General features: G+C 71.6%; 37 protein-coding genes (1 of these 37 cut by a window edge). 16 read left to right on the forward strand and 21 right to left on the reverse strand.

Going from position 1 to position 46,206, the window contains the following annotated elements; translation table 11 throughout:
• Positions 1 to 639, reverse strand: partial view of a Scr1 family TA system antitoxin-like transcriptional regulator gene (locus ACFYWX_RS35350; RefSeq protein WP_389428960.1) — the 5' portion only. Its footprint begins 135 nt before the window's first position; the window shows 639 of its 774 coding nt (coding positions 1-639); the start codon lies at positions 637 to 639; the stop codon falls past the left edge of the window.
• Positions 640 to 691: 52 nt separating this feature from the next.
• On the opposite strand from ACFYWX_RS35350, the gene ACFYWX_RS35355 reads away from it, so the two are divergent.
• Together ACFYWX_RS35355 and ACFYWX_RS35360 are read left to right on the forward strand one after the other, a co-directional pair.
• Positions 692 to 829 carry a hypothetical protein gene (locus ACFYWX_RS35355; protein ID WP_389428963.1) on the forward strand — a complete coding sequence of 46 codons (138 nt, stop codon included), beginning with the start codon at positions 692 to 694 and terminating at the stop codon, positions 827 to 829.
• Entirely contained in the window at positions 826 to 1,662 is an 837-nt protein-coding gene (locus ACFYWX_RS35360) for an MOSC domain-containing protein (protein WP_389428920.1), read from the forward strand. Before ACFYWX_RS35355 ends, ACFYWX_RS35360 begins: the two co-directional genes overlap by 4 nt.
• A gap of 220 nt (positions 1,663 to 1,882) precedes the next feature.
• Here ACFYWX_RS35360 and rbsD read toward each other — a convergent pair whose 3' ends face one another.
• From rbsD to ACFYWX_RS35385, 5 genes are all read right to left on the reverse strand, one after another.
• The gene (rbsD, locus tag ACFYWX_RS35365) at positions 1,883 to 2,272 is read right to left on the reverse strand and encodes a D-ribose pyranase (RefSeq protein ID WP_389428921.1); all 390 of its coding nucleotides are present in this window, start codon (positions 2,270 to 2,272) and stop codon (positions 1,883 to 1,885) included.
• Positions 2,269 to 3,171 (reverse strand): ribokinase, encoded by a 903-nt coding sequence (locus ACFYWX_RS35370; RefSeq protein ID WP_389428922.1) that lies wholly within the window; start codon positions 3,169 to 3,171, stop codon positions 2,269 to 2,271. Before ACFYWX_RS35370 ends, rbsD begins: the two co-directional genes overlap by 4 nt.
• 116 nt (positions 3,172 to 3,287) lie before the next feature.
• Positions 3,288 to 5,240 (reverse strand): substrate-binding domain-containing protein, encoded by a 1,953-nt coding sequence (locus ACFYWX_RS35375; protein ID WP_389428923.1) that lies wholly within the window; start codon positions 5,238 to 5,240, stop codon positions 3,288 to 3,290.
• Positions 5,230 to 6,753 (reverse strand): sugar ABC transporter ATP-binding protein, encoded by a 1,524-nt coding sequence (locus ACFYWX_RS35380; protein ID WP_389428924.1) that lies wholly within the window; start codon positions 6,751 to 6,753, stop codon positions 5,230 to 5,232. Before ACFYWX_RS35380 ends, ACFYWX_RS35375 begins: the two co-directional genes overlap by 11 nt.
• Positions 6,750 to 7,820 carry a LacI family DNA-binding transcriptional regulator gene (locus tag ACFYWX_RS35385; protein ID WP_389428925.1) on the reverse strand — a complete coding sequence of 357 codons (1,071 nt, stop codon included), beginning with the start codon at positions 7,818 to 7,820 and terminating at the stop codon, positions 6,750 to 6,752. Before ACFYWX_RS35385 ends, ACFYWX_RS35380 begins: the two co-directional genes overlap by 4 nt.
• Positions 7,821 to 7,993: 173 nt before the next feature.
• Between ACFYWX_RS35385 and ACFYWX_RS35390 the strand changes: the two genes are divergently transcribed.
• Both ACFYWX_RS35390 and ACFYWX_RS35395 read left to right on the forward strand, forming a co-directional pair.
• Complete coding sequence (locus ACFYWX_RS35390; protein WP_389428926.1) at positions 7,994 to 10,246, forward strand: ATP-dependent RecD-like DNA helicase; 2,253 nt, start codon at positions 7,994 to 7,996, stop codon at positions 10,244 to 10,246.
• Between the two features lie 249 nt (positions 10,247 to 10,495).
• Positions 10,496 to 11,785, forward strand: coding sequence for a citrate synthase (locus ACFYWX_RS35395; RefSeq protein ID WP_389428927.1), 1,290 nt, complete (start codon positions 10,496 to 10,498; stop codon positions 11,783 to 11,785).
• Between the two features lie 712 nt (positions 11,786 to 12,497).
• On the opposite strand, the gene ACFYWX_RS35400 is transcribed toward ACFYWX_RS35395, so the two are convergent.
• The 3 genes from ACFYWX_RS35400 to ACFYWX_RS35410 form a co-directional block, all read right to left on the reverse strand.
• The gene (locus tag ACFYWX_RS35400; protein ID WP_389428928.1) at positions 12,498 to 14,744 is read right to left on the reverse strand and encodes a heavy metal translocating P-type ATPase; all 2,247 of its coding nucleotides are present in this window, start codon (positions 14,742 to 14,744) and stop codon (positions 12,498 to 12,500) included.
• A gap of 14 nt (positions 14,745 to 14,758) precedes the next feature.
• Positions 14,759 to 14,998, reverse strand: coding sequence for a heavy-metal-associated domain-containing protein (locus tag ACFYWX_RS35405; RefSeq protein ID WP_389428929.1), 240 nt, complete (start codon positions 14,996 to 14,998; stop codon positions 14,759 to 14,761).
• 116 nt (positions 14,999 to 15,114) lie between these two features.
• Positions 15,115 to 15,768, reverse strand: a complete 654-nt coding sequence (locus ACFYWX_RS35410; protein WP_389428961.1) for a TetR family transcriptional regulator — start codon at positions 15,766 to 15,768, stop codon at positions 15,115 to 15,117.
• 182 nt (positions 15,769 to 15,950) lie between these two features.
• Between ACFYWX_RS35410 and ACFYWX_RS35415 the strand changes: the two genes are divergently transcribed.
• Both ACFYWX_RS35415 and ACFYWX_RS35420 read left to right on the forward strand, forming a co-directional pair.
• Entirely contained in the window at positions 15,951 to 18,155 is a 2,205-nt protein-coding gene (locus ACFYWX_RS35415; RefSeq protein ID WP_389428930.1) for an MMPL family transporter, read from the forward strand.
• Between the two features lie 65 nt (positions 18,156 to 18,220).
• The gene (locus ACFYWX_RS35420; RefSeq protein ID WP_389428931.1) at positions 18,221 to 19,264 is read left to right on the forward strand and encodes a zinc-dependent alcohol dehydrogenase family protein; all 1,044 of its coding nucleotides are present in this window, start codon (positions 18,221 to 18,223) and stop codon (positions 19,262 to 19,264) included.
• Positions 19,265 to 19,299: 35 nt separating this feature from the next.
• On the opposite strand, the gene ACFYWX_RS35425 is transcribed toward ACFYWX_RS35420, so the two are convergent.
• Entirely contained in the window at positions 19,300 to 19,500 is a 201-nt protein-coding gene (locus ACFYWX_RS35425) for a helix-turn-helix transcriptional regulator (RefSeq protein WP_389428932.1), read from the reverse strand.
• A gap of 228 nt (positions 19,501 to 19,728) precedes the next feature.
• Positions 19,729 to 20,655 carry a sugar phosphate isomerase/epimerase family protein gene (locus ACFYWX_RS35430; protein ID WP_389428933.1) on the reverse strand — a complete coding sequence of 309 codons (927 nt, stop codon included), beginning with the start codon at positions 20,653 to 20,655 and terminating at the stop codon, positions 19,729 to 19,731.
• Between the two features lie 170 nt (positions 20,656 to 20,825).
• Here ACFYWX_RS35430 and iolC point away from each other — a divergent pair, with 170 nt between their 5' ends.
• From iolC to ACFYWX_RS35470, 8 genes are all read left to right on the forward strand, one after another.
• Positions 20,826 to 21,776: a 5-dehydro-2-deoxygluconokinase gene (gene iolC, locus ACFYWX_RS35435; protein WP_389428934.1), complete on the forward strand. Its 951-nt coding sequence runs from the start codon at positions 20,826 to 20,828 to the stop codon at positions 21,774 to 21,776.
• The gene (locus tag ACFYWX_RS35440; protein ID WP_389428935.1) at positions 21,773 to 22,654 is read left to right on the forward strand and encodes a deoxyribose-phosphate aldolase; all 882 of its coding nucleotides are present in this window, start codon (positions 21,773 to 21,775) and stop codon (positions 22,652 to 22,654) included. The genes iolC and ACFYWX_RS35440 overlap by 4 nt, the downstream gene beginning before the upstream one ends.
• A gap of 7 nt (positions 22,655 to 22,661) precedes the next feature.
• Positions 22,662 to 23,477 (forward strand): 5-deoxy-glucuronate isomerase, encoded by an 816-nt coding sequence (gene iolB, locus ACFYWX_RS35445; protein WP_389428936.1) that lies wholly within the window; start codon positions 22,662 to 22,664, stop codon positions 23,475 to 23,477.
• On the forward strand, positions 23,474 to 25,366 hold the full coding sequence (iolD, locus tag ACFYWX_RS35450; RefSeq protein WP_389428937.1) for a 3D-(3,5/4)-trihydroxycyclohexane-1,2-dione acylhydrolase (decyclizing): 1,893 nt from the start codon (positions 23,474 to 23,476) through the stop codon (positions 25,364 to 25,366). Before iolB ends, iolD begins: the two co-directional genes overlap by 4 nt.
• A gap of 14 nt (positions 25,367 to 25,380) precedes the next feature.
• Positions 25,381 to 26,883 carry a CoA-acylating methylmalonate-semialdehyde dehydrogenase gene (gene mmsA, locus ACFYWX_RS35455; RefSeq protein WP_389428938.1) on the forward strand — a complete coding sequence of 501 codons (1,503 nt, stop codon included), beginning with the start codon at positions 25,381 to 25,383 and terminating at the stop codon, positions 26,881 to 26,883.
• 171 nt (positions 26,884 to 27,054) lie between these two features.
• Positions 27,055 to 29,697 carry an alpha/beta fold hydrolase gene (locus tag ACFYWX_RS35460; protein ID WP_389428939.1) on the forward strand — a complete coding sequence of 881 codons (2,643 nt, stop codon included), beginning with the start codon at positions 27,055 to 27,057 and terminating at the stop codon, positions 29,695 to 29,697.
• Positions 29,694 to 30,566 (forward strand): ABC transporter permease, encoded by an 873-nt coding sequence (locus ACFYWX_RS35465; RefSeq protein ID WP_389428940.1) that lies wholly within the window; start codon positions 29,694 to 29,696, stop codon positions 30,564 to 30,566. The genes ACFYWX_RS35460 and ACFYWX_RS35465 overlap by 4 nt, the downstream gene beginning before the upstream one ends.
• A 242-nt stretch (positions 30,567 to 30,808) precedes the next feature.
• Entirely contained in the window at positions 30,809 to 31,345 is a 537-nt protein-coding gene (locus ACFYWX_RS35470) for a chaplin (protein ID WP_389428941.1), read from the forward strand.
• A gap of 113 nt (positions 31,346 to 31,458) precedes the next feature.
• Here the strand turns inward: ACFYWX_RS35470 and ACFYWX_RS35475 are convergent, their stop codons facing one another.
• Together ACFYWX_RS35475 and ACFYWX_RS35480 are read right to left on the reverse strand one after the other, a co-directional pair.
• Positions 31,459 to 32,724, reverse strand: a complete 1,266-nt coding sequence (locus tag ACFYWX_RS35475; RefSeq protein ID WP_389428962.1) for an NAD(P)-binding domain-containing protein — start codon at positions 32,722 to 32,724, stop codon at positions 31,459 to 31,461.
• A gap of 2 nt (positions 32,725 to 32,726) precedes the next feature.
• A complete protein-coding gene (locus ACFYWX_RS35480; protein WP_389428942.1) occupies positions 32,727 to 33,980 on the reverse strand; it encodes an ATP-grasp domain-containing protein in 1,254 nt (417 codons plus the stop codon).
• Positions 33,981 to 34,146: 166 nt separating this feature from the next.
• Here ACFYWX_RS35480 and ACFYWX_RS35485 point away from each other — a divergent pair, with 166 nt between their 5' ends.
• Positions 34,147 to 35,352 (forward strand): glycoside hydrolase family 26 protein, encoded by a 1,206-nt coding sequence (locus tag ACFYWX_RS35485; RefSeq protein WP_389428943.1) that lies wholly within the window; start codon positions 34,147 to 34,149, stop codon positions 35,350 to 35,352.
• A 53-nt stretch (positions 35,353 to 35,405) separates the two neighbouring features.
• On the opposite strand, the gene ACFYWX_RS35490 is transcribed toward ACFYWX_RS35485, so the two are convergent.
• Genes ACFYWX_RS35490 through ACFYWX_RS35525 form a run of 8 tightly spaced genes read right to left on the reverse strand, consistent with a single transcriptional unit; the run spans position 35,406 to position 44,849 of the window.
• Positions 35,406 to 36,062 carry a lipopolysaccharide biosynthesis protein gene (locus tag ACFYWX_RS35490; RefSeq protein WP_389428944.1) on the reverse strand — a complete coding sequence of 219 codons (657 nt, stop codon included), beginning with the start codon at positions 36,060 to 36,062 and terminating at the stop codon, positions 35,406 to 35,408.
• Entirely contained in the window at positions 36,059 to 37,213 is a 1,155-nt protein-coding gene (locus ACFYWX_RS35495; RefSeq protein WP_389428945.1) for a glycosyltransferase, read from the reverse strand. Before ACFYWX_RS35495 ends, ACFYWX_RS35490 begins: the two co-directional genes overlap by 4 nt.
• 1 nt (position 37,214) lies before the next feature.
• On the reverse strand, positions 37,215 to 37,979 hold the full coding sequence (locus tag ACFYWX_RS35500; protein ID WP_389428946.1) for a polysaccharide deacetylase family protein: 765 nt from the start codon (positions 37,977 to 37,979) through the stop codon (positions 37,215 to 37,217).
• Positions 37,963 to 39,654, reverse strand: coding sequence for a murein biosynthesis integral membrane protein MurJ (murJ, locus tag ACFYWX_RS35505; RefSeq protein ID WP_389428947.1), 1,692 nt, complete (start codon positions 39,652 to 39,654; stop codon positions 37,963 to 37,965). Before murJ ends, ACFYWX_RS35500 begins: the two co-directional genes overlap by 17 nt.
• Entirely contained in the window at positions 39,651 to 40,991 is a 1,341-nt protein-coding gene (locus ACFYWX_RS35510) for an O-antigen ligase family protein (protein WP_389428948.1), read from the reverse strand. Before ACFYWX_RS35510 ends, murJ begins: the two co-directional genes overlap by 4 nt.
• Before the next feature lie 5 nt (positions 40,992 to 40,996).
• Positions 40,997 to 42,424: an exopolysaccharide biosynthesis polyprenyl glycosylphosphotransferase gene (locus ACFYWX_RS35515; protein WP_389428949.1), complete on the reverse strand. Its 1,428-nt coding sequence runs from the start codon at positions 42,422 to 42,424 to the stop codon at positions 40,997 to 40,999.
• On the reverse strand, positions 42,421 to 43,713 hold the full coding sequence (locus tag ACFYWX_RS35520; RefSeq protein WP_389428950.1) for a glycosyltransferase family 4 protein: 1,293 nt from the start codon (positions 43,711 to 43,713) through the stop codon (positions 42,421 to 42,423). Before ACFYWX_RS35520 ends, ACFYWX_RS35515 begins: the two co-directional genes overlap by 4 nt.
• A gap of 50 nt (positions 43,714 to 43,763) precedes the next feature.
• Positions 43,764 to 44,849, reverse strand: coding sequence for a DUF3344 domain-containing protein (locus tag ACFYWX_RS35525; protein ID WP_389428951.1), 1,086 nt, complete (start codon positions 44,847 to 44,849; stop codon positions 43,764 to 43,766).
• Positions 44,850 to 45,225: 376 nt separating this feature from the next.
• Between ACFYWX_RS35525 and ACFYWX_RS35530 the strand changes: the two genes are divergently transcribed.
• Entirely contained in the window at positions 45,226 to 46,044 is an 819-nt protein-coding gene (locus ACFYWX_RS35530) for a hypothetical protein (protein ID WP_389428952.1), read from the forward strand.
• Positions 46,045 to 46,206 lie beyond the last annotated feature (162 nt).

Raw genomic sequence — 46,206 nt, forward strand, 5'->3', positions numbered from 1 at the left:
GTTGCCGGTGAGAAAGCCTTCGACGTAGGCCACAGGAGCGGAGTCCTCGAAGCTCATGAGGGTGAGGTAGCTCTCCATGAGCGCGTGCGCCCCGACGCCGTACGGAAGCACATGCAGCCGCAGCCGTCCTGCCTCGGCCAGTTCCGCGATTCTGCGCAACTGCTTGGCCATGACCTGGGGGCCGCCGACTCGGCGCCGCAACACGGCCTCGTCGAGCAGCGTCCAGACGACGGGCTGCGCGGGTCCGTCGAGGATTCGACGGCGCTTTGTTCGGATGACAACGGCCTCGTCAAGTTCCTCGGCGGTGTGGTTCGGACTGTAGGCGCGGAACAGAGCCCGGGCGTAGTCGTCGGTCTGGAGCACACCGAGAACCAGCGAGAGCGCGAACTGCTGGATCAGTGTGGCCTGTTGCTCCAGTTCCGCCACGGCCGCGAAGTGATCTGCGTACTTCGACTCCAGGTCCTCCAGCCAACGCTCGAAGAACCCGTCCGCGCCCACCGTCCGGTCGATCCGCCGAGCGTCATCGGTTTTGGGAAGCCGTCTACCGGCCTCCCAGCGGCTGATCAGCGTGGGGGAGCACACGACCCTTTCGGCCAGTTCCTCCTGCGTGAGCCCGGCTGCCGTCCGTCGCAGCCTCAGTTCCTCTCCGTACTTCTCACGTGCCGTCCGAGGCTGCGGCCCTGCTGCATACGTGCCAAATCTCGCGCAGAACTGGACGCCGGAGGGTGAGCCGACGGGGAACGCGGGCACCCCGCTGTACGTCATGTCCAAGGAGGACGGGCAGTGGCGCCTGGTCGCCTGCCAGAACACGGAGGTGCTCGACACGTGAAGGCGGGGGTTGTCGCCGCTCTGTGGTGTTACCCGGTGAAGTCCATGCTCGGTGAGCGGGTTGCGGGCGTCGAGGTGACCGACCGGGGGCTCGCGGGTGACCGGCGGTTCGCGTTGGTCGACCGGGAGACCGGGAAGGTCGCCAGTGCCAAGGCGCCTCGGTTGTGGCGGGAGTTGTTGCGCTGTACGGCGTCGTCCGTGGATGGCGGGGTCCTCGTCACCACGCCGGACGGCTCGAAGTGGCAGAGCGCCGACGCCGGTATTCACAAGGCGCTCTCGGGCTTCGTGGGCCGCGAGGTCACGTTGACGGACACCCCACCGCCCGGAGCCGTACTCGAACGGTCCCGGCCCGAGGAGGTGTTGAAGGACGGGGTGACGGCCCAGGTGGACGCCGATGTCGTCGCGTTCGGCTCCGCCGCCCCGCCCGGCACCTTCTTCGACTTCGCGCCGGTCCATCTCATGACCACCGCGACACTGAGGCGCATCGCAGAGCTGAGCCCGCGCGGCTCGGCGGAGGTCGAGCGGTACCGGGCCAACCTGGTGATCGACACCGAGGACGAGGGCTTCGTCGAGCACGACTGGATCGGCCGTACCCTGCGCCTCGGTGACCGTCTCACCCTCCGCATCGTCGCCTCGACGCCCCGCTGCGCGGTGCCGACCCTCGCGCACGGCACCCTGCCCCGTGATCCCGACGCCCTCCGTATCCTCGCCGCCCACCACCGCGTCCCCGCGCTGCCGGGCCGGGCGGCGGAGCCGTGTGCCGGGGTATATGCGCAGGTGGTGGCGGGGGGAGCGGTCCGGGAAGGTGATGAGGTGCGGCTTCGGCCGACGTAGCGGCCGGGGCCGGAAAAAATCCCGGAAAAAATCCCGGAAAGAAAACGGAATGAGCGTGCAACCCTTTCCCCACTTAGGGGGTCATACATGGTGTCAGGACTTCTGGAGGGGGATCCGGGGGGATCGCGGGGGTTCTGATCTTGGAGGGGAAAAGCCGAGGGGGCCCGGTCTACGGACTGGGCCCCCTCGAAGCATGATCGGGCCCTTCTGCCGGGCCCTTCTAGAAGAACACCCCACACCTCAGCAGCACATTCGCGTACGGCCGTGCCTCCCCCGTCCGCACCACCAGCCTCGCCCCGGCCGACAGCTCCTTCAGCCGCTCGTGGGACACCAGCGCCAGCTCGGGAAAGTGCCCGTCCAGCAGCGAGGCCGCCGCCGGATTGGCCGTACGCACCTCGTCCGCCGCCGTCGCGCCCTCCACGACCAGCTCGGTCAGCAGCCCGTCCAGCACCTCGGCGAAGGACGGCACCCCGGCCCGGAAGGCCAGGTCCACCACCCGCGGACCGTCGGGTATCGGCATGCCCGCGTCGCACACCAGCACCCCGTCCCCATGGCCGAGCTCGGCCAGCGCGCCGGAGAGATGCCGGTTCAGGATTCCCCCCTTCTTCACAGCGCCTCGACCTCCGCCGCCGTAGGGAACGACTCCTGCGCACCCCGCCGCGTCACCGCCGCCGCGCCCACCCGGGCCGCGTACGCCGCCGCCTCCGCCAGAGAGGACCCCGCGCCGAGCCGCCAGGCCAGCGCCGCCGTGAACGCGTCGCCCGCACCGGTGGTGTCCACGGCGTCGACCCTCACCGACGCCACCCGCGTGACGCCCGCCGACGACGCCACCAGCGCACCCTCCGCGCCCAGCGTCACGACCACCGACCGCGGGCCCTTCGCCAGCAGCAGCCGCGCCCAGTCCTCGGGCGCGTCGCTCACGCAGGACTCGCCCAGGATGACCCGCGCCTCGTGCTCGTTGACGATCAGCGGGTCGCAGGCCGCCAGCACCTCGGAGGGGAGCGGGCGCGGCGGGGAGGGGTTCAGGACGAAGCGGCTCCCCAGAGCCAGACTCCGTACGACCTCCACGACCGTCTCCAGCGGGATCTCCAGCTGTGTCGACACCACGCGCGAGGCGTGGAACAGGCCGCCGGCCGCCCGGACGTCCTCCGGCCTCAGGCGGCCGTTCGCGCCGGGCGACACCACGATGCTGTTGTCGCCCGACGGGTCCACGGTGATCAGCGCGACGCCGGTCGGCGCGCCGCCCACCAGAACGCCCACCGTGTCGACGCCCGCCTCCCGCTGGGAGTCCAGCAGCAGCCGCCCGTGCGCGTCGTCGCCGATCCGGGCCAGCAGGGCCGTACGGGCGCCGAGGCGGGCGGCGGCGACGGCCTGGTTCGCGCCCTTGCCGCCCGGGTGGACGGCCAGGTCGGAGCCGAGGACCGTCTCCCCGGCCCCCGGCCGCCGCTCGACTCCGATCACCAGGTCGGCGTTGGCCGACCCTACGACCAACAGGTCGTAGTCGTACATGAGTTGACTCCCCTGTGTACGTGCCTCTGTGCGTACACAGATGCGTGCCTGTGTACGTGCCTGTGTACGTGACGGAAGGCGGGCGGTCGTCGTGACCGCCCGCCCGCTCGCCGATGTCAGCCGCTGAAGCCGGCCACGTTCTCCTTCGTGACCACCTTCACCGGCACCTTCACCGTCTGCTCGACCTTCTTGCCCTGCAGCGCGCGCAGCGCGTTGTCCACGGCGATCTTCCCCAACTGGCTCGGCTGCTGCGCCACCGACGCGTACAGCGTGCCTGTCTCGACCGCCTTCAGACCGTCCGGCGTGCCGTCGAAGCCGACGACCTGGACCGACTTTCCTGCCTTCGAGCCGAGCGCCTTGACCGCGCCGAGCGCCATCTCGTCGTTGGCGGCGATGACGCCCTGGACGTCCGGGTGGGCCTGGAGCAGGTTCGACATCACGTCGAGGCCCTTGGTGCGGTCGAAGTCCGCGGGCTGCTGGGCGACGACCTGGATGCCCGGGTAGGCCTTCAGACCCTTGGCGAAGCCCTCGGCGCGCTCCCGGGCGGCGGAGGTGCCCGCCTGGCCCTGGAGGATGACGATCTTGCCCTTACCGCCCAGCTTCTCGGCGATGGACTTGCCGGCGAGCTCACCGCCGGCGATGTTGTCGGAGGCGACCAGCGCGTCCGTGGTCGCGTTGTTGACGCCCCGGTCGACGGCGATGACCGGGATCTTCTCCTTGTCGGCGGCCCGTACCGACGGGGCTGCCGCGTCCGAGTCCACCGGGTTGACGACGATCGCGTCCAGACCGGAGCTGGTGAAGTTCTGGAGCTGGTTGGCCTGCTGGGAGGCGTCGTTCTGCGCGTCCGTGACGGTCAGGTCCACGCCCAGCTTCTTCGCCTCGGCCTGGGCGCCCGCCCGGATCTGCACGAAGAAGGGGTTGTTGAGGGTGGACAGGGACAGGCCGATCTTCGGGTTCGCCGCGGCCGAGGAGCCGCCGCTGTGCAGGAAGGAGGTCGCGCCCACGACGGCCACGGTGACCACGGCGGCCAGCGCGTACGTCGCCGCCTGCTTGCCCTTGCCGCCCGAGGAGGTGCCCGCGGCCACCGGGGTCGCCCCGGCCTTGCGGCGCAGGGTGTCGAGCAGCACCGCCAGCGCGATCACGACACCGATGACGACCTGCTGCCAGAACGCGGAGACGTTCAGCAGGTTGAGGCCGTTGCGCAGCACCGCCAGGATCAGCGCGCCGATCAGCGTCCCCGAGGCCTTGCCCGTACCGCCCGCGAGGGAGGCACCGCCGATGACGACGGCGGCGATCGCGTCCAGCTCGTAGCCCTGCGCGGCCTGCGGCTGCGCGGAGGAGAGGCGGGAGGCGAGCACGATGCCCGCGGCGGCGGCGAACAGGCCGGACAGCGCGTAGATGGCGAGCTTCTGCTTCTTCACCCGCAGGCCGGAGAGGCGGGCCGCCTCCTCGTTGCCGCCGATCGCGTACATCGAGCGTCCGATGTATGTCCGCCCCAGCACGAACGCCGTGAGCAGCCCCATGACGACCATGACGAGCACCGGCACGGGCAGCCAGCCGCCGAGCGTGTCACCGAGGTGCGAGACCGAGTCCGGGAAGGGGATCGGGGAGCCCTCGGAGATGACCAGCGACAGACCGCGGCCCACCGACAGCATGGCGAGCGTCGCGATGAACGGCGGCAGCTTGCCGTACGCGATCAGGAAGCCGTTGACCAGGCCCGCCGCGATGCCGGTCGCGACGGCGAGGACGACGGCCAGGAAGACCGGCACCCCGTGTGAGGTCGCGCTCCAGGCGAGCACGGTGGCGGACAGCGCGGCCACGGAGCCGACCGACAGGTCGATGCCCGCCGAGACGATCACGAAGGTGACGCCGAAGGCGAGGATGGCGGTCACGGCCGCCTGGACGCCGATGTTGAGCAGGTTGTCGGTGGTCAGGAAGTCCCCGGACAGCGCCGACAGCGCGATGACGAGGACGATCAGCGCGGTGAGCGCGCCGTTGTCGAGGAGCAGGCGGCGCACCGCCGCGGCGCCACCGGCGCCCGTTGTGCTCTTGAGCGTGTCAGCGGCCACGGCCGGCCTCCAGTTCAGTGGTAGTGGGTGTGCTGACGGCGAGTGCCATCACTGCGTCCTGAGTGGCTTCGGCGGCCGCGAGTTCGCCCGCTATGCGGCCCTGGGCCATCACCAGCACCCGGTCGCTCATGCCGAGCACCTCGGGCAGGTCGCTGGAGATCATCAGGACCGCGGCGCCCTGGGCCGTCAGTTCGTTGATCAGCTGGTAGATCTCGACCTTGGCGCCGACGTCGATGCCGCGCGTCGGCTCGTCGAGGATGAGGACCCTGGTGTCGGCGAGGAGCCACTTGCCGATGACGACCTTCTGCTGGTTGCCGCCGGAGAGCGTGCGCACATGCTGGCCGAGACCCGCCATGCGCACACCGAGCTGCTCGGCGATCCGGGCGGCCGCGTCGTGCTGGCCCCTGAGGTCGACGAGGCCGCCTCGGGTGGCGGACCGCAGGGTCACGAGCCCGAGGTTCTCCTCCACGGACGCGTCGAGGACGAGCCCCTGGCCCTTGCGGTCCTCGGGGACGAGCCCGATCCCGGCCGACATGGCGGCGTTCACGTCGCCCCGTCGCACCCGCGCACCGTCGACCTTCACGGCGCCCTTGTCGTAGGGGTCGGCGCCGAACACGGCCCGCACGACCTCGGTGCGGCCGGCCCCGACGAGCCCCGCGATGCCGACGACCTCACCGGCCCGCACCTCGAAGCTCACGTCGTGGAAGACCCCGTCACGGGTGAGCCCCTCCACGGTGAGCAGCGCGGTTCCCGTCTCGGGCCGCTCGCGCGGGTACTGCTGCTCGATCGAGCGCCCCACCATGAGGCGTACGAGCTCGTCCTCGGGCGTGGCGGCGGGGACCTGTCCGACGCTGCGGCCGTCGCGGATGACGGTGACCCGGTCGCCGAGGGCGGCGATCTCCTCCAGGTGGTGCGTGATGAAGACGACGCCCACGCCCTCCTCGCGCAGCCTGCGCACGATGGAGAAGAGCTTGTCCACCTCCTCGGAGGTGAGCACGGCGGTCGGCTCGTCCATGATGAGCACCCGCGCGTTCAGGCTGAGCGCCTTGGCGATCTCCACCATCTGCAGGCGCGCGATACCGAGTTCACGCACCCGCGCGCGTGGGGACACGTTCACGCCGACGCGCTCCAGCAGTTCGGCGGCCTCGGCCTCCATCCGCTTCCGGTCGATCATCCCGAGGCGGCGGGGCTGCCGTCTCAGGAAGATGTTCTCGGCGACCGTCAGATCGGGGACCAGGTTGAACTCCTGGTAGATGGTGGCGATCCCGAGGCGTTCGGAATCCTGCGCTCCGCCGATGCGGACCTCTTCGCCGCCGACCAGGATGCGGCCGGCGTCGGGCGTGTACGCACCCGACAGCATCTTGATGAGCGTGCTCTTGCCGGCGCCGTTCTCGCCGAGCAGCACATGCACCTCACCGCGGCGCAGGTCGAAGTCGACGCCGTCGAGCGCGACCACGCCGGGAAAGGCCTTGCGGATGCCCTCGATGCGCAGCAACTCATCCGGGTTGCTCACGACTTGCTCCTTCTTACGGGGGACTGCGCAGCGGGGGACTGCGCAAGGGGAGACTCGGGGGGAGAGTCGGGGGGAGTCGGCTCGCCGCACGAGCGGCGTACGACGAGACGGGCAGGGAGGGTGACGGACTCGCCGGGCCGTCCCTCGATGCGGTCGACCAGCGCGCGCACGGCGGCGCGCCCCAGCTCGCCGGTGGGCTGGGCGATCGCGGTGATCGGCGGGTCGGTGTGCACGAACCACGGGATGTCGTCGAACGCGGCGAGCGCGATGTCGTCGGGAACGCGCAGCCCACGCGCGCGTACGGCGTCCAGCGCGCCCAGTGCCATCAGGTTGTCGGCGGCGAAGACGACCTCGGGCGGCTCGGGCAGGTCGAGGAAGCCCTCGGTGACCCGCCGTCCGCTCTCGGCCTGGAAGTCGCCCTGGCCGATGTAGGCGTCGGGGAGCCCGAGACCGTACGCGCCGAGCGCCGCACGGAAGGCCTCCACGCGCTCCCGTCCGGTCGTGGTCGCCGCGGGCCCCGCGATGATGGCGAGCCTGCGGTGGCCGAGGCCGTGCAGATGCGCGACGAGGTCCCGGACGGCCGCCTGTCCGTCCGACCGGACGACCGGCACGTCCATGCCCGGGATCCACCGGTCCACGAAGACCATCGGCGTCCCCCCGCGCGCGGCGTCCAGCATTAACGGCGAGCCGCCGTCGGTGGGGGAGACGAGGAGGCCGTCGATCCGGCGGTCCAGCAGGTTCCGTACGTGGTGGTCCTGGAGGTCGGGCCGCTCGTCGGCGTTGCCGATGATGACGCTGTAGCCGAGCGCGCGGGCCTCCTCCTCGACGGAGCGGGCCAGTTCGGTGAAGTACGGGTTCATCACGTCGCTGATGACCAGGCCGAGGGTGTGGGTCTGGTCGGTGCGCAGCGAACGGGCGACGGCGTTCGGGCGGTAGCCCAGCGCCTCGACGGCGGCCAGCACGCGTGCGCGTGCGTCGTCGCTGACGGACGGGTGGTCGTTCAGGACGCGTGACACCGTGGCGACCGATACTCCGGCCGCGGCGGCGACGTCCTTGATGCTCGCCATCGCCCGCCCACCTCCTTGTGGAATCGTTTACATCGACGACACGGAGGATTGGAATCGATTACACGCCGGTAATCAACCCCTCCCTGCCATCCCGAGACCGGATCGTGATGCGGTCGCGGGCCCGTGCACGGCGACCCAGGTCCGCTGTCGGTGCCGGGCGGTACCGTCGGATCATGTCCAATCAGGCGGGGGACTCCACGGGCGAGCGGCGACTGGCCGTCCTTGAGGGCGTCCTGGAGCGCATCACGTACGCCAACGAGGAGAACGGCTACACGGTCGCCCGTGTCGACACCGGCAGAGGCGGCGGCGATCTGCTGACGGTCGTCGGCGCGCTGCTCGGCGCCCAGGTCGGCGAGTCCCTGCGCATGGAGGGCCGTTGGGGCTCCCATCCGCAGTACGGCAAGCAGTTCACCGTCGAGAACTACACGACGGTCCTGCCCGCCACCGTCCAGGGCATCCGGCGCTACCTCGGCTCGGGCCTGGTCAAGGGAATCGGCCCGGTCTTCGCCGACCGCATCACCCAGCACTTCGGCATGGACACCCTGAAGATCATCGAGGAGGAGCCGGGGCGCCTCGTCGAGGTCCCCGGGCTCGGCCCCAAGCGCACGAAGAAGATCGCCGACGCCTGGGAGGAACAGAAGGCGATCAAGGAGGTCATGCTCTTCCTCCAGACCGTCGAGGTGTCCACGTCCATCGCCGTGCGCATCTACAAGAAGTACGGCGACGCCTCGATCTCCGTGGTGAAGAACCAGCCGTACCGCCTCGCCTCCGACGTCTGGGGCATCGGCTTCCTCACCGCCGACAAGATCGCCCAGTCCGTCGGCATCCCGCACGACAGCCCGGAGCGCGTCAAGGCGGGCCTGCAGTACGCGCTGTCCCAGTCCGCCGACCAGGGCCACTGCTTCCTGCCCGAGGAGCGGCTGATCGCGGACGCGGTCAAACTGCTCCAGGTCGACACGGGCCTTGTCATCGAGTGCCTCGCCGAGCTGGCCCAGGTCCCGCAGGACGGGGAAGACCCCGGTGTCGTACGGGAGAAGGTGCCGGGCCCGGACGACGGCACCCCGGTCACCGCCATCTACCTCGTCCCCTTCCACCGCGCCGAACTCTCCCTCTCCGCCCAGCTGTTGCGCCTGCTGCGCACCGGGGAGGACCGGATGCCGGGCTTCGCGGACGTGGCCTGGGACAAGGCGCTGGCCTGGCTGAAGGGACGTACGGGCGCCGAGCTCGCCCCCGAGCAGGAGGCCGCCGTACGGCTCGCGCTCACCGAGAAGGTCGCCGTCCTCACCGGCGGCCCCGGCTGCGGCAAGTCCTTCACGGTCCGCTCGATCGTGGAGCTGGCGAAGGCCAAGAAGGCCAAGGTCGTCCTGGCCGCCCCCACCGGCCGCGCCGCCAAGCGCCTCGCCGAGCTCACCGGCGCCGAGGCGTCAACCGTCCACCGCCTGCTGGAGCTCAAGCCCGGCGGCGACGCGGCCTACGACAAGGACCGCCCGCTGGATGCCGACCTGGTGGTCGTCGACGAGGCGTCCATGCTGGACCTGCTCCTCGCCAACAAGCTGGTCAAGGCCGTGCCCCCGGGCGCCCACCTGCTCTTCGTCGGGGATGTCGACCAACTGCCCAGCGTCGGCGCGGGCGAGGTCCTGCGTGACCTGCTGGCCGACGACAGCCCGGTCCCCGCGGTGCGCCTCACCCGCATCTTCCGCCAGGCCCAGCAGTCGGGCGTGGTGACCAACGCCCACCGGATCAACTCAGGGCAACACCCGCTCACCGACGGCATGAAGGACTTCTTCCTCTTCGTCGAGGACGAGACCGAGGATGCAGGCCGGCTCACGGTCGACGTGGCGGCCCGCCGCATTCCGGCCAAGTTCGGCCTGGACCCGCGCCGGGACGTACAGGTCCTGGCGCCCATGCACCGGGGACCCGCCGGCGCCGGCACCCTCAACGGCCTGCTCCAGCAGGCCATCACCCCCGGCAGGCCCGACCTGGCGGAGAAGCGGTTCGGCGGCCGGGTCTTCCGTGTGGGAGACAAGGTCACCCAGATTCGCAACAATTACGAGAAGGGCGCCAACGGTGTCTTCAACGGCACCGTGGGCGTGGTCACCTCGCTCGACCCGGTCGACCAGCGCCTGACGGTGCTGACGGACGAGGACGAGGAGGTTGTGTACGAATTCGATGAACTGGACGAGCTGGCCCATGCGTACGCGGTGACCATTCACCGGTCGCAGGGAAGTGAATATCCCGCCGTGGTGATCCCCGTCACCACGGGCGCCTGGATGATGCTCCAGCGAAACCTGCTGTATACGGCCGTCACCCGGGCGAAGAAGCTGGTCGTCCTGGTCGGTTCGCGCAAGGCGATCGGACAGGCGGTGCGCACGGTGTCCGCGGGACGTCGCTGCACAGCACTCGACTTCAGGCTCTCCGGCGCCTGACCCTTGACCCTCCGCACCCCGAGGCGGCAAGGGCGAGCCTCACAAAAATGATCGATCAAATGAGTCGCCTAGGTCACAGTGCACTTCCGGTTGAGGTACGGAGGGGGCAGGATGAGCAAGTTGGCGGCACTGAGTGCCGCCAATAAGCCCAATGGCCGACCCCGAGTGCACTCTCCTGCGCCAAATGGGGGATGGTAGAGACAGTCAGGGCAACCTCGAAGATGAGGCACAACGTCGGTGAGGGAAGACGTGAGCGACAACTCTGTAGTACTGCGGTACGGCGACGGCGAGTACACCTACCCGGTGATCGACAGCACCGTCGGCGACAAGGGCTTCGACATCGGCAAGCTCCGCGCCCAGACCGGTCTGGTGACCCTGGACAGCGGATACGGCAACACCGCCGCCTATAAATCCGCGGTCACCTACCTGGACGGCGAAGCGGGCATCCTCCGGTACCGCGGCTACCCGATCGAACAGCTGGCGGAGCGCTCCACCTTCCTGGAGGTCGCCTACCTGCTGATCAACGGCGAGCTGCCGACGGTCGACGAGCTCTCGTCCTTCAAGAACGACATCACGCAGCACACTCTGCTGCATGAGGACGTCAAGAACTTCTACAAGGGCTTCCCGCGTGACGCCCACCCGATGGCCATGCTGTCGTCGGTGGTCTCCGCGCTGTCCACGTTCTACCAGGACAGCCACAACCCGTTCGACGAGAAGCAGCGCAACCTCTCGACGATCCGTCTGCTCGCCAAGCTTCCGACGATCGCCGCGTACGCGTACAAGAAGTCGATCGGTCACCCGTTCGTCTACCCGCGCAACGACCTCGGCTACGTCGAGAACTTCCTCCGCATGACCTTCTCGGTCCCGGCGCAGGAGTACGAGCTCGACCCGGTCGTCGTCTCGGCCCTGGACAAGCTGCTCATCCTGCACGCGGACCACGAGCAGAACTGTTCGACCTCCACGGTCCGCCTGGTCGGTTCCTCGCAGGCGAACATGTTCGCCTCGATCTCCGCGGGCATCAACGCGCTGTGGGGCCCGCTGCACGGCGGCGCCAACCAGTCCGTCCTGGAGATGCTCGAGGGCATCCGCGACGCCGGCGGCGATGTCGACTCCTTCATCCGCAAGGTGAAGAACAAGGAGGACGGCGTCCGTCTGATGGGCTTCGGCCACCGGGTCTACAAGAACTTCGACCCGCGCGCCAAGATCATCAAGGCCGCGGCGCACGACGTTCTCTCCGCCCTCGGCAAGTCCGACGAGCTGCTGGACATCGCCCTGAAGCTGGAGGAGCACGCGCTCTCCGACGACTACTTCGTCTCGCGCAGCCTCTACCCGAACGTCGACTTCTACACCGGCCTGATCTACCGCGCCATGGGCTTCCCGACCGAGATGTTCACGGTCCTCTTCGCCCTCGGCCGCCTCCCGGGCTGGATCGCCCAGTGGCACGAGATGATCAAGGAGCCCGGCTCCCGCATCGGCCGCCCGCGCCAGATCTACACGGGCGTGGTGGAGCGCGACTTCGTGCCGGTCGAGCAGCGCTGAGCTTGGTGTCACCGGCCGCTGTTGCACGCCCACTGCGGCGGACCTGGCGAGTGAGCCGAAGGGGCGCGCCGTTGTCGAGACGGCGAACGCGCGGAGGCCCGAAGGGCTGAGCACGATCGCCGTCTCGACAACGGCAAAAGGCGCCCCGGAGGCGAACGAGCCACAAAAAAATACAGAAGGCGCCCTGGCGTCGGTCCCCCCACGGGCCGACGTCCAGGGCGCCTTCCCATGTCCCGGTGCGGATTCCCCCCACGGGATCCGGCCGGGCGTCTGTGAGACCAGCGCCTGAATCGCTGTTGAGCAGAACGAGCAAAACTCGCTGTACTGCTGCGGTGTGCGGTCTGCCGGGACAGCGCACGTTGGGAGGGCCGCTCAAAGCTCCCCGGTGTACGTGTCCCGGCAACGCATCTCTGAGGAAGTCCCCCAAGACATCCCCAGATGCCAGTCGGCGCCCCCCAAGACGCTTCCTGACATCGCCAACTTAGACCTTCGAACCCCTTCGATGGTTACGTTCACATCACTGTGATCTGCGTCTCTTGCATTTGTCCCGTTAGATGCGCAAGAGCCTCGATATGAAAATCGAGACCCAGGCGTAAGGATGATGCGCGAGCCTTGTGAAGAGCTTATGTGAGGCTCGCGTCGGACTCCAGGGGGTCTGACCCCCCGACTGCCCGAAATTCGCTGGTAACCGCAGGTAACTTCGGGCGCGGGGTCAGCGGAACGTCCGCAGTCGGAGACTGTTCGTCACCACGAACACCGACGAGAACGCCATCGCGGCCCCCGCGATCATCGGGTTCAGCAGCCCCGCCGCGGCCAGCGGCAGTGCCGCCACGTTGTAACCGAACGCCCACACGAGATTGGCCTTGATCGTGGACAGCGTCCGCCGCGACAGCCGGATCGCGTCCGCGGCCACCCGCAGATCCCCGCGCACCAGCGTCAGATCGCTCGCCTCGATCGCCGCGTCCGTCCCGGTCCCCATCGCGAGCCCCAGGTCGGCCGTGGCCAGCGCGGCCGCGTCGTTGACGCCGTCGCCGACCATGGCCACGGTCCGCCCCTCGCCCTGCAGCCGCCGTACGACGTCCACCTTGTCCTCGGGCAGTACCTCGGCCACCACCCGGTCGATACCGACGGCCTCCGCCACGGCCTCGGCCACCGTCCGGTTGTCCCCGGTCAGCAGCACCGGCGTGAGCCCGAGCGCGCGCAGTTCGCGGACCGCCTCGGCGCTGGTCTCCTTCACCGCGTCGGCGACCGCCAGAACTCCGCGGGCCGCTCCGTCCCAGCCGACCACGACGGCCGTACGGCCGCGCCGCTCAGCCTCCTCCTTGGCGCGGGCCAGCTCCTCGGGGAGCGCGGCGGTGTACTCGGCGAGTCGCCCCACCGCCACCTCATGGCCCTCCACACGGCCGCGTACGCCCCGCCCGGGCACGTTCTCGAAGTGCTCCGCGCTCGGCAGGGTTCCCGCCCGCTCCTCGGCGCCGGTGGCCACGGCGCGGGCGACGGGGTGCTCGGAGGCGTGTTCCAGGGCGCCCGCGAGCCGCAGCACCTGCTTCTCGTCGGCGCCCTCGACGACGTACACCTCCTGAAGGGTCATGCGGCCGGTCGTCACCGTGCCGGTCTTGTCGAGGACGACGGTGTCGACGCGGCGCGTGGACTCCAGTACCTCGGGGCCCTTGATGAGGATGCCGAGCTGGGCGCCGCGCCCGGTGCCGACCATCAGGGCGGTCGGCGTGGCAAGGCCCAGTGCGCACGGGCAGGCGATGATCAGTACGGCGACGGCGGCGGTGAAGGCGGCGACGGTGTCGTGGGTGAGGCCGAGCCAGGCGCCGAAGGTGGCGGCGGTGATCAGCAGCACCACCGGCACGAAGACCGCGGAGATCCGGTCGGCGAGCCGCTGCACCTCGGCCTTGCCGTTCTGCGCGTCCTCGACGAGCTTCGCCATCCGCGCGAGCTGGGTGTCGGCGCCGACGCGGGTGGCCTCGACGACGAGGCGCCCGCCGGCGTTCACGGTCGCGCCCGTGACAAGCGAGCCGACCGCCACGTCCACCGGCACCGACTCGCCGGTCAGCATGGAGGCGTCGACGGCGGACGCCCCTTCCGTGACCGTGCCGTCGGTGGCGATCTTCTCGCCGGGCCGGACGACGAAGCGGTCCCCGACAGCAAGCCGCCCCACCGGGATCCGTACCTCGCGTCCGTCCCGCAGCACGGCCACGTCCTTCGCGCCGAGCTCCATCAGGGCCCGCAGCGCGGCGCCCGCGCGTCGCTTGGAGCGGGCCTCCAGGTAGCGGCCCAGCAGGATGAAGGCGGTGACTCCGGCGGCGACCTCGAGATAGAGGGTCGACGAGGCGCCCGTGCGGGAGACGGTGAAGTCGAAGCCGTGCCGCATGCCGGGCATGCCCGCGTCTCCGAAGAACAGGGCCCACAGAGACCACAGGAAGGCGGCCAGCGTCCCGAGGGACACGAGGGTGTCCATGGTCGCGGCGGCGTGGCGGGCGTTCGTCCAGGCGGCCTGGTGGAAGGGCAGGCCGCCCCAGACGACGACGGGCGCGGCGAGGGTGAGGGAGAGCCACTGCCAGTTGTCGAACTGGAGGGAGGGGACCATGGCCAGCACGACCACAGGGGCGGAGAGGAGGGCGGAGACCAGGAGGCGCCGGCGGAGAGCCGACAGCTCGGGATCCTGGTCCGTCTCCTCCGTGGTGGCCTCTTCGCGGGGCGGCTCGGGTTGCTCCGCCGTGTACCCCGTTCTGACCACGGTCGCGATCAGGTCGGCGACCTCGGTCCCCGCCGGGTAGCTGACCTTCGCCTTCTCCGTCGCGAAGTTCACGGTGGCTGTGACGCCCTCCATGCGGTTGAGCTTCTTCTCGACGCGGGCCGCGCAGGAGGCGCAGGTCATCCCGCCGATGAGCAGCTCGACCTCGGCGGCCGGGGCGGCTATCGCTGTCTCTGCGGTGGTGCTGGTCATGTCGTGGGCGACGCTCAGGCCTGGCCGACCAGCTCGAAGCCCGCCTCGTCGACGGCGGCGCGCACGGCGGCCTCCTCCAGCGGGGCGGTGGAGACGACGGTGACCTCACCGCTGGCGGCGACGGCCTTCACCGAGCTGACGCCCGCGATCTCGGAGACCTCGCCGGACACGGCGCCCTCGCAGTGGCCGCAGCTCATTCCGCTCACCTTGTAGACGGTGGTGACGGTTCCCTGGGTGTCGGTCTGGGCGGTCATGTCGTTACTCCTCATCGGGGCATGTGGGGTCGACGGGGCCCATGAGGGGGCCTCCACTCCTCACGTTATACCCCTAGGGGGTATTTCTCCAAGCGCTCGGGGCTGTGTCCGTGCGGTCAGGACCGTGTCCGCGCGGGGCGGCCCAGGCGGTCGCCGACCAGTGGTTCGAGGTAGCGGATCAGCGCGTTCTTCAGCTCCTGGACGTACGCGTCGCGCTCGGCGCCCTCGTGGCCCAGTGCCAGTTCCAGGCCCGCCTTGTACATCCCCAGGCACATGTTCGCGGTGCGGGCGAGGTCGGCCGGGGGTGCGTCGGGCAGGAACGACGAGAGCAGGCCCTCTATACGGGCGAGCAGGGTCGCGTGCAGCGCGTCGTGCTCCTCGCTGATCCGGCCGGGGATGTCGGGGCCGTGCATCAGCGCGAAGAACACCGGGTGTTCGCAGTTGAAGGCGATGAAGCGGTCGACGGCCGCGCCGACCGCCTCCTCAAGTGGTGTCGCGGGGTCGACCGGGGCGAGTGCCTCGCCGTACGTCTCCCGCATCTCGTGCATGAGGCGGTCGCCGAGCTCGATGGCGATCGCCTCCTTGTTCGGGAAGAACTGGTACAGCGTGCCGGGGGAGACGCCCGCCTCGCGGGCGATCGCGTTGGTGCTGGCCGCCGTGTACCCGGTGGTGCAGAAGACGGTCGCGGCGGCCTCGAGCAACTGGGCGATCCGGCGTTCGCCGCGCGCCTGTCTGCGGCGCGGCTGTTCCTTCTCCTGGTTGTCGGACACGTTGTCGGGCACGCGTTATCCCCAAGCTCTCCGAACGTGATTGACAAACACGAGTGGTCGCTCGCATTCTGGAGAAACGCGAGCGATCTCTCGTGTTTGCCAGTCTATGGCAACGGCAGGTCCATGCCGCCTGTCCGCAGGGGCGCACGGGAGCACGGATCAGGTGAAGGGGACACCGCACAATGACCGAAGTCAACAGGCCGCCCCGCGTCGGAGGCTGGACGCGCCTCGTGACCGCCCGCCCCCGGTTGTCGCTGCTCGCGGCCCTGGTGCTCACCGTGCTCGCCGTGCTGGCCGGCAGCGGTGTCGCCGACCGGCTGGGCACCGGCGGATGGGAGGACCCGGACGCGGAGTCGACGTACGCGACGAAGGCGCTGGAGCGCGAGTTCCCCGACTCCCAGCCCAACCTCCTGCTGCTGCTCGACGCGGGCGGCGCCTCGGTGGACGACCCGGCGGTCGCCGCCGAGGCCGACCGCCTCACCACGCGTCTGGCGGGGGAGCAGGGCGTCATGGGCGTCGGCTCCTACTGGCAGTCCAAGTCGCCCGCCCTGCGCGCCCAGGACGGCCACGAGGCGCTGATCGCCGCCCGCATCACCGGCGACGAGAAGACCATGGGCGAGACCCTGGACCGCGTCGCGCCGCACTACCGCGGCACGCAGGGCCCGGTGGACGTCAAGGTCGGCGGCATCGTCGCGGTGCGGCACGAGATGCAGACGATCATCCAGGAGGACCTCACCCGCGCCGAGATGATCGCGCTGCCGATCACGCTGGTGCTCCTGGTGATGGTCTTCGGCAGCGCGATCGCGGCCCTGCTCCCGCTCGCCGTCGGCATCGTCGCCATCCTCGGGACCAACGCGGTGCTGAGCGGCCTCGCGGAGTTCACCGACGTCTCGATCTTCGCGATGAACCTCACCACCGCCCTCGGCCTGGGCCTCGCCATCGACTACGCCCTGTTCATCGTCCGCCGCTTCCGCGAGGAGCTCGCCACCGGCGCCGACACCCCGACCGCCGTGGCCACCACCCTGCGCACGGCCGGCCGCACGGTCCTGTTCTCCGCGCTCACGGTCGCGGTCTCACTGGCGGCGATGCTCCTCTTCCCCCAGTACTTCCTGCGGTCCTTCGCCTACGCCGGCACAGCAGTCGTCCTGCTGGCCGCAGGCGCCGCCCTGATCCTGCTCCCCGCGGCGCTGATGCTGCTCGGCGACCGGGTCAACTCCCTCGATCTGCGCCGCCTCCTGCGCCGCAAAGAGCCGAAGACCGGCGGCGAGGAGGGCACCGCCTGGGCGCGCACCGCGACCCTGGTCATGCGCCGCGCCCCGTTCTTCGCGGTGGCCACCACCACCGTGCTGATCGTCCTCGGACTGCCGTTCCTCGGCGTGAAGTTCGGCACCGCCGACGACCGCCAGCTGCCCTCCTCCGCCGAGTCCCGCACCGTGCAGCAGCACATCAGGGACGGCTTCCCGGGCAGCCCCGGCGGCGGGCTCGAAGTGCTCGCCGAGGGCAAGGCCACACCGGCGCAGTACGCCGCCTACAAGGAGCGGGTCGCCGCCCTGCCGGAGGTGGTGCGGGTCGACGGCCCGCTGGTGAAGGGCGACTCGGCGTACTTCACGGTGCTGCCCGAGGGCGAGGCCGTCGACGACGCCGCGCAACGCCTGGTGGGCGACCTGCGTGAGACGAAGGCCCCCTTCGACACCAAGGTGACCGGGGCGGGCGCCGTCCTGGTCGACTCCAAGCAGGCGATAGCCGGCCAACTGCCCTGGGCGGCCGCCTTCATCACGATCGTCACGCTGCTGCTGGTCTTCCTGCTGACCGGCAGTGTGCTCATACCGATCCAGGCGGTGATCCTCAACGCGCTCAGCCTGACCGCGATGTTCGGCGCGGTGGTCTGGGTCTTCCAGGACGGCCATCTCTCCAGCCTGCTCGGCTTCACCAGCCCAGGCTCCATAGAGACGACCCTGCCCGTCCTCATGTTCTGCGTCGCCTTCGGCCTCTCCATGGACTACGGCGTGTTCCTGCTCTCCCGCATCAAGGAGGAGTACGACCACACCGGCGACCACGCCCGGGCGGTCCGCCTCGGACTCCAGCGCACGGGCGGCCTGATCACCGCGGCGGCCGTCATCCTCGCGGTCGTCATGGTCGCCATCGGCACCTCACGCGTGACCAACACCAAGATGCTCGGCCTGGGCATCGCCCTGGCCGTCCTGATGGACGCCATGGTCGTCCGCAGTCTCCTGGTCCCCGCGATCATGCGGCTCACCGGCCGCGCCACCTGGTGGGCCCCGGCCCCGCTGCGCCGCTTCCACGACCGGTTCGGCCTCAGCGAGGGCGACCCCGCGGCGGCCGCCGAGCCCGACCGGGCCCGGGACAAGGTCTCGGCGCGCGGCTAGCGTTTCCGGCGGAAGCGGTGGCCCTCCGGGCGGCCGGAGGAGTCAGGGCAGCGGAGGGCGGACGTATGCGGGCTGTGATGTTCGAGCGGTACGGGGAGCCGGCCGAGGTACGGGAGGTGGCCGACCCCCGGCCGGCGGAGCACGGCGTGGTGGTCCGCGTCGAGGCGACCGGCCTGTGCCGCAGCGACTGGCACGGCTGGATGGGCCACGACCCGGACATCGTCCTCCCGCACGTCCCCGGCCACGAACTCGCCGGTGTCGTGGAGGCGGTCGGTGAGAGGGTCACCGCGTGGCGGCCCGGCGACCGCGTGACCGTGCCCTTCGTCTGCGCCTGCGGCAGCTGCGCGGCGTGCGCGGCGGGCGACCAGCAGGTGTGCGAACGCCAGACCCAGCCCGGCTTCACCCACTGGGGTTCCTTCGCCCAGTACGTGGCGCTCGATCACGCCGACGTCAACCTGGTCGCGATCCCCGACGACCTGTCCTACGCCACGGCCGCCTCGCTCGGCTGCCGGTTCGCCACGGCGTTCCGCGCGGTCGTGCAGCAGGGCCGGGTGGTGGCGGGGGAGTGGGTGGCCGTCCACGGCTGCGGCGGGGTCGGCCTCTCGGCGGTGATGATCGCGGCGGCGTCGGGCGCGAGGGTGATCGCGGTGGACCTCTCACCCCAAGCCCTGGACCTGGCGCGCAGGTTCGGTGCGAGGGAGTGCGTCGACGCGACGAGCACCCCGGACACCGCGCAGGCGGTCCGCGACCTGACCGGTGGCGGCGCGCACCTCTCCCTGGACGCCCTCGGTGCCCCCGCCACCTGCGCCGCCTCCGTGGACGGCCTGCGCCGCCGCGGCCGCCACGTCCAGGTCGGGCTCCTCCCGTCAGCCGACGGCCTGACCCCCGTCCCCATGGCCCGCGCGATCGCCCTGGAACTGGAACTCCTCGGCAGCCACGGCATGGCCGCCCACACCTACCCGCCGATGCTGGAGCTGGTCCGCTCGGGCGTCCTGCGCCCCGACCTCCTCGTCACCTCCGCCATCCCCCTGCCCGCGGTCCCCGACGCCCTGGCGGCGATGGGCAGGGGCGCGAGGGCAGGGGTCACGGTCATCGAACCGTGGAGCTGAGGACGCTCGAAGAGGTCAGAAGCCGTCAGGAGACGTCAGTCCTGTCTGCGCCCCCGGTTGCCCGGCCGCGAGGCCACCCAGGCGCGGACGGTGTCGGCGTACCAGTAGGGCTTTCCGCCGTCCACGAGGTCGGGTGGGGGCAGCAGACCGTGCTTGCGGTACGACCGCACGGTGTCCGGCTGCACCTTGATGTGCGCCGCGATCTCCTTGTACGACCACAGCCTTCGGTCGGTCATGAGGTGCACCTCCCTGCTGATCAGCAAGCCTGTACACCGTGAACGACACGGAGTGAGGGGAGGGGAGGGGCTGTGCCTGGAGCGTGACAGGAACCGGACTTTTGTGACGCGGATGACATAAGTGCCCAAGGGGCGGGGCTGCGCCAATGTGCGGCTGCCGCCGCGTGGGCGCGAGCAGCCACAAACCACCGGCGCTCGCGCCGCACCCGGCACCTCAGTAGGCGACGCCTACGCCCCGCACGACCTGAGAAACGCCCGCGTCCGCTGTGCGATCGGCAACGGAGTGTCGGGCTCGCACGGGTACATGTCCTGCTCGACGATCGCGAACAGGTCGACGTCCAGCTTCTGCGCCGCCTCCAGCACCGGCCCCAGCGCGGGCACCCCGGCCGGCGGTTCGCACATCACGCCCCGGGCGACGGCCGGCCCGAACGGCACCTGGTTGGCCCGTACGTCCGCCAGGATCTCCGGGTCGACCTGCTTGAGGTGCAGGTAGCCGATGCGCTCGCCGTAGGTCTCGATGAGCTTGACGCTGTCGCCGCCGCAGTAGGCGTAGTGCCCGGTGTCCAGGCACAGGGAGACGAGGTCGGAGTCCGTGCCGTCCAGGAAGCGGACGACGTTCTCCTCGCTGTCGATGTGGGTGTCGGCGTGCGGGTGGACGACGATCTGGAGGCCGTAGCGCTCCCGCACCTCCTTCCCCAGTCGCTCGGTCAGCGAGGTGAGGTTGCGCCACTGCTCGGGCGTGAGCGCGTCCGGCTCCAGCACCTCGCCGGTCTTGTCGTCCCGCCAGAAGGACGGGATGACGACCAGGTGCCGGGCGCCCATCGCCTGCGCGAGGACCGCGTTGTCCGCGACGTGCGCCCAGGTCTTCTCCCACACCGCCTCGCCGTGGTGCAGTCCCGTGAAGACCGTGCCGGCCGACACCTTCAGGCCACGCTTGGCCGTCTCCTCGGTGAGGACGGCCGGATCGGTCGGCAGGTACCCGTAGGGGCCGAGCTCGATCCACTCGTAGCCGGACTGCGCCACCTCGTCGAGGAAGCGCTGCCACGGCACCTGGGCGGGGTCGTCCGGGAACCAGACGCCCCAGCTGTCGGGGGCCGATCCGACACGGATACGTGAAAGACCGGAAACTGAGGACTGTGGTGACAACGACGTCATGGGCGCCAGACTGCGGTCTCACCGCAGGGGTGTCAAGAGCTGGTCCGAATGTCTGGACAAAGTATTGACAGGGCGTGCCGCGCCGGACTACAAAGCCGTGGAGAGCCGATACGGAGACGTTCACGAGGACGTGCACAGAGCCGTTCACGAGCCGACGCGAAGGGAACTCGATGGCGTACGACCTGATCACCATGGGGCGGATCGGAGTGGACCTCTATCCGCTGCAGACGGGTGTGCCACTCCCGCAGGTCACGTCCTTCGGGAAGTTCCTGGGCGGCTCGGCGACCAATGTCGCGGTCGCCGCGGCCCGTCTCGGCCGGTCCACCGCGGTGATCACCCGCACCGGCGACGACCCCTTCGGCACCTACCTCCACGAGGCCCTGCGCGGCTTCGGCGTCGACGACCGCTGGGTCACCCCGGTCGCCGGACTGCCGACCCCGGTCACCTTCTGCGAGGTCTTCCCGCCGGACGACTTCCCGCTGTACTTCTACCGCCGTCCCAAGGCGCCCGACCTGGAGATCGACGCCCACGACCTCGACCTCGACGCCGTCCGCGAGACCCGGATCTTCTGGGTCACCGGCACCGGCCTCAGCGAGGAGCCGAGCCGTACGGCGACCCTCGCGGCCCTCGCCCACCGCGCCAAGGCCGGTACCACGGTCTTCGACCTCGACTGGCGCCCCATGTTCTGGAGCGACCCCGACGCGGCCCGCCCCTTCTACGCCGAGGCCCTCAAGCACACCACCGTCGCCGTCGGCAACCTCGACGAGGTGGAGGTCGCCACCGGAGTGCGCGAACCGCAGGCCGCCGCGCAGGCGCTGCTGGACGCCGGTGTCGAGCTCGCCGTGGTCAAGCAGGGCCCCAAGGGCGTCCTGGCCGTCAACAGCAAGGGCGAGTCCGCGGAGGTCCCGCCGCTGCCCGTGACCGTCCTCAACGGACTCGGCGCCGGCGACGCCTTCGGAGGCTCCCTCTGCCACGGCCTGCTGGAGGGCTGGGACCTGGAGAAGATCATGCGGCACGCCAACGCGGCCGGCGCCATCGTCGCCTCCCGCCTGGAGTGCTCGTCCGCGATGCCGACCCCCGACGAGGTTCAGGCGGCACTCACCGCGGGGGCCGTCCTGTGACCGTCGACGTCTCCGAGCTCGTCCGCCTGCGCGCCCGCCGTCCGGAGGCGATCGCCGAGGCCGCGGCCCGCCGCACGCGCCGGCCGCTGCTGGGCGCGAGCGGCCGCCTGATGATCGTCGCCGCCGACCACCCGGCCCGCGGCGCCCTCGGCGTCGGCGACCGCAGGCTCGCCATGGCCAACCGCGCCGACCTGCTGCAGCGCCTCTGCCTGGCGCTGTCCCGCCCCGGCGTCGACGGCGTCCTCGCCACCGCCGACATCCTCGACGACCTGCTGCTGCTCGGCGCCCTCGACGGCAAGGTCGTCATGGGCTCGATGAACCGCGGCGGCCTCCAGGGCGCCGTCTTCGAGCTCGACGACCGCTTCACCGGCCACCGCGCCGAGGACATCGAGCGGCTGAACTTCGACGCGGGCAAGCTGCTGCTGCGCATCGACTACGACGACCCGGGCTCCCTCACCACCCTGGAGACCACGGCCCGCGCCATCGACGACATGGCCGCCCGCAGGCTCCCCCTCTTCGTCGAGCCGTTCATCAGCCGCCGCACCCCCGAGGGCCGGCTCAAGAACGACCTGTCCGCCGAGGCCGTCACCAAGTCGATCGCCATCGCCTCCGGCCTGGGCGGCAGCTCGGCCTACACCTGGCTGAAGGTGCCGGTCACCGACAACCCCGACGACATGGCCGAGGTCATGGAGACGTCCACGCTGCCCGCCGTGCTCCTCGGCGGCGAGGTCGGCGGCGATCAGGACGGGGCGTACGAGAAGTGGCGCGGGGCGCTTCAGCTGCCGACCGTGCGCGGGCTGGTGGTCGGCCGTTCGCTGCTGTATCCGGCGGACGGGAACGTGGCCGCCGCCGTGGACACCGCCGTAGGACTGCTGTGAGGGCCGCATGACGAACAACGAGCTGTACATCGCACGCGGTACCACCGCGGACGCCCACTACGTCCTCGACATCGACCCCAAGCGGGCCGGCTGGGCGCACAGCAGCCTGCGTGTCGTCGAGCTGGAGGCCGGTGGCACGCACACCTTCACCACCGGTGACAGCGAATGGATCGTGCTTCCGCTGCAGGGTGCATGTACCGTGCGAACGGCGGACGAAGAGTTCCAACTCCTGGGCAGGGAAGGCGTTTTCGCCGGAGTCTCCGACTTCGCGTACGTGCCCCGCGACGCCCAGGCACAGATCGCCTCCGGCGCGGGAGGCCGCTTCGCCCTGGCAGGAGCGAAGTGCGAGCGACGACTCCCCGCCCGCTACGGCCCCGCGCCGGAGGTCCCCGTCGAAGAGCGCGGCAGCGGCAACTGCGCCCGCCTGGTGCGCAACTTCGCCTCCGCCGACGCCTTCGACTGCGACAAGCTCATCGCCGTCGAGGTCATCACACCCGGCGGCAACTGGTCCTCGTACCCGCCGCACAAGCACGACGAGCACCGGCCGGGCGAGGAGGCGGAGCTGGAGGAGATCTACTACTTCGAGATCGACGGCCCGCACGGTTTCGGCTATCAGCGCGTGTCCCCTTCCCGTGAGGGCGGATCGGACGTCCTCGCCGAGGTCCGCTCCGGCGACGCCGTCCTCGTCCCCGACGGATGGCACGGCCCGTCCATCGCCCAGCCCGGCCACGCCATGTACTACCTGAACGTCATGGCCGGGCCCGGCGAGACGCGGGAGTGGCGGATCTGCTTCCACCCGGACCACACCGAGGGGTATCGATGACTCCGACGACCTCCACGACGAGGCTCACGGTCGCCCAGGCGCTCGTCCGCTTCCTGTCCGCCCAGTACACGGAGCGCGACGGCATACGGCAGCGGCTGATCAGTGCGACCTGGGGCATCTTCGGCCACGGGAACGTCGCGGGCCTCGGCCAGGCGCTCATCGAGTACACGGCCGACATGCCGTACCACCAGGGCCGCAACGAGCAGTCCATGGTGCACGCGGCGGTCGGCTACGCCCGCCAGTCGGGCCGCCTGTCCACGCACGCGGTGACGACGTCGATCGGCCCGGGCGCGACGAACCTGGTCACGGGCGCCGCCCTCGCCACGATCAACCACCTCCCGGTGCTCCTCCTCCCCGGCGACATCTTCGCCACCCGCCCCGCCGACCCGGTCCTGCAGCAGCTGGAAGTGCCGTACGCGGGCGACGTGTCGGTCAACGACACCCTGCGCCCGGTGTCGAAGTACTTCGACCGTGTCATGCGGCCCGAGGCCCTGATCCCGGCGGCCCTGCAGGCGATGCGCGTGCTCTCCGACCCCGTGGAGACGGGCGCGGTCACCCTCGCCCTCCCGCAGGACGTCCAGGCCGAGGCCTACGACTGGCCCGACGAGTTCTTCGCCGAGCGCACCTGGGCCGTACGACGTCCGGGTGCCGACCCGACGGAGCTCGCCGAGGCGGTCCGTGCGATCCGGTCGGCGAAGCGGCCGCTGCTGATCGCGGGCGGCGGTGTCCACCACAGCCGCGCCGAGGAGGCCCTCGCCGAGTTCGCCGAGGCCACCGGCATCCCGGTCGCCTCCACCCAGGCCGGCAAGGGCTCCCTGCGCCACGACCACCCCCAGGACGTCGGCGGCATCGGCCACACCGGCACCGCCACGGCCGACGAACTGGCCCGCCTGGCCGACCTGGTCATCGGCGTCGGCACCCGGTACACCGACTTCACGACCGCCTCCGGGACCCTGTTCGAGAAGCCCGACGTCCGCTTCCTCAACCTCAACATCGCCCCCTACGACGGCCACAAGCTGGCGGGTTTGCCCCTGGTCGCGGACGCCCGCAGCGGCCTGACGGAGCTCACCGAGGCCCTCCAGCTGCACGGTCACCGGGTCCCCGACTCGTACGTCACCGAGTACGCCGAGGACAAGGAGCGCTGGGAGCAGCGCGTCGACGCCTGCTACGAGGCCGACGAGCCCGACGTACGCCCGACGCAGCCGCAGGTGCTGGGCGCGCTGGACGCCATCGTCGACGAGTCCGACGTGATCATCAACGCGGCCGGCTCGCTCCCCGGCGACCTGCACAAGCTGTGGCGGGCGCGCTCCCGGGACCAGTACCACCTGGAATACGGCTACTCCTGCATGGGCTACGAGATCCCGGCGGCGATCGGCGTGAAGATGGCCGCTCCCGACCGGCCCGTGTGGGCCCTGGTCGGCGACGGCACCTACCTGATGATGCCGACGGAGATCGTCACGGCCGTGCAGGAGGGGATCGCGATCAAGATCCTGCTCGTGCAGAACCACGGCTACGCCTCCATCGGCGGCCTGTCGGAGACGGTGGGCGGCGAGCGGTTCGGCACCGCGTACCGCTTCGCCTCCCAGGACGGTACGTACACGGGGGCGCCCCTGCCCGTCGATCTCGCCGCCAACGCGGCGAGCCTCGGCATGCGCGTGCTGCGCGCCAAGACCGTCCGCGACCTGCGCGCCGCCCTGGCGGAGGCGCGGGACGCCGACACTCCCACTTGTGTCTACGTCGAGACCCAAACGGCAGACACAGTGTCGGGCGCGCCTCCGGCGCAGGCCTGGTGGGATGTACCTGTGGCCGAAACCGCGACCCGCGCGTCGGCGGTCAAGGCCCGTGAGCTGTACGAACGGCACGTCTCAACCCGACGCCGCCATCTGTGAAGGAGCACTCGGTCATGACGAAGATCGTCAACCACTGGATCGGCGGCAAGACCGTCGAAGGCGCGTCGGGTTCGTTCGGGCCGGTCACCGACCCGGCGACCGGCGCGGTCACCACGAAGGTCGCGTTCGCCTCCGTCGACGAGGTCGACGCGGCGGTCGCGGCGGCGAAGGACGCCTACGCCACCTGGGGCACCTCCTCGCTCGCCAAGCGAAGCACCATCCTGTTCAAGTTCCGGGCGCTGCTCGACGCGAACCGGGACGCGATCGCCGAGCTGATCACCGCCGAGCACGGCAAGGTGCACAGCGACGCACTGGGCGAGGTCGCGCGCGGCCTGGAGATCGTGGACCTGGCGTGCGGGATCACCGTGCAGCTGAAGGGCGAGCTGTCGACCGAGGTGGCCAGCCGTGTGGACGTCTCGTCCATCCGCCAGCCCCTCGGCGTCGTCGCGGGCATCACGCCGTTCAACTTCCCGGCGATGGTCCCGATGTGGATGTTCCCGATCGCGATCGCGTGCGGCAACACCTTCGTGCTGAAGCCGAGCGAGAAGGACCCGTCGGCGTCGCTGAAGATCGCCGAGCTGCTGTCCGAGGCCGGTCTGCCGGACGGTGTCTTCAACGTCGTCCACGGCGACAAGGTGGCCGTCGACCGTCTGCTGGAGCACCCGGACGTCAAGGCGGTCTCCTTCGTCGGCTCGACCCCGATCGCCCGCTACATCCACACCACGGCCTCCGCCAACGGCAAGCGTGTGCAGGCCCTGGGCGGCGCCAAGAACCACATGCTGGTCCTGCCCGACGCCGACCTCGACGCGGCAGCCGACGCCGCCGTCTCCGCCGCCTACGGCTCCGCCGGTGAGCGCTGCATGGCGATCTCCGCCGTGGTCGCGGTCGGCGCGATCGGCGACGAGCTGGTGGAGAAGATCCGCGAGCGCGCCGAGAAGATCAAGATCGGTCCCGGCAACGACCCGACCTCCGAGATGGGCCCGCTGATCACCGCCGTCCACCGCGACAAGGTGGCCTCCTACGTCACCGGCGCCGCCGCCGAGGGCGCCGAGGTGATCCTGGACGGCACCGGCTACACCGTCGACGGCTACGAGGACGGCCACTGGATCGGCATCTCGCTGCTCGACAAGGTGCCCACCAGCGCCAAGGCCTACCAGGACGAGATCTTCGGCCCGGTGCTGACCGTGCTGCGCGTCGACACCTACGACGAGGGCATCTCCCTCATCAACGCCTCCCCGTTCGGCAACGGCACCGCGATCTTCACCCGGGACGGCGGCGCGGCCCGCCGCTTCCAGCTGGAGGTCGAGGCCGGCATGGTCGGCGTGAACGTCCCGATCCCGGTCCCCGTCGGCTACCACAGCTTCGGCGGCTGGAAGGACTCGCTCTTCGGCGACCACCACATCTACGGCAACGACGGCACGCACTTCTACACCCGCGGCAAGGTCGTCACCACCCGCTGGCCCGACCCGGCCGACGCCCCCGCCGGCGTCGACCTCGGGTTCCCGCGCAACCACTGAGCCAGGCGTGAAGGGGCCGTCCGTCCTACGGGCGGCCCCTTTTCCGCTCACCGGATCGGGCGGCGTACTCCGGCTGCTGTACGCCGGGGGAGCCCTGTACCTCCGGGGGATGGCGGGGTGTTCAGACCGGGGGCGGCATCGGTTGTCGGTGGCGCCCCTTACCGTTGACGCATGGATCTTCGACTGCCCGCCCTGCGAGGGCTGCGGAAGCCGCGGCGGCTCCTGGCCGCCGCGGCGGCCGTCGTCGTCCTCGCCGGCGCCGGTACCTGGACGGCCGTCGCCTCCGACGGGGCGCCGCCGGTGCACCGCAGCGACCGGGTCATGGCGTTGGACGGGGTGCGCATCGACACCTCGTACTTCACCTCCGGCTCCGACGGCCGGCGCCCCGCCGTCCTGCTGGGGCACGGCTTCGGCGGCAGCAAGGACGACGTCCGGCAGCAGGCCCAGGACCTGGCCCGGGACGGGTACGCGGTGCTGACCTGGTCGGCGCGCGGCTTCGGCAGGTCGACCGGGAAGATCGGGATCAACGACCCCAAGGCCGAGGTCGCCGACGTCTCCAGGCTCATCGACTGGCTGGCGAAGCAGCCCGAGGTCCGGCTCGACAAGGCCGGCGACCCGCGCGTGGGCGTGGCGGGCGGCTCCTACGGCGGCGCGATCTCCCTGCTGGCCGCCGGGTACGACCACCGGGTGGACGCCATCGCCCCGTCGATCACGTACTGGAACCTCGCGGACGCACTCTTCCCGAACGGCGTGTTCAAGAAGCTGTGGGGCGGCATCTTCTTCAACAACGGCGGCGGCTGCGAGAAGTTCCAGCCAGCGCTGTGCGCCATGTACAACCGGGTCGCCGAGTCCGGCACCCCGGACGCCGCGGCCCGCAAGCTGCTGGAGGAGCGGTCGCCGACCGCCGTGGGCGACCGCATCAAGGTGCCCACGCTGCTGATGCAGGGCCAGACCGACTCCCTCTTCCCACTGGGTCAGGCCGACGCGGCCGCGAAGGCGATCCGTGCCAACGGCGCCCCCGTGGACGTCGACTGGATCGCGGGCGGGCATGACGGCGGCGACCTGGAGGCCGACCGCGTCCAGGCCCGCGTGACGGCGTGGTTCGACCGCTACCTCAAGGACGACAAGGGCGCCGACACCGGCCCGGCGTTCCGGATCACCCGCACCGGAGGCGTCGACTCCACCGACGGTCGGGCCCAGCTGCGCGGCGCGAGCGGGGACACCTACCCCGGCCTGGAGAGCGGCGACCGGTCCCTCGCGCTCACCGGCCGCGAGCAGCGCTTCGACAACCCCGCGGGCGCCGGCCCGCCCGCCGTCTCCGCCCTGCCCGGCATCGGCGGCGGCGGCCTCTCCCAGCTGTCGTCGCTCGGCGTCGGCGTGTCGCTCGACTTCCCGGGCCAGTTCGCGCGGTTCGACTCGGCTCCCGTCGCCGACGACCTCCGCATCACGGGCTCACCGACCGCCACGCTCCACGTGAAGTCGACGAGCGAGGACGCCGTCCTCTTCGGCAAGGTGTACGACGTCGGCCCCGGCGGCACCCAGCAGGTGCTGCCCTCCCAACTGGTCACACCGATCCGCGTCGAGGGCGCCAGGGCCGGCAAGGACGTGACGATCACGCTCCCGGCGATCGACCACGAGGTCGACAAGGGCCACCGCCTCCGCCTGGTCCTCGCCTCCACCGACCTCGGCTACGCCTCGCCGGTCGCCCCGGCGACGTACACCGTCTCCCTCAAGGGCGACCTGAAGGTCCCGACGGCCCCCGGCGTCGCCACCGCGGCCGCCCCCCTTCCGTCGTGGGTGTGGTGGCTGCCGCTCGCGGGCGCCGTCGTCGCCCTCGCCCTGCTGCTGACCAGCCGCCGCCGCACCGCCACGCCCGTCCCCGACCCCGCGCTCGCCGAAGTCCCCCTCCAGATAACTGACCTGAGCAAGCGGTACGCGCGCTCGGCCGACCGGTACGCGGTCCGGGACCTGTCCTTCCGAGTGGAGAAGGGCCAGGTCCTCGGACTGCTCGGCCCCAACGGCGCGGGCAAGACGACGACCCTGCGCATGCTGATGGGCCTGATCGGACCCGACGGCGGTGAGATCCGCGTCTTCGGCCACGCCATCCGGCCCGGCGCGCCCGTGCTGTCCCGGGTGGGCGCCTTCGTCGAGGGCGCGGGCTTCCTGCCGCACCTGTCCGGCCGGGAGAACCTCGAGCTGTACTGGCAGGCCACCGGCCGCCCGCCACAGGACGCCCACCTCGACGAGGCCCTGGAGATCGCGGGCCTGGGCGACGCCCTCTCCCGCGCGGTGCGCACGTACTCGCAGGGCATGCGCCAGCGCCTGGCCATAGCCCAGGCCATGCTGGGTCTGCCGGACCTGCTCATCCTCGACGAGCCGACCAACGGCCTCGACCCGCCCCAGATCCGCGAGATGCGCGAGGTGATGATCCGCTACGCGGCCGCCGGCCGTACGGTGATCGTCTCCAGCCACCTGCTGGCGGAGGTCGAGCAGTCCTGCACCCACCTCGTGGTGATGGACCGCGGCCGCCTCGTGCAGGCCGGCCCGGTCGGTGAGATCGTCGGCTCCGGCGACACCCTGCTCGTCGGCACCGCCACGCCCGTGGAGGAGCCGCTCACCGAGAAGGTCGCCGCGCTGCCCGGCGTCGCCTCGGCCGTGCGCACCGACGACGGGCTCCTGGTCCGGCTCGACGCCGACGGCAGCGCCCAGCGCCTGGTCGCCGAGCTCGTCCGGCTGGAAGTGCCCGTCGAGTCGGTGGGCCCGCACCGCCGCCTGGAAGACGCCTTCCTCACCCTGATCGGAGGTTCCGCATGAGCACGCTCGCAGAGCGCACGGAGCTGCATGAGACTGCCTCCGGCTACCGCGCGGGTCGCACCCTGCCCCTGCGGGTCGAGCTGGTCCGCCAGCTGAAGCGGCGCCGCACCCTGATCATGGGCGGGATCCTCGCCGTCCTGCCGTTCGTCCTGGTCGTGGCCTTCGCCATCGGCGGCGAACCGGGCGGCCGGGGCGGCCAGATCACGCTCATGGACACGGCGACCGCGTCCGGCGCCAACTTCGCCGCGGTCAACCTGTTCGTGTCGGCGGGCTTCCTGCTCGTCATCCCCGTCGCCCTGTTCTGCGGGGACACCGTCGCCTCGGAGGCGAGCTGGGCCTCGCTGCGCTATCTGCTGGCCGCGCCCGTGCCGCGCGCCCGCCTGCTGTGGTCCAAGCTCGTCGTGGGACTCGGCCTCAGCCTCGCCGCGATGCTCCTGCTGCCCCTGGTGGCGCTCGCCGTCGGCACGGCCGCCTACGGCTGGGGCCCGCTGCAGATCCCCACCGGCGGCGCGCTGGACACCGGGACGGCCGCCCAGCGCCTCGTGGTGGTCGTGGCGTACATCTTCGTCTCCCAACTGGTCACGGCGGGGCTCGCGTTCTGGCTGTCGACGAAGACCGACGCACCGCTCGGCGCGGTCGGCGGCGCGGTGGGCCTCACCATCGTCGGCAACGTCCTGGACGCCGTGACGGCCCTCGACCACTGGCGTGACTTCCTGCCCGCGCACTGGCAGTTCGCCTGGGCCGACGCCGTCCAGCCGCATCCGGAGTGGTCGGGCATGATCCAGGGCACCGCGATTTCCATAACGTACGCGGTGGTGCTGTTCGCCCTTGCCTTCCGGGGATTCGCCCGGAAGGACGTGGTGTCGTAGCCGGTCCTTTCCTGATGCGGCGCGGTCCAACCGGGTGAAACTGCGAAACCAATTCCCTTGCGCCGGGTTGCTGAAGCAGTACGGCAGCCCGGGCCGTCCGCTGCTCCGTCCGCGGTGACGCATGAAGAAGAGCGTTGCTTTCGTCACGGGCGCCGTCCTGGCTCTGGGCATGGCCGGCCTTGGAGATCGATCTCCGTTTCAGGGCTGGTTCACCCCATTCTTCAAGCAGGAAGGCCATCACATTGCGACAGACCCTGAGCGGGGGAGTGTTCGCGGCGGCCGCCGCCACGGGCATTCTTTCCCTGTACTGCAGCCCCGCCCTCGCTGACACGGACGCGACAGCAGTCGCCAAGGATTCTCCCGGTGTGGTGTCCGGGAACATCGTGCAGGTGCCGATCGAGGCGCCGGCGAACGTGTGCGGCAACACCGTCGGTGTGATCGCGGCGTTCAACCACGCGACGGACAACTCCTGCGACAACACCTCGTACGGCGACGACCATGAAGAAGGCGACTACGGCTACGGCGAGGACACGCCCCCGAGCGCGAGTCCGACGCCTCCGCCCCCCAGCAAGGCCACCCCGCCTCCGACGCGCATCAGTGAGACGCATCGTCCCACGCCTCCGCCCACGCGGAGCGTCGAGACGCCGCCTGAGCGGCCCGTCGAGCCGCCCCACCTGGCCGAGACCGGCAGTGGGGCCCTGTGGGCGGCCTCGGCCGCCAGCGCCGCACTGATCGCGGGCGGGGCGATGATGTACCGCCGCGGCCGCGCGGGCGCCTGACCGGGCACTGCTCCTGGGTGCTGGACGCCACCGGCCCGGCACCCGCCCGCACAGGCGGGCCGCTGACGACTTCCTCGTCGTCAGCGGCCCGCGGCCGGCCATGCGGCTCTCCGTCAGGGGCGTACCGGCGACGGCGACTGGTTTCGGCTGCGGCCTCCCGGTACGGGGACCCTGCTGCCCGCCGGGGTCGTCCTGAGCCGGCGGTGCACCCCTCGGACGAGGGTCGCCGCCGTGAAGGTCGCGCCGTGGACGAAGCGCATGGCCGGGCCGAAGCCGGAGGCGGTCACCAGGCCCGCGAAGAACAGGCCGGGCGCTGAGGACTCGAAGTCACGCCCGACCGCCGGGGAGCCGTCGGGCAGGGTCGCCAGCGTCCCGCGCAGCTCGGCGGAGAGCAGTCCGAGCCGGTCGCAGCGCGCCCGGAACCCCGTGGCCGCGATGACGTGTTCGGTCTCCAGGGTGCGCAGGGCGCCCTCGCGGCTCACCGTGTCCAGCCGCAGGCCGCCCGACACCGCACTGGCCGTGGCGACCTCGTGACCCGGCAGCAGCTCCACCGCGCCCTCGACCCGGTCCCGCACCCACCAGGCGCCCGCCGGCCCCAGCGCCGTGGTCGCGATACGTGCCCGGGTCGGCTCCGGCAGACGCCGGAAGAGACCCGGACGCTCGGAGTAGAACCAGTTCTTCCACCCGGGGCCGAGGCCGCTGTGCGGGGAGCGGACCGACTGCCACCAGGGGCGCTCCCACGGCGGCGGCACATCGTTCCACACCAGCCGGTCCGCCCGCGCGAGCACCCGTACGCGCGTGCCCTGTTCGGCCAGCAGTGCCGCGGTCTCCAGGGACGCCTGGCCGCCACCGATGACCGTGACATCCTTGCCGCGGAAGCGGTCGAGGTCGCTGTGGTGGCTGCTGTGCGTCACCAGCGCGGGGTGCAGTCCGCGCAGGGCCGACGGCACCTCGACGAACGGCATCACACCGACCGCCAGCGCCACCGACCGCGCGTACAGCGCCTCCCCGTCCTCGGTGACCACCGTGAACCCGTCAGGGCCGGACGTCACACGGGTCACCGTGCGCTCGTCCACTTCCGGCACGGCATGGCGCGCGAACCACAGGCCGTACGCAGCGAACGCCTCGACCGGAATCGGCTTCGCGTGACGTGCCGTCAGGCCCTGTTCCGTGCAGTACGCGCTCAGGTTCCAACGCCCGGCCGGATCGGAGAGGTTGGACGCCCACGGCTCCGACTTCAGGAACATGCCGCGGGGCATGTTGTCCCGCCAGGACGCCATGGGCCGGCCGAACACGCGCAGGTTCAGCCCGGCGGCCGCGGCGTGGGAGGCGATCGACAGACCGTACGGGCCTGCGCCGACCACCAGAAGGTCGTACATCATCAACTGCTCGCTTTCTCGTTGTCGGTAAGGGAGGGGGAGGTCGCCCGGGGGATCAGCCGTGGCGCCGGTGCCGCCGCTGTCGGACCCAGCCGCTCACGCAGCCGGCGGGCCACATGACGGCTCCACATGGCCCACATCGCCCATCCGGGAGCGCGGTCGTCCCGGGCGTACCAGGCCAGTTCGCGCCCACCCGGCGCCGGCCGCAGCGCGGCGAGCGGCGCGTAGTTCTCCACCACGAACGCCCGCCCGGCCCTCGGGGCCCCGTCCGGCAGCGGACGGCCCGTCAGGTCCAGGTGCAGGGCACGTACGACGTCCAGCCCCGCGCTGTCCGCGAAGAGCCGGAACTGGGCGCCGGGGCGCGGGTTGAAGTCGAGCAGGTGGTAGCGGCCCGTCGCGCCGCAGCGGCGGAAGTCGAGGTCGAGGATGCCGCGGTAGCCCAGCGCGCCGGTGAGCCGCTCGGCCAGCGCCTGCACCTGAGCGTTGGGCGTCCAGCAGCCCACCGCGGTCAGCCCCGCTCCACGCGGCCAGGCCAGCTGCTTGCGGCCCGGGCCGCCCGCTCGCACGGTGCCCGAGTGGTCGGCGTAGCCGTGGAAGAACCAGTCCCGGTCCTCTCCCGGCGGCAGGTACTCCTGCAGCAGCAGCCGACTGCCCGCCTCCTCGGTGCGCAGGTACAGCTCCTGGGCCTGCTGCACGGAGCGGACCAGCACCGTGCTGCGCAGATCGCTGCCGGCAGGCAGCAGCCAGGGCCGGCTCCACTTCGCGACCAGCGGGAGTCCGAGCCGCCGCGCGTCGTCGGCCGCCCGTGCCGGACTGTCCGGGATCAGCGTCAGCGGGTGCGGGACGTCCGCGGATGCGCACACCGCGGCCAGTTCCGCTTTGTCGGCGACGCGTTCGGGCAGTGTGCCCGGCGTCGTCGGCAGCAGGTAGGAGGGGGCGAGCTCGTCCCGCATCCGTCCCACGGCGATCGCGCTCGCGTCGTCCATCGGGACCAGAACGGCGGGACGCGCGATGTGGTCGGCCACCCGGCGCAGCACGACCGCGATGTCGTCCGGTGAGGCTCCCGGGAGCGGCGGGGAATGCATCCGATGTACGTAACGCGACGTGTGGACGGGACTTCTCGCCGAATCGGCGACGACATGAACCTCCACTCCCGCCCTGCCGAGCGAACGCACGGCCCCCAGCGTTCCGTGGTGAAAGGGATTTCGGTCGATCCGCAGCAGTACGGCGGGGACGCGGGTGTCGAGAGGCGACACGAATTCTCTCTTTCTTTCGGATCGGCTCACCCGCGTGGGTGAGGGCGGCACTCAAAAGCCCCAATGGCAATGGCGCCACCGGCTTTTCTGTGACTGACTTCATATGACTGCTCGTCAATAAAAAAACGCAGGCAGAAGGCCGACGAGAGCGAAGAATGGAGTAGGCATGGCCCCACAGCACAAGCGGGTCCCGGTCCGCTGGCTGGCCGCGGGCGCGATGGCGGTCGCCGCGTCGGCCGCCCTGGTGTCCGGTCCCCCGGCGGAGCCGGGGGGGAGACGAGCCGACGATGCTCGCCCTCCGGTGCCGAGCCCGGCGGCCACCACGGCACCGGTCAGGGAGGTACCGGCCTTCGGCGCCTTCCTCAAGTCCGACGCCCGTGGCGTGGCCCGCATGGCACAGTTCAGCCACTGGCTGGGCGGTGCCGAGCTCCGCGTCGGCCACACCTACCTGCCCGGCAACCGCTGGCGCGACATCGAGGGTTCCCCCGGCTTCCTCGACCCGTGGGCGCGCTGGCGCAAGCAGAAGGCCGACCGGATGCTCGTCCTCAACGTCCCCATGCAGGAGCGCAACGAGGAGGGTGCCTCCGACGACGAGGTCCGGCAGCTGTTGCGGCAGGGCGCGGCCGGGGAGTTCGACCATCACTTCCGCGCCCTCGCCGAGCGGCTGGTTCAGCTGGGCGTGCCGGACACGGTCCTCGTGCTCGGCTGGGAGATGAACGGCATCTCGTACACCCATCGCTGCGGGCCGGACCCGCAGGCATGGAAGACGTACTGGAACAGGATCGTCACCACCATGCGTTCGGTGCCGGGCCAGAAATTCCGGTTCGACTTCACGCCGACCCGCGGCCGGGACGATGTCCCCTGGACGACGTGCTACCCGGGGGACGACACGGTCGACATCATCGGCATGGATTCCTACGACCAGCCGGCCGGGACGTCGTTCGACGAGCAGGTGAGAGAGCCCTACGGGCTTCAGAGACATGTGGATTTCGCGAAGGCCCACGGCAAACCCGTCTCGTATCCCGAATGGGGGCTCTTCCGTAACGGCGACAATGCCGAGTACATGCGGCGCATGCTCGCCTGGATGGACGAGCACAGGCCGCTCTACAACACGCTGACCGACTACTGCCCGCACGGTGTGTGGCAGTGCGATGCCAACCCGATGTCGTCCCATCTCTACCGGTCCGCGTTCTTCGGCCGCACCGACGAGGCGACCCCGCCCCCGACCCCGACGCCCACACCCACGCCGGAGCCGACCACGCCCACCGCACCCACCGCACCGCCGGCCGCGGAGGACTGCACGGAGCTGGACCTGGGCAGCTGGGTGGAGTACTGGCTCGGCGGGCCGATCTGCCTCCCCGACTGGTGGTAGGGCACCCGCCGGTGCGCGTTCATCGGTGACGAGTTCGGTCGGGTCCACCGCCGTCACCGCTGGCCGCGCACATCGGCGGCGGCGGCCGGGCCGGGCACCGAGGCAGCGGGGGCGGGGTCGTCGTCCTGGCCGGTCCTCCTCGGCCGCGCCAGGAGGGCCAGGCCGCACAACAGTCCGCCCGCACTCGTGCCCACCAGAGCGGTCACCGTCGACGACGCGGACGTCGGCTCGGTCGGCTTCACCGCCCGTGAGAACTGCACGAGTCGGACCTGCGTGCTGCCCTTGGAGTCGTCCGCGTGCCGGGTCAACGCGCGGGAGACCGCGTTGGCCATGTCGACGGCGAGGTCGGATCGCGAGGAGGTGGCCGAGATGGCGACCATCGGCGCGTCCGGCGAGGTCGCCGTGCGCACGCTGTGCTGCAGCGTCCGCACCGGTACGCCCGCCCACACCTGCGCGTCCCCGAGCACCGCGAGCTGCGTGGCGACCCGGCCGTACGCCTGCGCGAAACCGAGGGCGGAGTCCGGGCCGGACTTGGCGGTCGGTACGGCGATGACGTAGTTGGTGGCCGTGTACGTCGGAGGTGTGGCCATGCCGTACGCGCCGCCGAGCAGGCCCCCGACGAGGGTGCCGGTCGCGAGCACGGCCCAGGACGGCAGCCTCCTGACAGGGGCCAGGGACAGGCGGCGCTGACGGATCGGAGTGTCGGTCATGACGTGCTGGCTCCCAGAGGTGAGCGGGACGGAGAGGAACTGGAGACCGCTGCCGCATACACGTCCATGAGGCGCTCTGCGCTGCGGGTGATGCTGTAGGGGTGCGCGACCTCCGGTGCCGTGCGCGGCCGGGGGCCCGCCGCGCGGACCAGGCGAATCGCGTCGGCGTACTCCTCGGGGCCGCCGCGCACGCGCCGGGCGCCGACGGCGGCCGACGGCGGCAGGTCCTCGATCGCCGGGCAGGAGGCGTAGAGCACGGGCAGGCCGGACGCGAGCGCCTCCACGACCGCCATGCCGAAGGCCTCCTCAGTGGACGGAGACGCGAGCAGGTCCATCGCGGAGGTGAGCGAGGGCAGGTCAGGGCCGTGGGAGCCGTCGGGGGCGTAGGGACGTTCGCCGGTGAACAGGACGCGGTCGGCCACGCCGGCCTCGTGCGCCAGGCGGCGCAGGACGTGCTCCTCGGGGCCGCCGCCCACCAGCAGCAGCCAGTGGTCGTCCGGCAGCAGGGTGAGCGCACGGATGAGGACGGCGAACCGCTTGCCCCGGGCGAGCCGGCCGACGCCCCCGACGACCCACGCGCCCTCCGGCAGGCCGAGGCGCCGGCGAGTGCGCTCGCGTCGTTCCTGGTCGAAGCGGAAGCGGTCCAGGTCGATGCCGTTCGGGACGACCTCGATGCGGGGCGCGGGCACGCCCCAGCGCTTCAGGCGGTCGGCCACCGTCGGGGAGACGGCGACCGTGGCCGAGCCGAGCCGCTCGCTGGCGAGGTACAGCGCCCGCACCCCTGCCGTCAGCCTGCGGCCCTCCAACTGCGAGTCGCCCAGGGAGTGTTCGGTGGCGACGACCGCGCGGACGCCGGCGATGCGGGCGGCGAGCCGACCGTAGACGCAGGCCCGGTACAAGTGTGTGTGCACCAGGTCGTAGCCGCCGGCGCGGATCAGCCGGACCAGGCGCGGGAGCGCGGCCAGGTCGCGGTTGCCGCCCATGCCGAGATGCATGACGCGGACGCCGTCCGCGGTGAGTCCCTCGGCGACCGCTCCGGGGTTGGTGAGCGTCACGACGTCGCACTGGACGGGCAGGTGACGCAGCAGCAGGCGCAGCTGCTGCTCGGCCCCGCCGACGCCGAGGCCCGTGATGATGTGCAGAGCCCTCATGTCACAGGCCCTCCACCGGGCGCCGGCGCAGCCGGTGCAGCCGGTGCTTGAGGCGCAGGCGCCAGGCCGTGTCGTTCTGGCCGACGTGCACGCGCGGCAGAGCGTGCGGACCGGTCAGCGGGCCGGGGTCGATGGCGCAGGCGTAGGTGTATCCCGCTTCCCGTACGGCCTCCACGGCGCGGGCGTCGACCGTGCCGTACGGGTAGCAGAAGCCGTCGACCCAGGTGCCGGTCAGCTCCGTGAGCAACGCGCGGCTTTCGCCCACCTCGGCCCTGAGGGTGAGGTTGTCAGCCCGGGTGAGGTCGACGTGCGTCAGCCCGTGCGAGCCGATCTCCACGCCCTCGGCGGCCGCCTGCCGGATGCCGTCCGCGGTCAGCAGCGCCTTGCGCGGGCCGAGCGGGTCCCAGGCGTTGTCGCCGCCGAGGCGTCCGGGCAGCACGAAGAGTGTGGCGCCACAGTCCCAGCGCCGCAGCAGCGGCAGGGCGTCGGTGACGAAGTCGGCGTACCCGTCGTCGAAGGTGAGCCCGACCAGGCCCCGCCCCAGGCCCCGGGCGCGGGCGGCGAGCAGCTCGGCCACGGACACGCCCCGCAGCCCGCGCCGGCGCAGCCAGGCCAGCTGCCGGTCGAGCCGCTCGGGCGTGACCGTGATGCGGTACGGATCGTCCTTGCAGTCGCCCACCGAGTGGTACATCGCCACCCACGGGATCGGGCCCGTGCGCGGGGCGGGGAGTCTGCCGGTGTCGACGGAATCAACGGAAGCGACCATGTGTGAGCCTTCGTGTGACGGTGCGTACGGAGCGCAGTGCGGATGCGAAGCCCTGGGCGCCCAGGGCCCAGGTGAGCGGGACGAAGACGACGATCACGGTCAGGCAGCCGGCCGCGAGACCCGCCGCCGGGGACTCCGGTCGGCCCGCGGCGAACGCCCCGGCGACGGTGGCGACGACCGCGGCGCACACCGACCTGCCCAGCTCGGCCAGTACCTGCCGGACGCGGATCGAGACGCCGTAGGGGCTGTTCTGCCGCGCCGTTCGCAGGCCGACGAGCATCAGGGCGGCCGTGACGGTGATGCCGAAGGCGTTGGCGGCGGCGATCCCCGCCACACCCCAGACCCGCACGGTCGCGGCGCCGATCAAGGACGTCACGGCGATGCCCGCGGTCATCACGCCGACGGGATACCAGGTGGGCCGGCCCGCCGAGAAGTACGAGCGGACCAGGGCGCCCACCAGGGTCTGGCCCAGCAGCCCCAGTGCGTACACGCGCATGACGTCCGCCGTCGCCGCGGTGTCATTCGCGGTGAACGCGCCCCGCTGGAAGAGCAGTTCGATCATCTGCGGGGCACAGGCGATCACCGCGCACATGCCCACCAGCACCAGACAGGCGGCCAGCGCCAGATCCCGCTCCACTCGGCTGCGGGCCCGTTCCGTGTCGCCGTCCGCGAGCGCCCGCGCCACCAGGGGAAAGGTGACGGTGCACACCATCAGCGACAGCGTCATCGGGATCTGGGCGACCTTCTGCGCGTAGTTCAGGTGCGAGATGGCCCCCGAGGGCAGGGTGGAGGCGAGGAAGCGTTCGACGAGGACCTGTGACTGGCGGCAGAGGGCGAAGAGGAGTACGGCGGCGACCAGGGCGAGTTGCATCGGCCGCTCCTCGACATCGGCCCCGGCCCCGCACGGGTTCGGCCTGCGCGACATCAGTTGCCGCCACAGCGACGGCAGTTGCACCGCCACCATCAGACAGCCGCCCGCCGCGACCCCGACCGCGGCGGAGCGCACACCCCAGCGGTCGCCGAACAGGAACATCGCGGTGATGATGCCGGTGTTGTAGGCGACGTAGATCGCCGCGGGCGCGAGGAAGCGGCGGTGGGCCCGCAGGGCGGCGCTGCAGTACCCGGCGAGCCCGAAGGCCAGCACGCAGGTCGCCGTGAGCCGGGTGCAGTCGGCGGCGAGGCGGGGATCGGGCAGGCCGGGCGCGAGGGCCCGGACCAGATAGGGAGCCGCGCCGGCGACCAGCGCGGCCACCCCGGCGAGGGCGAGACACAGACGAGGCAGGGTGGCGGCGACCAGGGCGCGGACCGGGTCACCCGGGGCGCCCCGGGCGCGGCGGGCCAGCGCCATGCTGAACGCCGGGATCAGCGCGATCGCCAGCCCGTCCTCGATGAGCAGTGTGGCGGCGAACTCCGGGACGGTCCACGCCACCAGGAAGGCGTCCGTGTCGCTCCCGGCGCCGAACAGCCGCGCCAGCGCCTGATCGCGCACCAGGCCGAGCAGTGAGCCGGCGATGGACAGCGACGCCGTGACGAGCGCGGCCCTGGCGAGGAATCTCCCGGAGGCCGGGGAGGCCGGGTCGGCACCGTCCCCGGCCGTGGCGGCGGCACGCGCCGCGGGTACGGTCGCCACGCCGTCCTTCTGGGATCCGGGGGGTTGCGAAGGCACCACCGTCATCGCGCCAGGGCCTCCTCGACGCGCTCCCGCACCGCGCCCCGCGGCATGTCCACCCGCTCGTCGCCGGCCAGCGCCCACCACGCCACGAGCCCCAGGCCCACCGCGGTCAGCACGGTCGAGGGGCCGCCGATGTCTCCGTACACGAAGTCGGTCAGCAGCCAGACCAGCAGCCCGCAGGCGACGAGCGCGCAGTCGAGTCCCGGCCCCTGGGCGCGGACGCGTAGCAGCCGGCGCAGCCCGCACACCAGCAGCGCCAGCCAGCTCCCGGCGAGCCCGAGCAGCCCGACGAGGCCCTGCTCGCTCAGCACCAGCAGGTACATGTTGTGCGGCGACAACAGCGGCTGCCTCTCGTACGTCACTCCCGCGCCCTCGATGTCGCTGGCCGACGACAGCGCCAGGCTGGCGTGCCCGTCCCGGTACTCGGGAAAGCCCTTCATCCCGACGCCGGTCAGCGGTTGTTGGCGCCACATGCCGGTGGCGGACGCCCACAGGGTGTACCGGTCGACGACGGAATGGTCGGGGGCGTCGGTGACCTGCGTGATGCTGTCGATCCGCTGCTGCAGCAGCGCCGAGCCGACGCCGAACCCGCCCACCAGGATCACGCCCGCGGCGGCCACGGCCGCGGCCACCTTCAGCGCGCGCCGCAGCCCGGCCAGCGCCAGCTGCACGGCACAGGTCAGGACGGTCGCGATCCAGGCGCCCCGGCTGAAGGAGAGCGCGAGCGGCGCCAGCAGGGCCAGAGCGCACCCGGCGGCGATCGCCCGGTGCCGTACCGACGCCCGGCCCAGCGCGATCCCGACCGCGCACACCAGGCCGAGAGAGACCACCGTCGCCATGCCCATCACGTCGTGCGGCCCGAAGGTGCCGACCGCCCGGATGTCCGCGCCCTGGTAGGAGGCGCCGGTCCGGGTGACGTACTGGTGAACGCCGAGGGCCCCCTGGCACAGTGCGAGCCCGACGAACGACCAGGCCACCAGACGGAAGTCGGCCCGGCCGCGGATCAGCAGCAGCACGGCGGCCGGGACGAGCACGAAGATCTGCAGATAGCGGCCCAGACCGGCGAGCCCGGCCTGGGGCGAGGAGGCCCCCACGGCGGCGAGCGCGAGCCCCACGACCGGCAGACCCAGCACCAGGGCCGCGGCCGGCGACAGCGGGCTGCGCCGCTCACGCAGGAGACGGATCACGCAGTACACCACCGCCAGCCCTGAGACCACGTCGGCGGGCCCCGCTCCGTCCGACATCAGCGGCAGGGCCAGCAGGACGGGCACGGCCACCACGGGCAGGACCGGCGTCAGCGCGGCGGCCCGGAGTGGAAGCGATGTCAGGGCATGGCTCACAGCTGTCAGCTCCCCGTCGGACGCACCAGCAGGGCCGCCGTGCGCAGCAGGATGCAGATGTCCTGCCACAGCGACCAGTCGTCGACGTAGGCGTTGTCGAACCGGCAGCGGTCCTCGATCGAGGTGTCGCCCCGCAGCCCGTGGACCTGGGCGAGACCGGTGATGCCGGTCCGCATGCGGTGGCGGGCCGCGTAACCGGGGTAGGTCTCGCTGAACTGCCCGACGAAGTAGGGGCGTTCGGGCCGCGGCCCGACCAGGCTCATGTCGCCCCGGAGCACGTTCCACAGCTGGAGCAACTCGTCGAGCGAGGTACGCCGCAACGTACGGCAGAACCAGCGCATCTCGTTCTCGTTCGCCACGCTCCACCGGGTCGCCGACTCGTGCGCGTCGACCGGGCGGTGCGTCCGGAATTTCAGCAGCGTGAACGGCTTTCCGTTCCTGCCGATGCGCTCCTGCCGGAACACCACGCCCGGCCCGTCGCTGATCCGAAGCGCCACCGCGCACGCCAGGAGCAGCGGGCTGACCAGCAGCAACAGCGTTCCCGACACGAAAATGTCGAGCATCCGCTTGCCCGCGCCGCCGCGTCGCGCCGGGGACAGGTCCAGACGCCGGCAGGTGAACCCGGCCAGCCGCTCCTTCGTCGCGTACGACGGGGAGACGGCGTCGACCTCCCAGACCGCGCAGCCCGACTCGGCCAGCGCCCGTAGCAGCGGCCCCTGTTCGGCGCGGGCGGAGGGGTGAACGGCCAGTACCGCCCGCACCCCGTTCTGGATGACCGCACGCTCGACCTCTTCGCCGGTCGTCAGCACCGGCAGGCCCTCGGTGCCGTCCGGCTGCTCGGCGACGATCCCCACCGGCCGCATGCCGCACCGCGGGTGGCGCAGCACGGCGGCGGCCACTTGCTGCGCGGCCGCCACCGGACCGACGACGAGTGCGGCGTGCGGGCGGCGCAGCAGCGCGGCGCGTCTTCGCCCATGCACGGCTCCGCGCAGCACACAGCCCGCCACCGCCTGCAGGGCGAGGCCCGTCAGCACGGTGCGGACGGACAGCGCGTGCTCCGGCCGGTACACCACCGAGAGCGCCGAGAGCGCCAGCCAGACCACCGCGATGCGGCCGCACACGGCGGGCAGTTCCTCCAGCAGCCCCGGCACCGGGGGTCGCCCGTCGCGTGGGCGCAGCAGCAGCGTTGCGACGATGAGCAGGGCGACGTGCAGTGGATGATGCTCGGCCTCGACGAGCGCCAGCGCGCCCAACAGGGCGGCGACGCCGTCCGCGACGAGCAGCGGGACCGGTGAAGCCGACCGGGCCGGACGCCGTGCGGCAGGGAACCGGAAACCGGTGGCGGTGCCCCGCGGCGGCATGACCGAGACGGCTGAGAATCCGTGGTCCCGTGGCGGTACGCCGGGGGAGGGGACGGTACGTTCGGCGGTCACGAGTGGATCGACTCCCTGTCCTCGGTGGGCTCGACGCGCTGTGTCGTCTGGTTCGCCTCGGCGCCAGAGCCTGCGTCGAGCGGCTGAGCGTGCTCAGCGCTGCGGGCGGCCTCGGCGGGCTCGACCGCTCGGGACGGGCGGGCCCTTTCGGTTGCGGGCCATGGGCCGAGCAGGTCGCGGTAGACGTCCGCGACGGCTTCGGCGGTGTGCCGCACGTCGTGGGTGGACAGCACGTGCCGGCGGCCGCGATCGCCGAGCGACTCACGCTCCGGCGGGTCGAGCAGCAGCTCGGTGACGGCCGCGGCCAGCACTTCCGGGTCCTCCGGCGGCACCAGGCACCGGGCGGCGAAGGAGGGCGGCAGGCTCTCGCGGGCGCCGTCGACGTCCGTGACCACCACGGGCCGCCCGCAGGCCATCGCCTCCAGTGGCGCCAGCGCCATGCCCTCCCAGCGGGACGGCAGGACGACGACATCGGCGGCCTGGTACCAGGGGGCGGCGTCGGTGACGGCTCCCACGAACAGCACCGACTCCGGGGCCTCCTGGCGCAGCCGTTCGCGGTCCGGCCCGTCGCCGACCAGGACGAGGCGCGCGTCGGGCACCTTGCACACGACGTCGTCCCAGGCCCGCAGCAGAACGTCCTGCCCCTTCTGCCGGCAGAGCCGTCCCACACAGACGGCGAGCGGGGCGTCCGGATCGATGCCGGCGAGCGGTGCGAGCCCGGCCCGTACGGTGCCGGCGGCGACAGGGCGGAAGCATTCGGGATCGATGCCGTTGGGGACGACGGCCCACCGGCCGGTGATCCCGGCGCGCACGCCGGTCGCGCGCTCCGCCTCGCTCACGCACACCACTCGTGTGGCCCAACGTGCCCCCCAGCGCTCCCACTTGAGCGCCAGGGCCGCGGTACGTCCGTCGACCGCCTCGAACGACCAGGCGTGCGGTTGGAAGACCGTCGGGATCCGCCCGCGCACCGCGAGCCGCCCGGCGAGCCCGGCCTTCGCGCTGTGCGCGTGCACCAGACCGGGGCGCACCTTGTCGATCAGCCGTGCCAGGTGCCGTACTTCCCGTACGAGCGACGGTCCCGGCGACCGCGTCGCGGACCAGTGCCGTACCTCCGCGCCGAGCGCCCGCACTTCCGCGGAGAGCGCGCTGTCGGGGCAGGCCACGGTGACGTCCAGGCCGGACGCCAGCTGTGCCCGGACCAGGTCCCTCACGACACGCGCGACCCCGCCGTCCACCGGTTGGGTGAGGTGCAGGACCCGCGGCCGAAGGCCGGTGGGTGACAGGTGCATATGCGCCGGTTCCTCGCTCACGAGGGCGCTCGGGGCGGGCTTCAACGGGCTCACCGCCGGGCGTCGACGGCGAAGAAGAGCACGCCGGCCCACGCCGCGTCCTGCTGGGACTGGAGCCGGAAGGTCGCCTGGTCACCGGCCTGTTGCAGGCCTCTTTCGAGGTCGAACACGTCGGAGTCGTAGCCGAGGGTGTGGGCGTACGCGGGCACCCGCACCGCATCCGCTCCGGGCTCACTGATCGTGGAGTTCAGGACGTCGTCCTGGGGGTTGGCGGAGTTGCTGAGTGCGGTGGAGGCGGACCCCGTGGTCAGGGTGAGCGAATCGCCGGTGGTGCCGCGGTCGCCGTTGTACGCCACCAGTCCCGCGCGGCCCCCCGCACCGGTGGGAAGGTCCAGGCCCTGCAGGCGGATCTCCTGCCCACCGGACCGCAGCGAGGCGAAGCCGTCCCAGAGCGCGAGGCGCCGCAGCGGCTCCGCCGCGTTCTCGTACGCCACCACCAGCGTCCAGCCGCCCCACGCCCCGGCCGCCGACCTGCCCATGGCGACGTTGACCTGCGCCACGGTGTACATGCCCGGCCCGGAATCCCGCACCATTTGCGTGACCTCCGCCGAGGCCTGGAAGGCGTCCGCGCCGTCCGCCACGCGGTGCCCGACGACCGTGTCCGCGAGGAGCTCCTTGTACTCCCCGCCGGGTTCGGCGATCAGCACCCGCGCGTTGTCCTCCGGCGGCTTCTGTTCGCCCACGCGCAGGTTGCCGCCCCAGTACAGGCGTGCGTACGTCACCCGGGAGCCGGCGGGCAGGCGGACCTCCGCGCTGGAGGAGTTGTAGGTGTTCGGGTCGTCGTCGACGTCGACGTAGAACATGTCGAAGTCGCCGTTCACCCCGTGCCCGCCGCCCTGCACGTCCCGGCACGAAGGTGGCGAGCCCGGCACGCAACTGATGGAGGCGTTGGCCGCGCGCACGATGCCGCCGTGCTGGTTCGCCCGGTACCGCTGGGCGAACGCGATGCTGTCCGCCTCCGGTACGGGCGGTGCGACCCTCGCGGCAGCCGGGGAGCCGCCCGGTGCCCACATCGCGGCAAGGGCGAGGACGCCCACGGTTGCACGGCGAAGCGGCGGACCCAGGGAATGGCGCATGACCGTCGGTGCCCTTTCGGAGCAGGTGGGGGTGACAGCAGCGGCACGAGTGCGATGTGTCCGCGCTGAGGAGTGCGCTACGCGGTTCGCAACTCTAGCCACCGTCCGGATAAACACGGCTATATTCGATGAAATCCGACAAGTGTGTCGGAATCGTGAAACCAGCCTCTTCATCCCCAGGGCTCCGCGACGGAGGTCGGCCGGCGCCGTTCCCTCGAACGGGGGTTGCGGCGCAGTAGACCTGACGTGCCGTCTGATCAGGGAGGACGCGGCAATGGAGGGAGGTTGGATCACTAAAAGCGTATGATCAGTTGCAGAAAGTCATGGTCGCTTGCACGGTGGGCTCAAGATCCAACGCCCATCGAGAGGAACCCCCATGCCCGCTCTGCCCGCATGGCGCATCGCGTCCAGCGCACTGTGCGCCGCCCTCCTGGTCGGGATCACCGGCCCCGCCTCCATGGCGGCCGACTCGGCCCGCGAGCACAGGCATGCGGCATCGCCCGATGTGCGGCTCTTGGGCACGGATGCGCTTCTCGCGCAGGCCAGGAAAGTCAACGGGGGCGCGCTCACCCCGGTCGCCGACCTGCTGCACGCCGTACTCGAGGCGGACCACGGCCGACTGCCCGCCGCCGAGGCCAGGACACTGGGAGCCGCCGCGAAGGGCGCCCTGGCCAAGGAGGCCGCCAAGGCTCCGGCGACCTCGGCCACCCCGACGGCGCCGGCGCCGGCGTCGGCCCTGGGGACCGGCGTGTTGCTGCTGCCGACTCCCGTACAGCCCGCCGCCGTTCCCGCGAGCGACGAGCTGGACGCCGCGGGAGACGAGTCGGACGCCGTGGAGGAGGCGCTGGACGCCCTGGAGGAGGGCATCGACGACCTCCTGGGGGCGATCACCTCCGGTGGTGACGCCGAGGTGCTTCCGTCGGTCGACGACCTGCTGACCGAGTTGCAAGACCTCATCGATGCGCTGCTCGGCGGCAGCCTGCCCCTTCTGCCGGCACTGTCCGGCACGTCGACATCGACGCCGTCGAATCTGGTGTCGTCGACCGAGGCGTCGTCGACAGAGGTGTCGTCGACAGAGGTGTCGTCGACCGAGGTGTCGTCGACTGACGTGTCATCGACGCAGGTGTCTTCCGTGCCGGCCGGCACGCTCCCTGCGTTCACGATGTCGACGACGGGGCTGCTGCCGGTCTCGTGAGCGTCGCATGAGCGCCGTACGGTACGGCTCTCGCCCGTCCAGTCGTGGGGGGGGGGGGGGGGGGGGGGGGGGCCCCGGCGGGGGGGGGGGGGGCGGGGGGCGGCGGGGGGGGGCGCGCGGGGCCGCGGGGGGGGGGGGGGGGGGGGTGGCCGGGCCCCCCAC

The sequence above is a fragment of the Streptomyces sp. NPDC002888 genome (genome assembly GCF_042888465.1).
In the GTDB taxonomy this organism is placed as follows: Bacteria; Actinomycetota; Actinomycetes; order Streptomycetales; family Streptomycetaceae; genus Streptomyces.

What these genes read in the sequence shown, in the direction of transcription:
- ACFYWX_RS35370 (WP_389428922.1), bottom strand. Translation starts at nt 3,171, where the DNA reads ATGTACGACTACGACCTGTTGGTCGTAGGGTCGGCCAACGCCGACCTG.
- ACFYWX_RS35385 (WP_389428925.1), bottom strand. Translation starts at nt 7,820, where the DNA reads ATGGCGAGCATCAAGGACGTCGCCGCCGCGGCCGGAGTATCGGTCGCC.
- ACFYWX_RS35390 (WP_389428926.1), top strand. Translation starts at nt 7,994, where the DNA reads ATGTCCAATCAGGCGGGGGACTCCACGGGCGAGCGGCGACTGGCCGTC.
- ACFYWX_RS35400 (WP_389428928.1), bottom strand. Translation starts at nt 14,744, where the DNA reads ATGACCAGCACCACCGCAGAGACAGCGATAGCCGCCCCGGCCGCCGAG.
- ACFYWX_RS35405 (WP_389428929.1), bottom strand. Translation starts at nt 14,998, where the DNA reads ATGACCGCCCAGACCGACACCCAGGGAACCGTCACCACCGTCTACAAG.
- ACFYWX_RS35415 (WP_389428930.1), top strand. Translation starts at nt 15,951, where the DNA reads ATGACCGAAGTCAACAGGCCGCCCCGCGTCGGAGGCTGGACGCGCCTC.
- ACFYWX_RS35420 (WP_389428931.1), top strand. Translation starts at nt 18,221, where the DNA reads ATGCGGGCTGTGATGTTCGAGCGGTACGGGGAGCCGGCCGAGGTACGG.
- ACFYWX_RS35425 (WP_389428932.1), bottom strand. Translation starts at nt 19,500, where the DNA reads ATGACCGACCGAAGGCTGTGGTCGTACAAGGAGATCGCGGCGCACATC.
- ACFYWX_RS35430 (WP_389428933.1), bottom strand. Translation starts at nt 20,655, where the DNA reads ATGACGTCGTTGTCACCACAGTCCTCAGTTTCCGGTCTTTCACGTATC.
- iolC (WP_389428934.1), top strand. Translation starts at nt 20,826, where the DNA reads ATGGCGTACGACCTGATCACCATGGGGCGGATCGGAGTGGACCTCTAT.
- iolB (WP_389428936.1), top strand. Translation starts at nt 22,662, where the DNA reads ATGACGAACAACGAGCTGTACATCGCACGCGGTACCACCGCGGACGCC.
- iolD (WP_389428937.1), top strand. Translation starts at nt 23,474, where the DNA reads ATGACTCCGACGACCTCCACGACGAGGCTCACGGTCGCCCAGGCGCTC.
- mmsA (WP_389428938.1), top strand. Translation starts at nt 25,381, where the DNA reads ATGACGAAGATCGTCAACCACTGGATCGGCGGCAAGACCGTCGAAGGC.
- ACFYWX_RS35460 (WP_389428939.1), top strand. Translation starts at nt 27,055, where the DNA reads ATGGATCTTCGACTGCCCGCCCTGCGAGGGCTGCGGAAGCCGCGGCGG.
- ACFYWX_RS35465 (WP_389428940.1), top strand. Translation starts at nt 29,694, where the DNA reads ATGAGCACGCTCGCAGAGCGCACGGAGCTGCATGAGACTGCCTCCGGC.
- ACFYWX_RS35475 (WP_389428962.1), bottom strand. Translation starts at nt 32,724, where the DNA reads ATGTACGACCTTCTGGTGGTCGGCGCAGGCCCGTACGGTCTGTCGATC.
- ACFYWX_RS35485 (WP_389428943.1), top strand. Translation starts at nt 34,147, where the DNA reads ATGGCCCCACAGCACAAGCGGGTCCCGGTCCGCTGGCTGGCCGCGGGC.
- ACFYWX_RS35490 (WP_389428944.1), bottom strand. Translation starts at nt 36,062, where the DNA reads ATGACCGACACTCCGATCCGTCAGCGCCGCCTGTCCCTGGCCCCTGTC.
- ACFYWX_RS35495 (WP_389428945.1), bottom strand. Translation starts at nt 37,213, where the DNA reads ATGAGGGCTCTGCACATCATCACGGGCCTCGGCGTCGGCGGGGCCGAG.
- ACFYWX_RS35500 (WP_389428946.1), bottom strand. Translation starts at nt 37,979, where the DNA reads ATGGTCGCTTCCGTTGATTCCGTCGACACCGGCAGACTCCCCGCCCCG.
- murJ (WP_389428947.1), bottom strand. Translation starts at nt 39,654, where the DNA reads ATGACGGTGGTGCCTTCGCAACCCCCCGGATCCCAGAAGGACGGCGTG.
- ACFYWX_RS35520 (WP_389428950.1), bottom strand. Translation starts at nt 43,713, where the DNA reads ATGCACCTGTCACCCACCGGCCTTCGGCCGCGGGTCCTGCACCTCACC.
- ACFYWX_RS35525 (WP_389428951.1), bottom strand. Translation starts at nt 44,849, where the DNA reads ATGCGCCATTCCCTGGGTCCGCCGCTTCGCCGTGCAACCGTGGGCGTC.
- ACFYWX_RS35530 (WP_389428952.1), top strand. Translation starts at nt 45,226, where the DNA reads ATGCCCGCTCTGCCCGCATGGCGCATCGCGTCCAGCGCACTGTGCGCC.